This window comes from Bacillus coreaensis, assembly GCF_050586445.1.
Lineage (GTDB): Bacteria > Bacillota > Bacilli > Bacillales > Cytobacillaceae > Robertmurraya_A > Robertmurraya_A coreaensis.
Window position 1 is genome coordinate 230,391 of sequence record NZ_JBOCCY010000006.1, and the last position, 56,275, is coordinate 286,665.

The window sequence follows — 56,275 nt, forward strand, 5'->3', positions numbered from 1 at the left end:
ATCCTTTAGTGTGAATAGCTTAGTAGAGAAACCTAAGATGGAAGAGGCTCCTTCAAATCTAGCCATTATGGGTCGCTACATTTTAAACCCTAGAATCTTTGATATTTTAGGAGAACAAGGACCAGGGGCTGGGGGAGAAATTCAGTTAACTGATGCCATTGCAGGATTAAATCAATACGAAGCAGTTTATGCATATGATTTTGAAGGAACTCGACATGATGTAGGAGAAAAAATGGGCTTTATTCAAACAACAATTGAATTTGCCTTGAAGCATAAGGATTTAAAAACTCCATTATTAAACTATCTATCTGCTACTTTAGACAAGGAATTGATTAAATAAACAGGAGGAAGTCTTGTACCTTCTTTACTCACACATATATAGAGAAAATTGTCTAAAAAAGGTAAAAGATATTAAATTATATAAAAAATCCTGAAAGGACCTATTGTATGACTGTTCTCTGGATCAATCTTGCGATAGTATTTTTATTTTCACTTTTTTCACGTTATTTTTCCAACACGCTAGTATTAAATGGTTCATTGGTGTCAATAAAACCAAATAAATTATTGGCGTTTGGTACCATATTATCTTTTATTTTAGTTTCTGGACTACGTAATAATATTGGAGATACCCCCTTCTATATGCATACCTACAACATTAACAATTTTACCTGGGAATTAATCCAATCTCAAGATGACATTGGGTTTGGTGTTCTTCAAATGATTCTACAAAGATATTCAGAAGATCCGCAAATATTAATATTTACCACTGCTGTAATAACTAATGTTCTTATCATTATTGGATTATATAAATACTCAAGGTTGTTTGAATTAAGTATCTATGTGTATATAACGGGTGGCTTGTTTTTAGTCACAATGAATGGAATTAAACAATGTTTAGCAACAGCTATTATTTTTACAGCTACAAAATATTTAATTGAAGGAAATTGGTTTAGATATATATTAGTAGTAATTTTTGCATCACTTTTCCACCAAAGTGCACTCATATTAATTCCGATATATTTTTTAGTTAGATATAGAGCTTGGTCAAAGGCAACTGTAATCCTATTATTCTTTTCTATACTAATTGTTCTTGGTTTTAATCAGTTTTCCAAAGTATTATTCACTGCCATTGAGGATAGTCAATACGGTGTTTACGGTGGTTTTAATGAAGGTGGAGCAAATATTTTAAGGGTGATCGTGTTTGCAGTTCCCCTGGTCATAGCTTTCTTTGGTAGAGAAAAACTGAGGAAAATATATCCAGAAAGTGACTTTATTGTAAACATGGCTTTAATCGGTTTATCCTTTATGATTATTTCGACCGGAAACTGGATTTTTGCCAGATTTAATATTTATTTTGAACTTTACCAAATAATCTTAATTTCATGGATTATCAAGGTTTTTAGAGAAAAAGACCAAAAGCTTGTATATTATGCAATAGTAGTATGCTATTTTGCATATTATTATTACGAAACCGTAATTAACCTAAATATAAAGTACACAAGTAATTACTTGGGTTAAGAAAAATTCATATCTACGAATCATAACAGGAGGGAATAAATGGCTATATTAGTTACTGGAGGAGCTGGATATATTGGTAGTCACACATGCATTGAATTACTACATGCAGGTCATGAAATTGTGGTCTTGGATAATTTTATTAATAGCAAGCCAGAAGCAATTAGAAGAATAACAGAAATTACAGGCTGTTCTTTTAAATTTTATAATCATGATTTGTTGGATGAAAATAGTTTAGAAGAAGTTTTTTTAGAAAATAATATTGAAGCAGTTATTCATTTTGCAGGTTTGAAAGCAGTTGGAGAATCTATCTATCATCCTCTTCAATATTATCATAACAATATTTCAAGCACTCTTGTCCTATGCAAGATGATGAAAAAATTTAATGTAAAAAAATTAGTTTTCAGTTCCTCTGCAACAGTTTATGGAGTACCGGAATATTTCCCAATTTCGGAGGATAGCCCTTTAGGAGCATTAAATCCTTATGGACGTACAAAGTTAATGCTTGAAGAAATTTTACAAGATCTTTATAAATCAGATAATAACTGGAGTATATCTATTTTAAGATATTTTAATCCTATTGGTGCTCATGACAGTGGACAAATTGGTGAAGATCCAAATGGCGTTCCCAATAATCTTATGCCTTATATCGCACAAGTAGCCGTTGGAAAACTAAAGAAGCTGAATGTTTTTGGTAATCAATACCCGACCAAAGATGGAACGGGTGTAAGGGATTATATTCATGTAGTTGATTTGGCCTTAGGCCATTTGAAAGCTTTAGAAAAGATTACATATTCAACTGGGATTGAAGTGTACAATCTTGGTACTGGAAAAGGTTATAGTGTCTTAGATATAATTTCTGCATTTGAAAAAGCTTCAGGCAAGAAGATTCCTTTTGAAATAGTTGATTCAAGACCTGGTGATGTAGCAGTTTGCTACGCTGATCCATTAAAAGCTAAGAAAAAACTCGGCTGGATTGCTAAGATGGGGATAGACGAAATGTGTGAAGATGCATGGCGATGGCAGATTAATAATCCCGAAGGGTACGATAAAAATCAAGATACTGAAAGTCCTCACATTATTCCAAGTGAGGACTTTTTAAGTACAAATAAATAAGATTCACAAGAGAGGTTAGTAAGATGGCTATATCTGAACAGTTAACCCAACAGAAACTGCAAGCAATCATGATGAACATATATGTTAAAGGGACAGAGGCAGAAAATATCCAACTTAAAGATGTTATAGAAGAAATAAAAAATCAAGTGTTAGCTGATTCCAAATAGCTGAGGAGGACAAAACATGAAGCGGCTATTTGATTTTACGGTTTCTTTAATTCTGTTCGTTGGTCTTTCTCCCATCTTTATCGTGATTGCATGGTTCATTAAAAGGAAGCTCGGTTCTCCTATCATCTTTAAACAAGTACGTCCTGGTTTGAATGGCATCCCTTTTTGTTTGTATAAGTTCAGAACAATGACCGATGAAAGAGATGAAAAAGGTCAATTGCTTCCAGATTATATTAGGTTAACTTCTTTTGGAAGATTCCTTCGTAAATACAGTTTAGATGAATATCCACAATTATGGAATGTGATAAAAGGGGATTTGAGCTTGGTCGGACCAAGACCGTTGCTCGTTGAATATTTGCCGCTATATACAAAAGAGCAATTCTTTAGGCACAACGTAAGACCTGGGATAACAGGATGGGCACAGGTAAATGGGAGGAATGCTCTTTCTTGGGAGGATAAATTTAAGTTAGATGTCTGGTATGTTAAGAACCAGTCTTTCTTCCTTGATATGAAAATTCTATTTTTAACAGCTTATAAAGTCATCATATCGGATGGAATTAACCAGCCTGGGAATGCAACGGTGGAAAGCTTTAAAGGATCTAAATCCTCAATGGGAGGGGGAAGTTGATGAAGGTTGTTGTCATTGGCCATGGAGGTCATAGTAAAGTGGTTTCTGATATCATTCGAGCAACGAAGGACCTTCAAATTATCGGATATCTTGATGGGAAGTATAAAGGAATTCAAGTCATAAACAACCTCATGTATGGTTCTATTGAAGTAGCTATGTATCTTAAGAAAGAGTATCAGGATGTTAAATTTGTGATGGCTATTGGGGATAACAAAGCAAGAAAATCAGTCGTTGAAATACTGGACTTGTCTGAACAACACTTTGTAACCATTATCCATCCCTCAGCAAGTATAAGCCCAAGTGCAAAATTAGGGTACGGTACCGTTGTCATGCCACAAGCGGTTATTAATGCAGATGTAATTATTGGAAATCATTGTATTATCAATTCATGCTCAGTAGTAGAGCATGATAGTCTACTTGAAGATTATGTTCACCTCTGCCCTAATAGTACTATAGCTGGTACTGTCAAAATGCATGTGGGTTCATGTGCGGGAAGCGGAGCAACGGTTATTCCCAATAAAAGAATCGGTGAATGGACAATGATTGGTGCAGGAGCAACGGTAATCAATGATCTCCCTGCAAATTGTCTAGCTGTGGGGACACCTGCCAAGGTGAAGATAGAAAATAAAGTGAACTTGGGGTGATGTCAAATGAGTCAAACAACCTATAAAAAAAGGATTTTTCTATCCTCACCACATATGAGTGGGAAAGAACATAAATATATAAATGAAGCATTTGAAACCAATTGGATTGCTCCACTAGGACCAAATGTAGATGCCTTTGAAGCGGAAATAGCTCAATACGTGGGAGCCAGTGAAGCGTTGGCCGTTAGTTCAGGAACGGCTGCCATTCATCTGGCTCTATCTTTATTAGGGGTTGGCAAAGGTGATAAGGTGTTTTGTTCGAGCCTTACCTTTATAGCGAGTGCCAATCCAATAATTTATCAGGGGGCTGAACCGATTTTTATCGATTCTGAACCCGAAACCTGGAATATGTCCCCACAGGCTTTAGAAAGAGCTTTTCATGATGCAATAAAGGATGGAATCCTTCCGAAGGCTGTGATTGTTGTAAATTTGTATGGTCAAAGCGCTAAAATGGAAGAAATTTCAGCGATTTGCAATGATTTTGGAGTTCCCATTATTGAAGATGCAGCAGAGTCACTTGGGGCTATGTACAAAGGAAAAGCAAGTGGAACGTTTGGAAAGTTTGGTGTCTTTTCCTTTAATGGGAACAAGATTATTACTACTTCCGGAGGGGGTATGCTAGTTTCAAATGATCGTGAGTCTCTACAAAAGGCTAGGTTTTTAGCTACGCAAGCAAGAGATACGGCACCACATTACCAACATAGCCAAATCGGGTTTAACTATAGATTGAGTAACATTTTAGCTGGTATTGGGAGGGCACAATTAGAAGTATTGGAGGAGAGAATTGCTGCAAGAAGAGCAATTTTTCAACGATACTATGATGAACTTTCCAATTTTCCTGGATTTACGTTTATGCCTGAGTTAAAAGATACGTATTCAAATCGGTGGTTAACAGCTTTAATGATTAATGAGAAAGAGGCAGGAATATCTGTAACAGAGATACTAAGTTCATTAAGTGAGGAAAACATTGAAGCAAGGCCGGTTTGGAAACCACTTCATCTTCAGCCTGTATTCGAAGGAAGGAAATATTATCCTCATACTGAACAAGAAAGTGTTTCAGAAACCCTCTTTAATAACGGACTGTGCTTACCGTCAGGATCAAATATGACGGAGGCAGATATAGAAACGGTCATTTACCATATCAAACAAACAGTTATTAAAAGGAAGGAAAGAGCGGATATGTTTAGAACATAGTAACTTATTTTATGATAAACGGGGTATGAATCGTGATCGGTAATACAATATATGAAGTTCGGATGCAAAAGGGGCTAACTTTGTCTGAATTGGCCAAACGTGCAAATATATCTAAATCTTACTTAAGTAATATTGAACGTAATCTAAATCGAAATCCTTCTATTGAGGTAGTAAAAAGAATTGCAGCAGTACTAGAACTTGAGATAGAAACATTTTTGAGTCCATCAAAAACGAATGAAATTCAACAAGAACCGGATCGGGATTTGATTGAATTAGCAGCAGAATTAAAGGAAACAGGAATACAAATTAAAGAATATGAAACTTTAATTGAATTTATTAAATGGAAAAATCAAAAATCAAGAGTAGAGAAAAATTGAGGTAAGCTAAATGGAACCTATAAAAAAAATACCTAAAAAAATCCACTACTGTTGGTTTGGTGGGAAAGAAAAACCGGGGATTGTTAAAAAATGCATAGAGAGCTGGACAAAGCATCTGCCAGATTATGAAATTATTGAATGGAATGAAAATAATTTTAATATAAATAAAAATTCATATGTACAGGAGGCATATAACTCAGGAAAATATGCTTTTGTTAGCGATTATGTGCGAGTGTATGCTCTTTACTACTACGGAGGTATTTATCTAGATACGGATGTTGAGGTCTATAAACCCTTTGATGATCTTTTACATCATCCTTCTTTTTGGGGATTTGAACAAGAGAACTTTATCGCAACAAGTACGATTGGGGCAGAGAAGGGTAATGCTTTAATAAAAGAATTTCTAAATTCATATCATGAAAAAAGGTTCATAAAAAATGATGGTACTTTCAATGAATTAACCAATGTGGCTATTATTACTAGGTTGCTTGAAGAAAAGGGATTAAAAACAAATGGTCAATACCAAGAGATTAATGAGATGGGAATTTTTTACCCTCAGACTTACTTCTCACCCTATGATTATATTAATTGCCAAACATTCATTACTGAAAAAACATATACCATCCACCATTTTTATAAAAGTTGGATGCCCTTAGGTAAAAGATTAAAAGGTAAAGTAAAATTAGTTCTGTCAAAACTAATAGGTGGTCATAACATTGCTAGACTAAGAAATATATATCGTTAAAGTTAGTTGTATAAGGGGAATGGGTATGGTTAAAAAAGTAATTATGACACTTATATCTGAGAGTAAAAAACGTGGGTTTTTTATTATGTTTCTCATGAATCTCTCCCACTTAGTTGGCATATTAAGAGGATGGTTTTATAAGATCATATATTTTAAAAATATTAAGGCTTCCATCTTTTCTCTTCAAGCCAATAGTAAGATAGAAGTATTTAATAAAAAGGCAAAAATTAATATTGGAAAGTTTGTTTTTATAAGGAAAAATGCGAGCTTCCGGATTGATTTTGATGGGGTTCTTATAATAGGAAATAATGTTTTTATTAATGATAATTGTAATATTAATTGTGTTAACCGAATTACGATAGGAAAAAACACTAAAATTGCTCCAAATGTTTGCATTAACGACCATGATCATAATTATAAAAAAAATACCTCTGATCATTTAGTAAGAGGAGAAGTGACTATTGGTGATAATGTATGGATAGGGTCGAATGTCGTCATTTTAAGGGATACTCATATTGGTGATAATGTGGTTGTTGCTGCTGGAAGCGTTGTTAAAGGAACCGTTCCGCCTAATACAATATTTATTAATAAAAGAGAGTCAGAATTTAAACCAATTAAAAGTGATAACAAGGTAGTACATTTTAGTGTTTAATATATCTCTTAAGTGAGGATAGAGAATGAAAAAGAATATTTTAATTTCTGTTTATAATATGGAAATTGGCGGAATTGAAAGAAGTTTAATTAATATGCTGGAAAGCTTTGATTATCAAAGATACAATGTTGATCTTTTAATCTTCCATCATGTCGGCGAGTTTATGAATTTAATCCCTAAATCAGTGAATATATTGCCACAGGTAAGAGAGTACACTGTATTCCGAAAGCCAGTTGTTCTTTGTCTTAAAGAAGGACAATATTCATTAGCTTTTATTAGGGTAGTATCAAAGTATATAGCTGAAATAAAATCAAAATCTAGAAATATGGAAGAGGGGGCAGGATATATACAAATGCAGCTAACTCAAAAATACTCCTCCTTCTTTTTACCAAAGCTTGATAAAGAATACGATGTAGCCATTAGCTATGCATGGCCGCATGACATTATTGCAGATAAGGTAAATGCCAAGAAAAAAATTGCATGGGTTCACACTGATTATAGCAAATTGGAAATTGATAATGATTTGGACCTCAAAGTATGGGAAAAATTTGATCGTATTGCTTCAGTGTCAGATGCATGCATGGAGGCTTTTTTAACTACTTATCCATCCTTGAGAGAGAAAGTAATGGTTATAGAGAATATAACTTCACCTAATTTCATAAAAAAAATGGCAGAGGAAGAGCTGCCACTTACTAAAGATATATCCCATAACTTTAATTTGGTCTCGGTAGGTAGATTATCATATGTTAAAGGGTTTGACCTTGCAATAGAAGCCCTTAAGCTGTTACATGATAAAGGGTTAACCAATATTAAGTGGTACATTATCGGTTACGGTGGATACGAGAAAGAATTGAAAGATTTGATTTCTAAGCATAATTTAAATGATAGTTTTATCCTTTTAGGTAAAAGGACTAACCCATATCCCTATATGAAAAATTGTGATTTATATGTCCAACCTTCTAGGTATGAAGGGAAAGCAGTAACGGTTACTGAAGCAAAAATACTAGGGAAACCGGTCCTCCTTACAAAATATCCAACTGCCTCCAGCCAAATAGAAAATGGTGTTGAAGGAATAATCTGTGATTCAAGTGTTCCAGGTTTAGCAAAAGGGATAGAGGAATTTTATCGTGATCAAGAATTGAAGAATACTATAGTGAACAATATCAAAAATAATGACTATAGCAATAGTTATGAACTAGATAAGCTCTATAAAGTCATTAGTTAGCATTAGATTGTAGATTTATGTCGAAGGTTTGTTCTTTAATAAGAATGATTTGTGTTTTATAATTTAGAAAAGGAGTAATATCTTTGCGAAGGCTTCAATATTTTCAATAGGTTTAAAATCAGAGTATATTTTTTTGATGATGGTGTTCATTATAATGAACAAAATATTCGATAAGGAATTTAATAATATAAACTTGGAGTGATTGAGAAGTTAGTTTAATTATTTATATAATTATTAATTTTAAGGTGTGACTATATTGAAGGATACAATAACAAAGCTAAGGGTACTTTTTAATAAAAGAGATAAGGAAAAGTTTTTATTACTATTTTTTATGATGATCATTGCGGCAATATTTGAAACACTTGGGATTGGTTTAATTGTTCCTTTTGTTGGGATTGTGACAAATCCTACTATAATACTAGAACAACCGATTTTATCAAATGTCTACCAATTGTTAAACTTTCAATCAACGAATACTTTTATTTTTTTTGCTGTTCTCGTTTTACTATCAGTATTTATTGTCAAAAATGCCTATCTATTATTATTTTACAACGTACAATATAGAGTCATATTTAATCAAAAAGTAAAACTGTCCAGGTTAATGCTGATGGAGTATTTAACAAAACCATATATTTTCCACTTACAGCGAAATTCTGCTGAGTTATTAAGAAACGTAAATGGAGAAGTAGGGAAAATATTCACAGGTATTTTATTAGCAAGTTTTCAATTGTTAACAGAAATAATAATCGTTATTTCCATACTTACTTTATTGTTAATTACAGCACCAATCGCTACAATTACGTCTTGTATATTGTTGGGTGGAAGTGTAATTCTTTTCTTTAAGATTTTCCGCAAAAAGATTACTCATTTAGGAAAAGAAGATCAAAGATTAAATCGTGAGGTAATAAAATGGGTAAATCAAGGATTAGGAGCAAGTAAGGAAGTAAAGGTTACAGGAAAAGAAAGTTACTTTGTGAATTCGTACACTAAACAAAGTAAAATAATGGCAAACAATACTATTTATAAAAATACGTTAGATCAAATCCCAAGGCTTTTCATCGAGACATTATTAGTATCAGTTGTCCTTATTACAATGGTTATTATCGTTATGCAAGGTACAGATACGTCCACATTAGTGGCAACCATGTCATTATTTGCAATGGCTGCTTTTCGTTTAATGCCCTCTATAACTAGAATCGTTGCTTTGCTAACCTCAATTCGCTATAGTCAACCAGCTTTGACGGTAATATATAACGATTTGATTAAAGAGAATGGAGGCAAAAAAACATTACTTGAAAATGGGTCTATTGAGGAAAAACCAGTTAAGGTGAATAGTGGTGAGAAAACATTTCTTAATTCAATTAAATTGGAAAATGTGTACTTTCGTTATCCAAATCAAGAGGAATATTCCATTAAAAATCTATCATTAACTATTCCAATTGGAAATTCTGTTGCCTTTGTTGGAACTTCTGGTGCTGGTAAAACAACAATTGTTGATACAATACTAGGTCTTTTAGAACCTGATAAAGGTCGAGTTTTCGTAGATGGGAAAGAGCTAAAAGAACTTTTACCAATATGGAAAAATAAAATTGGCTATATCCCACAATCTATTTATTTATCAGATGAAACGATCCGGAAAAATGTTGCATTTGGAATAAATGATAAAGACATTGACGAATTTGCAGTGCAAAGGGCAATTGAAGATGCACAGTTAAAGGATTTTATTGATTCACTTCCTGAAGGCTTAGATACAGTTGTTGGGGAGAGAGGAGTCAGGCTTTCCGGAGGACAACGTCAGCGTATAGGGATTGCAAGAGCATTGTATCACAATCCAGAGATTATCTTTTTAGATGAAGCGACATCAGCTTTAGATAACGATACAGAAAAAGAGATTATGAAAGCAATAGATGGTTTGAAAGGTGAAAAGACATTAATCATTATTGCTCATAGGTTAAGCACAATTGAAAATTGCGATATTGTATTCACAGTAGATAAAGGTAGATTAGTATCAGTTAATAATAAACTAAAACAGTCGATCTAATATTAATACCCCATGGAATCATATTATTTTTATATTTACAGAAAGGAGGGAAAAGATGCCGCCTAAAATTAGCGTAATCATACCAGTTTATAATGTTGAAAAGTATTTACATCGTTGTGTTGAAAGTATTTTAAATCAAACATTTCAAGATTTTGAAATTATTTTAATTGACGATGGATCTAAGGATAACTCGGGTCAAATTTGTGATAATTATGCACAAAAGGATAAGCGGATAAAAGTTATTCACAAAAAAAATGCTAGAGTATCAGCAGCTAGAAATGATGGAATAAAATTAGCAAAAGGAAAATACGTTAGTTTTATTGATTCCGATGATTGGATTGAACCAGAGATGTACCAGGTGATGTTTAACAAAGCGGAAGAATTAAATTTAGATGTTATTATGTGTGATTACAAAAAAAAGTCAGGTAATTATGAGGATAATCGAACACAACCGATTCGTGGTGGTTATTATTCAAAAGATGATATAAAGAAAGAATTATACCAATGTTTAATCATGTATGAGAATATCGAATTTCCACCTACGATTTCAAACTGGGTTTGTTTATTTAATTTAGAATTTCTTCAAAAAAACAATCTATACTACGATGAAGAAATACACTATTGTGAAGATTCAATATTTGGATCGAAGATTATGTATCATGCAACTAATTTTTACTATTTAAAAGGTCGACATTACTACAATTACTTTCACAACCCTAACTCTACAACGAATACATATAATGAAAAAAAATGGGATATCTACCTGAAAATAAATGAAAGGATAGTAAAGTATTTTGGGAGAACAGTTGAATATGACTTTTCAAGACAAATTAAAATTAATATGCTGTATTTTACACTAAATACGTTAGGGCAAATAAAATATTCCGGGTGCAACACGGAAGAGAGAATAAATACGATTAAAAAAATCATGTATCACCCAAAGGTTAAGGAAATATTTAAGGATTTTAAATTACCTAACGTTTCTTGGAAGGCGAAGGTTAGTATACTGCTAATAAAATATAAAATGGTTAGACTGTATAGTTTATTAGTACTGAACAAACGAAGGCCTGGGACATTACATTTTACTGATGAATTAACAAATAAACAACAATAGGAAAAAAAATCATTAGTACATTGTGAGGTTAGATATTGAAAAAGAAAATCTTGTTTGTAAATGGTCATTTGAATGTAGGCGGAGTTGAGAACTCTCTTATAAATGTGTTAAAAAGTAATGATTATAATAAGTATGAGATTGATTTAATATTATTTGAAGAGCTTGGTGACTATGCTAATGAAGTTCCTAAAGAAGTAAATATTATTTACTACGATTTGGCAAAAGCTTACGGCCCCATTAAGCAATGTATATTAGAGAACATAAAGAAAAGGAATTGGTTCGCGTTATGGCTCAGATCAATATTCTTGCTTGAGAAAATAATGGGAGTAAAGGCATTATATCTTGCAAAGCCACTTTTCAATTTGGATAAAAAATATGACTGCGCTATTGCATACCGAGTAGGCATCTGTACGGATTTTGTTGGATATTTAATTAACAGCAAAAAGAAGGTAACATGGTGGCATCACGGTACATTTGATTATCCAGATGAGTTAAAAAAACGTTGGATTAAAGTTTTCAAGAGCTTTGATAAGATCATAGCTGTGTCGGAAAGCAGCAATAAAATGTTGGTAAGTAATATTGCTGGTATAAATAATAAAACCATTACGTTACCAAATATTATTAACGTTGATGAAATCCGGCAAAAAGCAAATGAAGGAACTAGTTATGACATCAATCATAACGATGCTATAACTTTAGTGAGTGTAGGTAGATTATCACCTGAAAAAGGAATGATTAATTGTGTCCATGCTTGTAAAAAGTTGGTTGACAACGGGTATAACGTAAAATGGTATCTCATAGGAGAAGGTATAGAACGTGGTGATATTGAAAGATGCATTAGAGAAAATAAGTTAGAAAATAACATTTACCTTTTAGGTGCTATCCCCAATCCTTATCCATATATAAAAAATGCATATATTTACGTTCATCCCTCTCTGGTTGAGTCTTTGTCAATTACGGTACTGGAAGCTTTAGCTTTAAATACTCCTGTTACTGTTGCAAAGTCTATGGGACCCATGGAGTTTATACGTCATGAAGAAAATGGTTTACTAGTAGATCCAACACCAGAAGGTCTATATAAGGGAATTGTAACCTTAATTAGGGATGGCAACTTATATAACCAATTAAAAAAAGATAAAAGCAGCGTTTTGAAAAATTACAGTCCAGAAGTGATTATGGAAAAAATATATGATTTAATCGAGGTTGTTTAGCATTATGAAAAATGTTAAGAAATCAATAATTGAATTAGATTATAAAACTAAAAAGTATATAAAAGAAACAATATTCTCTTTTTCTAGAAACGGAAAAGACATTAGGACTCTTAAAAATATTCATTTAAACAAACGCTGTTTTATTATTGGTAATGGCCCAAGTCTAACTGTTGAAGATCTCGATAAATTAAAAAATGAAATTACATTTGCCTTCAACCGAATTTACTATATTTTTGATAAAACAGATTGGCGACCTACTTATTACTGTTCTGAAGATGATAAAACGATTTTTAAAAGTAAAGAAGAAATTAATAATTTAAAAATAGAAAACAAATTTTTTCCTGTTAACTTTCCATGGGACTATAAGATTCATTTTAAAAATGCAAAGTATTATATATTTAAATTCGGTGATAGGAATGTGGAACCGAAGTTTTCAGAAAACATTGTTAAAGGGATATACTGGGGGAATACTGTAGCGTACACTGCCATTCAAATGGCGGTATATATGGGGATTAAGGAGATTTATCTGTTAGGTGTTGACCATAATTTCAGTAAAATGGTAAACGACAAAGGTGAAATTGTTATTGATAAGACAGCAAAAGATTATTTTACTAAAGAATATAATAATGATAAAGAAGACTTATATATTCCCAATATTGAAGTATCAACAAGAGCATTTACAGCTGCAAAAAAATATGCAGATAAGCACAATATAAAAATATTCAATGCAACTCGTGGTGGAAAATTAGAAGTTTTTGAGAGAGTAGATTTTGATAAAATTATTATTTAGAAAGTGTGGTAATAAGATATGAGAATAGTGGGAGTAATACCTGCAAGAGGCGGTTCTGCAAGATTTTATAATAAACCTTTAGCAAATATTTCCGGAAAACCTATGGTTTGGTGGGTTTACACACATTCTAAAGAAGTTGAATGCTTTGAAGAGGTATACATTGCAACAGACAGCGAAGAAATTAAAGCCGTTTGCGAAGAGTTTGGTGCAAAAGTTATCATGACCTCTAAGGAGCATGATACGGCAACGGAAAGGCTTTATGAAGTATCGCAAAAAATTGATGCTGATCTTTATGTAATGGTCAACGGTGACGAACCTGTGATAGAAGCCGAGGACATAGTAAAGTGTATTCCAGCTAATTTGAACGAGGAAGAATTTTATGTGTCAAATCTTATGACAGATTTTACTGATCCAGTTGAAGTGGTTGATACTACTAACCTAAAAATAGTAACGAATAAAGATGGGATTTGTCTGTTTATTTCTCGCAGTCCTATACCTTTCCCTAAAGGTGGTATGAACTATACATACCAGAAATTTGTGGGAGTAGGGGCATTTACAAAAAAGGCTCTTCAATATTACCATGATACGCCACGAGGCCCTATTGAAAAAATTGAAGAAAACGATTCTTTTAGATTTATTGAAAATAGGAAGGACATTTATTATATAAACGCACATTGTAAAACAATTTCAGTGGATACACCTAAAGATATCGAAAAGGTTGAAGAGTATATGTTAAAAAGTGAAAAAGCCCAGTTTATACACTTAAAATAATGAATATATAATTAGGAAGGATGAATTCATAATGAGAACATTGAAAGTTGGAAATATTACAGTAGATAATAATATATTCACGTTGATTGCAGGTCCTTGTGTTATAGAATCAGAAGCACAAGTGATGGAAGTGGCATCGAAAATGAAAGACATTACAGAACTACTTGGTATTCCTTTTATTTTTAAAACATCGTTCGATAAAGCGAACAGAACGTCCGTTTCATCGTTCAGAGGTCCTGGAATAAATGAAGGTCTCCGTATACTTAAGAAAGTTAAGGATGAGTTAGGTGTACCTGTAGTAACAGACATTCATGAACCGTATCAAGCAAGAATAGCAGCTGAAGTTGTGGATATGCTCCAAATACCTGCTTTTTTATGCAGACAGACTGATTTATTGATAGCATCAGCTGAAACTGGATTGCCAGTAAACATAAAAAAAGCTCAGTTTTTATCTGCTAAGGATATGAAAAATGTTATTACCAAGGTTGAAGAATCTGGAAATGAAAACATTTTGTTATGCGAAAGAGGTAACACATTTGGTTATAACAATTTAGTTGTAGATATGACGAACATTATAGAAATGAAAAAGTTTGGCTATCCAGTGGTTTTTGATGCAACACACAGCGTTCAAAAACCAGGGGGCAACCTTACAACTACTGGTGGAAATCGTGAATATGTGGAACATTTAGCTAAAGCAGCTATAGCTGTAGGAGCAGATGTTTTATTTATGGAAGTACATGAGGATCCTGATAATGCTAAGTCCGATGGTCCTAATATGGTTAAACTTGATGAAATCGAAGTGATGCTTAAAAAATTAATTAAAATCTACAAGGCGGTGAGGGATGTTGAATCAATTACATATTCTAACTGAACCGAAATATGTACATCAAATAGATATTCTCTCTGAGTCAAAATATGTTTTTGAAACTGAGGTAAATGCAATAAACCTAGTAAAAGATGCATTAGATGATAGGTTTGTAAGAATAGTAGAATTAATTTCTGAGTGTACAGGTAAAGTTATTGTTACAGGTATGGGTAAACCTGGTCATGTTTCCAGAAAAATTGCAGCAACCATGGCAAGTCTTGGGACATCATCATTTTTCCTTCATCCTGCAGAAGCTCTACATGGAGACTTAGGTATGATTTCAGCAAATGATATTGTAATAGCTATTAGCTATAGTGGGGAAAGTGAAGAGATTACAAGAATTCTACCTAATATAAAAATAATTGGTGCAACCTTAATTGGGATCTCTGGTAATCCCGATTCTTCTCTTGTGAAATACAGCAACCACTCTTTTGTATTTCCCAAATTTAAGGAAGCGTGTTCGATGAATTTGGCACCTACATCAAGTACGACGGTTGAAATGGTTTTGGGAGATGCGTTAGCTGTCTGTTTATCAAAGATCTATGGTTTTCATGAACATAATTATGCTTTGTACCATCCAGCCGGTTCCCTTGGTAAAAAACTGCTAATAAAAGTGAATGATATTATGCATACGGGGGATAGAAATGCCGTTGTAAAAGAGGGGACTAAGTTAAAAGACGCTATCATTGAAATGAGCACGAAAGCGATAGGAATTATCAATATTGTAAAAGAAAATAATGAATTAATAGGAGTCTTTACGGATGGGGATTTAAGAAGAACGTTTACAGGAGAAGTGAACGTTTATGATTTGTCGATAGATGATGTTATGGCAAAAACACCAATCTATATCGATACTGATACGCTCGCAGTAGATGCATTAAAAATGATGAAAGATCGCAATATATCTGCATTGCCAATTGTTAGGGATAAGAAACTGGTAGGAACAGTAAGAGTTAACGATATTCTTGGAGAGGGTATATTCGTATGATACAAGATAAGGATTTATCAAAAATAAAAATGCTAGTTATGGATGTAGACGGCACCCTAACAGATGGGAAGATTTATGTTGGTGAAAATGGTGAGGTATTTAAAGCATTTAATGTAAGAGATGGCTACCGTTTAATTAATATTGAAAAGTATAATATAGTACCTGTTATCATTACTGGCAGGAATTCAGAGATTTTAGCTAGACGTGCTGCAGAACTAAAGATTGAGGAAGTTCATCAAGGAGTTGACGATAAGCTTCAGGTTTTAGATGAGATTATTAATCGATATCAGTTAAGTTACGAAAATGTTGCTTATATAGGTGACGATGTAAACGATATTGATTGTATGAATGTATGCTATCTTAAAGCTTGCCCAGCAGATGCAATTGATGAAGTTATTGGTGTAGTAGATTATGTTTGCAAATCTAATGGTGGAAATGGTGCTGTTAGAGAACTTATTGATTTGATTGTAAGAAATAATTACAAAAACAATAATGAAGGAGAATTAGTACTAGGAGAACGGAGATGTTAACAATAAAAAAAAGAATAATTAAGATCTATAATACTCTATGTTTTATTGTCTTTAAGGTTGTTAATTATTTCTCAAAAATTAATACCCCTTTAACCAAAAATAACTTGAAAATACTAAGGTTAAAAAACAAATATAAAGGTAAGCGTTGTTTTATTATTGGAAATGGCCCAAGTTTGAAACCCGAGGATTTAGAAAGATTGAAGGGTGAATATACATTTGCTTCTAATAAAATCTATAAAATATTTAATAAAACTACTTGGAGACCAACATTTTATATGGTAGTTGATCCAATAGTGCTTGAGGAAAATGTAGAAGAGATAAATTTAGTTGAAGCAAAGACAAAATTCACTTTAAAAGTTTATAAACATCTATTTAATGCAGATATATATTTTAATAATAACCTTTATAAAAACAAACGCGGTAATTTTTCAACAAATATTATGGAATCTTTATACTCTTCTGGAAGTGTCTCCTATCATCTACTCCAAATAGCTTATTATATGGGATTTTCAGAAGTGTATTTGTTAGGGCATGATTACAATTTTAAAGGAGCTATATCGAAAACAAAAGATTTATCATTCCTAAATAAAGAGGGAAATTCACAACATTATTTTAGTGAAGACTACATTAGAGCAGATGAAAAGAAACCTGGTCAGGCTCCTGAAGAAATTTACAATGGAATGGAAAAAGCAAAATTTGTGTATGAAGGTTCAGACAGAACTATATATAACGCAACTCGGGTTTCTTTCCTAGATGTATTTGAAACGAGGAATTTTGATGAAATGTTAGGTGAAAAATAATGAAGATGATAAAAAAAATAACTAGTATAGTACTGTCTTTTTTTATTTGGACTTATAGAAGAAAAATAAGATCGTTTTATATAAATAAGAGGTTAAGATTTTTATCTAAGGAAGTAAAAAAATTTAAAGAAATTCACAGTGGGGAAAGTTGCTTTATTATAGGAAACGGCCCAAGTTTAACTGCAGAAGATTTAAATAAAATAAAAAATCAGGTTTCTTTTTCATCAAATAGAATTAATTTATTTTTAGATGAGGCTGAATGGAGACCCTATTACTATACTTTTATTGATGGACGTATGGCAATCAACTTTTTTGATGAAATTTACAACATGAAGAAACAACAGATGTTTGTAGTTGTTACAGATGCGGGTTATACTTCCTTAAAAAAACAGTTTGTTAAAGATTGTATTTTTTTAAGATCCTATCACGAACATGAAAAAAATGGCCTGCCAAAATTTAGCGAAGATTTGTCAAAAAAAATGCATACACATGGAACAGTAACATATGCAAATATTCAACTTGCAATCTATATGGGATTTAAAAATATCTATTTAATAGGTGTTGATAATAACTATGCAATAAATAGACAGAAAGATGGCACTATTGAAATTAATAAAGAGCTGATAGGTAAGGATTATTTTAATGAGAGCTACTACAACTCTAATGAAAATGCTAAACAACTACCAAACAATGTTTACGCTATGACACAAGCATATTTATCTGCAAAGCAATATTGTGATCAGAAAGGTATAAAAATTTATAACTCGACTAGGGGTGGAAAACTGGAAGTTTTTCCAAGAGTTAACCTCGATGATTTATTTGACAACAACGGACAATTTATTGGCGTTTCAGCGAGGGGAGAGTAGAACCTCATTATGTATTTTTAACATATCATTAGATTGCAATATTTTTATTTGAAAAATAGTATATTTATACCGGCTGATTATATAGTAAAACACTCATCCTATCAAAAAAGCTTAATCAAAAAAATATCTATTTATCAATTGTTTAATAATCGTAGCAGAAATTAAGATATTAAAAAATAGGAGGGAAACTATGAATAAAGTGAAATTATTAGACTGTACCCTTCGTGATGGCGGATATTATAATTCTTGGGATTTTGATAGATCATTAATCCAAGATTATTTGAAGGCAATGGCTGAAATATCTGTGGATTTTGTTGAATTGGGATTACGAGGATTTAATAAAGATGGATTTAAAGGGGCTTGCGCGTATACTACAGATAATTATATTAATAGTCTAAATATACCTAGAGGCTTAAAAATTGGCGTAATGGTTAATGCAAGTGATTTGGTTAAATATCCAGATGGTATTGAAATGGCTTTATCTAAACTATTTGCACCAGCATCTGAATCACCTGTTAGTTTAGTTCGTATAGCATGCCATGTACATGAATTTGAACAAGCAATACCTGCTTCAACTTGGTTGAAGAATCAAGGTTATATTGTTGGATTTAATCTTATGCAGATTGCAGATCGAAGTGAAGAAGAAATTAAAAATTTAGCATATACTGCTAGTCTCTATCCACTAGATGTACTCTATTTTGCTGATAGTTTAGGTAGTTTATGTCCCGAAGACACAGCTCAAATCATTCAAATTATCCGTCAAGTTTGGCCCGGACCATTGGGTATTCACACTCATGATAACATGGGTTATGCGTTATCTAACTCTATCCGTGCTGTAGAAGAAGGTGTGACGTGGATTGATGGTACTGTTACAGGAATGGGAAGAGGTCCTGGAAACGCTAAAACTGAATATTTAGCAATCGAATTAGAAGAGTATCGAAAGGTGTCTAGTAATATAACCCCATTAATGAAATTAATAGAAGGATACTTTAAACCATTGCAACATCAATGTGGGTGGGGGACAAATACGTTTTACTATCTTGCAGGTAAATTTGGTATACACCCAACTTATATTCAAGAAATGCTTAGTGACTCTAGGTATATTGAAGAAGATATATTAGCTGTTATTGAATATTTAAAATCTGAAGGTGGAAAAAAATTTAATATTAATACATTAGAAGCTGCACGTAACTTTTATTCTGCTGATCCAATTGGTACTTGGAGGCCGGCAGATGTAATTTCTGGAAGGGAAGTTTTAATTATTGGTACTGGACCAAGTATTATTATGCATAGGAAGGCATTGGAAGATTATATCCAAAACAAACGTCCTTATGTAATTGCATTAAATACTCAATCACACATTTCATCAGATTTAATTGATATTAGAGCCGCGTGTCATCCTGTTCGGTTACTTGCAGACAGTTCTTTACATAAAACTCTACCACAACCATTAGTTATTCCAGTTTCTATGTTGTCTGATAATATTAAAATGGCTTTTGATGGAAAGAGCTTGTTAGACTTTGGTATTTCAATACAAGAAAATACGTTTATGTTTGAATCAAATTTCTGTGTTCTGCCTAATTCATTAGTTTTTGCGTATGCTTTAGCTATTGCAACTAGTGGGAATACATCACGTATTTTTTTAGCGGGATTCGATGGGTATGGGGCAGATGATCCTAGGACAAGTGAAGTAAATAAATTATTGAATATTTTTACGAAAGTACCAACAACACCACCAGTTATATCTATTACACCTACCCAGTATAAAATTTCTACTAGTTCAGTTTACGCATTTTAGGAGGGGTATTATGAATTATTGTGTGATAATTCCAGCTCGTTATCAATCTTCAAGATTGCCAGGAAAACCACTCATAGATTTATATGGTCTCCCTATGGTTGTAAGAACTTATAAGCAATGTATAAAAGTATGTCCTTCCGAAAAGGTCTATGTTGCAACGGATGATGAACGTATTAGGGATGTTTGTCAATCAAATAATATTCAAGTAATTATGACTTCAAGTGAATGTCTAACTGGAACAGATAGAATTGCAGAGTGTGTTAAGTATATTGATGCAGATGTGTTTATTAATGTTCAAGGTGATGAACCAATATTTAACCCGACCGACTTAGAATTATTAATATCTTATGTAGAAAAGTATCCCGGTGAAGTATTGAATGGTTACTGTGAAATAAATGACGAGAATCTTTTCAGAAGTGGCTCAATACCAAAAGTAGTGTTTCGTCCAGATGGACGATTACTTTATATGTCTCGAGCACCAATCCCTTCTAATAAAGAACAAAGTTTTGAAAAGGCATGGCGTCAAGTATGTGCCTATGCATTTCCACGAGAAGCATTAAATGATTTTTCTGCCGTAACCGAGAAAACAAGACTCGAGAGTATTGAAGACATTGAAATACTCCGATTTTTAGAATTAGGTTGGGAAGTTCGAATGCTAAAACTTTCTAACGATTCTATTGCTGTTGACACTCCAGATGATATTCAACGTGTGGAAGCAGCTATACTTGAACGTGATCTTTTAATTGTATGAATGTTTTAAACAGAATTAGTGGCTAGATCCCTATTATTATACTAAAAATTAATAAAAGGAGTTAAAAATGAAAACAGCTTTTTTAAGCCAATATGATATTATCATTTTTGATTGTGATGGAGTACTTATAGATGTAAATCTGCTAAAATGTGAAGCCTTTGGCAAAGCTGTTGAAGGCTACCCTTCTGAAATAGTTGAAAACTTTGTTAATCATTGTAAAAAGACATTTGGAATCTCAAGATATGTAAAATTTAAAGAGTTTTTAAGTGACTTTGCCAAAGAGCCATTCCGAGAAGATAAGTATAATGTATTTTTAAATAATTATGCAAATATTTGTAAAGAACTATATGGATTTGCAGATATTACACCTGGTAGTAAAGCATTGCTGGTGGAGTTATCCCAATTAAATAAAAAATTATTTATAGCTTCTGGAAGTGATGAAAAAGAACTTAATGAGGTTTTTATAGATAGGAATCTAAGTAAATATTTTAATGGTATATATGGCTCTCCAAAGACAAAATCAGAGTGTATATCTATTATTTTGAATAATCATCCTAACAAAAAGGCTGTTTTTATAGGCGATGCAATATCAGATATGAAAACTGCTGAAGAACATGATATAGATTTTATTTATATGTCAAAATACACCGTTCAGTCTGAAGAACAGGATCTAAAATGTAGAAGTGAAGCTAAAATGATAATAAGTATACTTGAAGAACTATGTTATAGTAATCGTATTTAGGATAATTCTACTATATTTTCTTTAAATAATAGAATTTAAAAGATAAAAGTAGAGAGTAATCATGACGAAAATTTATATAAAAATTAAGAATAAAGTCTTTTATTTCAAGTAACTCTGTAATTGAAAGTACATTACATGAAGGGTCAATTAAATACTTTCCTCCGGAGTATTTAGAATTTTTTAAAGTAATAATATTGAATACCTATGTTCAATCTCAATCACTGTTTATGGTCCTCTATCAAAGATGAAAATATGTGGTGGTATTTAATTAACGGTGTCTTGGTTTAAATGTTCTATTCAAGAATAGTCAATAAACGATGCAATTGTTGAATATTAGATTCGATAAAATGTCATTAAATTAGATTTTTATTATAAATTTTAAGATTAACTTGGAAAACCTTATTATTAATAGTTAAAAGTAATTATTGTTAAATATTAATACTTTTAATCATCATGAACTAAATAGAAGGAGGAAGGCGGATAGATGAGGAAGTTTTACTCGAATTTCTCTAAGGCAAACAAATTGTTAGAGGGAAATGTTTCAATTTATTTAGACTTAATTCGAGGGATATCAGCTATATTAGTATTAATGGAACATTTGAGTTCCAGATTGTTTGTAGGGTACGGCAATTTAGAAAATGATAACTTACTTGTTAAATTACTCTACCTTCTCAATCTATTAGGAGGTCCTGCAGTAATAATATTTTTTGTACTTAGTGGCTTATTCATCTCAAGGTCCGTTTTAAAGGCACTATATGAAAATAAGTGGTCATGGAAATCCTATTTGATAAACCGTTTTGCTAGACTGTCTGTTGTGTTAATTCCAGCCTTAATACTTACATTTATTTTAGATAGTATCGCTGCTAATTTCTTTGGATACAACAGTTATGATAATGCTTTTAGTAATTTAAAAGATTTTGTTGGGAATTTATTTTTCCTTCAAAATATATTTGTAGGCTTTTATGGTTCAAATGCCCCTTTATGGAGCTTAAGTTATGAGTTTTGGTACTATATGCTATTTCCTTTAATGTTACATTTCTTTTTTTATAAACAAGGGAAAATTATTAAGGTTATTTATCTTTTAGCAATATTCGCAATAGTTTCATCAATTGGAACTAGTATGAACTCTTATTTTGTAATATGGTTAATAGGACCTTGCATCCTATTATTACCAAGAATTAATTTTTTGACAAAAAGGTTTATTCCAACACTAGCCCTTATATTAGTATTTATAGCAATGCCTCTTCACCCTCTTACGCTGACCGGGAGGTTATTTACAGATAAAGAGGCAAAGGATTTAATGGATTTATTTGGAGTAAGCCTTTTTATTGGACTTGCTTTTGGTTTTCTAATTTATAGTTTGCTACATAGTTTGTCAAATAAAATCAGGTATGTCAATCTTAAGTGGCTAGGGTGGTTTTCGAAGTTAATTGCGAGTTTTTCATTTAGCCTTTATTTAATTCACTATCCAATAATAAATACAGTATACTATTGGTTTTCCAAAAATGGTTTTTCCGGCTTACAGCCTAACTTTATATCAGTATTTTTTTACATTATTATTATAGTACTTATTTGTTTTATTGCGTTTTTATTTTCAAGAATTACGGAATCTCAAACACATATTATTCGAAGATTTCTTGCAACAAAAACTAGTGCACTTATAATAAGTCGCCGTGATAAATTACTAAGCAAGCAAAATAAAGCAATATAAAACATATACAGCACTGGGGGATTATCTTCATTTAATCTCTCCTTAAAAATAATATCTTAGTAGAGGATAGAGGAATAGTTATTAAATTGTTACTAACCGCTTAATATTAAAAAAGGCTTTTCGAGTATGCCGGTACCTCTGTCAAGGACACAATAAAAAAAGAGATTAAGCAGATAGGATGATTCCTATATTAAATAGGGGTCATCTTTTTTAAATCTCATTGATAACGATAATGGTTATAGTAAACCATGTAATGATTAATTTTAGCCTTCAGTTCCTTTAATGATTTATTGATCGATAAACCACGTCCTCTTTTAAATGACCCAAAAAAGACTCTTACGGGGCGTTGTCCCAACAGTCTCCTCTTCTAGGCATATATTCAATCCATGTTTCTATAATAATTTTTGAAAGATAGGGCTAGTATAATGGCTGCCTTGAATGGATAAATGCATCTTGGTGAGGGGAATCTTCTTGTTATTAACTAACTTTTGGATGGGGCTTAGTGGCGATGTCTAACGTAATCCGATCAGATACATGATACGCGAGTAGCTCGTTTGTGCAGGCATCTTTTAAGGTCGACAGATAAGCCATACTATTTTCGTTGCTTGGAAAATACGTGATATCTGTTAGTAATACTTTTCCTGGAACGCCTTGCTTGAATTCTCTGTTTAACTATTTGAAACGACGGTATGTTCCTTTGTTGCTCTAGCGATTCTCTTATAGGGATTGGACCTTCTAAGAGGAAAGATGATATCGAATTTCCTCATAATCCTTTGAATCTTTTACGACTAAATATTACGTTATAGTCATTCTCCACTATCATTTTTATAGAACTCGACCCTTTTTTATTTCCGCGAGGATAAATGCCTTTAAAATTATTTCTTTAGCTTTTAGATCTAACTGTTCTCTTGCTTCTAGGTTACTAGATGCCTTAAGACAGCTGTAATATCCTGAAACGTGATACCTCTAAAAGGTCACAGAAATACTTGGTCATTCGCTTAAATTGATACTGTTCAATGGTCTCAAAAATTACTCTACTCGGTTCTAGACTTTTTCTCTTGCGTTTAACAGCCTCCTTTCTGTCATTTCGAACTTTTTTAATAGATCAATTTGTCCCTCCAGTAGTTTAATTCTTACTTCCTGTCGTTCAATTACTTCAGCAGGTGTAAACTCGCGTTTTAATGGTCTACCCGTATTTGTTTTTCTCGTATCGGTCAAGCCAATTAACCCATTCTTTTTTGTATGCTTTCATCCATTTATGAGCAGATTGTTCAATTCTCTTCAGTCCAATAACCTCGATATCAAAGCCATTCTCACTAAAAATTTGACGTGGGAGTTTGCCTGCCAAATACTCATCCATAAATTTATTTTTAAAGGAATGGAACGTTCACTAATACGTTGCACATTTGGATTTTTTGAAGTGTCTTTAGCTCTTTAGTTGTAAAATATAATCCTACTCATGTTGTCTCCTAATTCCCCTTATGTTTAAATTCTAGTATATAAAAAATAGATGTAGGTAAAACACTCTTTTTCAAGTGTCCTAACCACAGGTACCATATTAGAGAGTACTCTTTTTTTATACTCTTTTAAGACGCTATTACTTTTGATTGTACTGGTGTAATTATAGATTGAAAATTGTCTTAAATTTAAGACTATGTTACTGCAATAGAAGGTTACTCTTTTGAAACCGTTATTAATTTTCCTTATTTTAGCTATTCTTAATCTTTTCTTTATGGTATTTCCCAATGAATGTAATGAGAGAGATAGCCACAAGTATTGTTAATGTAGTCTAGGTTCTGATTGATCCAAGGCCATATAAATCAAATTATATCGAATATTTATTCCTTATAATAATCATAGGACTACCGATTTAATATTAAATCTTTAATGGCAGCTTTCCATGTGTGGAAGTTGCATTTAATTACTCACACAGTATTGATTACTATCATATATATAATGGAGTTACAAAAGGTTGAAGATTCAGCTACTTAAAGCATAGTACTGGGCTTACTTCTTCAATGGTAAGAACCAAAAGTGATATTTTCGAGCGATGCTGATATTTCATTTATCACCAAATGCTGGGGGGCAAGACAGACTAGCCCAAATTGGAGGACGAGCTTCAGTAACAAGTGCAAGCGGTGGCGGGACTTGCAACTTTAACCAATTATTTAAGGCAATAAATCAATACATTAAAAGTTAATGGAGGTGAATTTTAGTGGATGGTGGTTTATTTACAGGTACCCCGGATACATTAGTGGATGGTGGAACATTTAAAATAGAATTAATAGATGGTGGATTATTTGCAGAAGTGTCTATAAATAAAAGCATTGAAACCCTTGAAGTAGGTGAAAACTTCTCCGCTATGGATACAAGATACCCTTATGATGTGATGTATAGCAATATAGTTGAATGGGAAACATCGAACCCTGAAGTATGCACGATACATTATGGAGTTTTAGAAGGTGTGTCTCAGGGAACTTCAATTATTACAGCTTTTGATCGTACAAGAACATATTCTAAGAGTTTTACAGTTGAGGTTAAAGAGCCATTAATACAAACTCTAACACCAACGGATATATGTCACGTAACAGCTTCAAGTTATAGTATTTATTTAGATAATACCCATTCAACTGAAACCACAAATGGGATTATTAAAGCTTTAAATTTTGCTATGTCAAAGGGATATAAAAAGATTGTATTCCCATATGGAACATATCTTGTAACGCCAATGGCAGGAACAGTTATTTTCCCTAGCAATATGATAATTGACTTTAACAATTCAAATATAAACATCGAAATTAGTGCAAAAACATCGACAGGATATGTCATGTTTAAAATGGATAACGTCCAATATACAAAGCTAATTAATGCACATGTATATGGGGAAAGGGACTTTGCAACTATTGCAGGTTCGCATGAAGATTGTATTTCTTTACTCATTGGGGATGCCTATAAATCAGGCTTTGAATCATGCACTTTTAGTATGTCACCTGGTTTTAACGTCAAAACATTAACTAAACGTATGAAAGATGGTACAGGTGATGCTTGGTTTACCTATTCCAATTTTGAACCAGGTAATATTGATCCTTCAGGAGTTAATGATGATAAAATTGTTACTTATCATTTCCGCACACCTAATTTTATTGATATATCACGTTTAGGAAGTTATTTTATGGTGGGCTATAATCAAGGCTATTGGGATTATCGTTTCTTGCGGTCACGATTATATAGCATTTACTTCTATGATGTTAACCACCAATTTATTGAAGTCCAGCATCACAACTGGCAATATTACTGTTACGATAAACCTCAAAATGCGTATTATGCAAAGATTGTTGTTTATCAGGATGAACCCCTTACCTCGGGCGATACAGATTTTAATGGTGCAGTTGCTTTTATCAGAACATTAGGAATCCCGAGAAAATGTTTTATTAATAACTCTATCCTTTCAGACAGTTGGACATCAGGATTAGCTATGACTGGTGGACAAGATTGGACGATATCAGGAAATACATTCTCTGGTAATGGAGGCAGATCACCTGGATGTGATATTGTCTGGGAAGATGGCTGGGATGCTATGGTGGGCGATATTGTTAAAAATAATATATTTAACTCCACATTGGGTATTGTAACGGCAGCAGGAGCAAACCATTCTATTTTTGATAATACATTTAATAAATCATATATATATATGGGAAAGAACACAAAATTGGCGAATATTTCGTAATTTATTTAACGGCAAGGGTGGTTCAGTAGGGCAATTTAATATCCACCTTGGAACTCAAGGTGATTCATACTTCGCGGAAAATACACTAAAGGAAATCCGATATACGACAGCTAAGAACCATACAGACGCCGCTTATGCTATTCATTTTATCAAAAATAATTTAATATAAAAGCGTAAGAGGGTTGAGAAAATGACTCAAACACATAAAATTCAAATCCGTAGAGGATTAAAAGCAGATTTACCTGTTCTTAGTGAGGGTGAGTTTGGTTTTTGTTTGGATACGAACGAACTATTTATTGGTGCAAGCGAAGGAAATGTTTTAGTAAACAACTTTTCCTGGTCGAGTATTTTAGATAAGCCTAGTTTTTCAACGGTAGCAACTACTGGAAGTTATAACGATCTATTAAATAAGCCTTTTATTCCTTCTACCTACACTTTACCTAAAGCTAGTTCGACTACACTTGGCGGGGTAAAGGTTGGTAACGGTATTACTCTAGGAAGTGATGGTACTATTTCCGTTTCAGGTGGTTCAAGCGGAACGGCATTCGAGGTTTATAAAACTGAGCCAATAGGTGAATTATTTAATCCCCCAGCTAACTATAATGCAAGGTGTCCTAGTAATCTACAATTTGATAAGACAAGAGGGGTTTATGCTGTTCTAATTAACGGGGCTAATGCTCACGTATTTACTGCCTTAAACCAATATTTTTGTATAATAAATCCTGATACACTTGTTTCAACAACACCAAAGCTAATTTCAGTGGTTGATACAGCCGGGAATCCGGTTACGTTTGATGTATCTTCCTCAAATAACTTTATGATATTCGAAGATGGAACCTATATGTACATCCTGCGAAAAAATGGTAATTACCACAGAATTACCTCGGTTGATAGTGGGGTGACTTGGGTAGACCTTGGGCAAATAGTGGTGAGTCCCAGCAATAGTTTAACTACCTCTAGCAATATTTGGGGGATTACGAAGTTGTCTAATGGTAGATTAATTTGCGGCTTCGGTGCACAGCCTGAAGTACGTGGGAAAATTATGTATTCAGATGATAAAGGGGTTAACTGGACAGTTGTACCAGTTGGCACAAGTTATCCTAGCGGTACGACTAGTGCTGAGCCATGTATTATTGAAGTATCACCTAACAAACTAATAAGTCTTGCAAGAAGAACAACAGGCGGGGCACCCGCAGATAGTGCGCCTGAACCTGCTCTAATTTCGTTTTCTACAGATAATGGGGCAACATGGACAAATTACAGGAATTCTACATCTATTCTTAATATGAACGCCTCGGGGGCAACTGCATTTGTTCATGGTGGTATTGTTGAAGTGTTTGCAGCTTCAAGATATTACTCAACCACCGCTAATTCCAACACAGGGGAAACAGGTAGTATAGCTCACTATATTGCAACCTTAGAGAATGCGTTTAATGATAACTTTACGTTGAAAGAAACAACTGTTTATGCAAATGCTGCAAATAGCGTAAACTTTCACTCTCCTTGTGTATCAATAGATGATCAAAAGAGATTATTGTTGATGTATATGGACGAGTCTGAATATCCGAATACCGAAGTTAATTATTGGTTCGTAAGAGGCGGTCTAGGCCATGTTTCTTACAAAAACCGTGATGGTGCAAAGTCTCCGATCTTTAGTTATAGTGGAAAATATATTGATTTATTAATCTCAAATTTAAGGACGGATTTAGCTAGTCTTCAATATGCGGTGTCGCAAATAAGCACAGGCGGAGGTGGTGTAGTTAACCCGCCAACAGGTACACTTATTTGGACAAAACAATATAATGCCCATAATGAACAAACACTATTAATTAATGATCCAGATTTTACTGGTAAAACTAGTTGGGCAAGTACAACCTCTGTTTATAACCAATTAGGAACAGATGAAAATGGTATTAATTATAATTGGAACGGTAGCCATTGGGGGATGGCTATAAAAACAACAAAACCTAATTTTGCAATTGCTTATAAAGGAACGATCGGTAATAATTCTGTTGGCTTACCTGTTGTTGGTGCTGTTATTAATGGAGTTGGTTACGGTATATACAAAATAGGATCTTCGTACGGATTACCTCGTGCTACACTTTATGATTTCAGATTTGAATATTGGGATGGCACACTGAAAGCATTTGTTAATGACAACGAAGTAGAAGTTAAAACATTTCCTTTTGATCCAACAAACGTAGCTAACTACACATACCTCACTAATGTGATTGGTAATGTAGAGACCGCGAAAATTTATGCCATTCATGGAGGCTATAATGGCAGTAATATCTACGAAGTTAAGTTTGGAGAGTGGGATAGCTAATGAATATAGAACAAAATAGTGACAATCTTAGAGGGCTGAATTCAGTCCTCTTTTTTTGAGGTTGAATTAGGAAGTAATATACAAAATTAGAGCAGCAACTTTTGCGAAATAATAACAAGTCATTAAAAATATAGTGTTGACTTCAATGCCTTTAGGTAATATGATAATCATATCAAATTGTTCTTAATAAAGAACTGCAAATTATTAATAACTATTGAATTCTATGATATATAAAGAATGGAGAGGGACCTTTACCTAAATATAAAAACCTCTCAATTTTTTTGAATTCGCTGTTCTTTTTAATGAACCGTACTTTTCAACAGGAAATGTTGTTTTATTAACAGATGCTGATGTGAATGAGTATATAACTGAAGCTGGAGTTTATGTTGGTTCCGGTTAGGGAGAGTTTAGAATATGAAAATTCTAGTGTTTGCAAACTTCGGTATGGGTTTATATAACTTTCGAAAAGAATTATTAGAAGAACTAATAAATCAAAATAACGAAGTTTATATTTCGTTACCAAGTGATGATTATGTACCAAAGCTAGAAAATTTGGGATGTAAATTCATAGAAACTCACTTGGAAAGACGCGGAACCAATCCAATTAAGGATATAAAGCTTTTGTTTCATTACATAAATATAATAAAACGAATCAAACCAGACGTTGTGTTAACTTATACGATTAAACCGAATGTATATGGCGGTCTCGCATGTAGAATAACAAAAACCCCATATATTACAAACATAACTGGGTTGGGTACATCAGTTGAAAATAAGGGGGTAATGCAGAAAATTACCTTGATGCTATATAAGGTTGGTTTGAAACAGGCATCTTGCTTATTTTTTCAAAATAAAACTAACTTAAAGTTCTTTGTTGATAAGAGAATTGTAAAAAACAAAACTAGGTTAGTTCCTGGTTCGGGTGTGAATTTAGAGCAACATATTTTTGAAGAATATCCGGATAATGATGAGAAAAATAGATTCCTTTTCATTGGACGCATGATGAAATCAAAGGGGATCGAAGAATTGCTACAAGCTATTAAAATTGTCAAAGAAAAATTTCCAAATACACAATTTGATTTAGTTGGTCATTGTGAAGAAAATTATCATCAAAAATTAGTTGAATTAAATGAATTAGGAATGATTAATTATTACGGCCAACAGAAGGATATCCACTCGTTTATCAAGAAATCTCACGCTACAATCCTTCCTTCTTATCATGAAGGAACAGCTAATGTACTTCTTGAATCTGCATCTACCGGGCGTGCTGTGTTGGCTTCTAGAGTGCCAGGTTGTAAAGAAACTTTTGATGAAGACGTAAGTGGTTTTGGGTTTGAGGTTAGAAATGTTGATAGTTTAGTTGAAGCTATTATTAAATTTATTAACCTTCCCTATGAACAAAAAAAAGCAATGGGGATTGCTGGGCGCAAAAAGATGGAAAATGAGTTTGATAGGAAAATTGTGATTAATGCTTATTTAGATGAAATTAACAATTTTAAGGAGGAAGTGATATGAACTTATATGAAAAAATTGTTAACAGAGAAGAAAAAATAACATTGATTGGACTTGGCTACGTTGGTATGCCTATTGCTGTTTCTTTTGCTAAGAAAGTGGATGTCATTGGATTTGACGTTAATAAAGAGAAAATTAATCTTTATAAAAGTGGTATTGACCCTACAAAAGAAGTTGGAAATGAAGTGATTAAAACTACAACGGTTGATTTCACGTCTGATGAAAAAAAGCTTAGAGAAGCGAAATTTCATATTGTAGCTGTACCTACACCTGTTAAAGAAGATCGTACACCGGATTTAACACCGATAAAATCAGCTAGCCGTACTCTAGGCAGAAATTTAATGAAAGGATCAATTGTAGTCTTTGAATCTACTGTTTATCCAGGAGTAACTGAGGATATCTGTGTTCCAATTTTAGAAAAGGAATCTGGTTTAAAGTGTGGATTTGATTTTAAAGTTGGATATTCTCCTGAAAGAATTAATCCTGGAGACCAAGAACATAGATTAGAAACAATAATAAAAGTAGTTTCTGGAATGGATAAAGAGACACTTGATATCGTGGCAAAAGTGTACGAATTAGTTGTAGATGTGGGAGTCTATAAAGCTGAAAGCATTAAAGTGGCTGAAGCAGCAAAGGTTATCGAAAATTCTCAACGGGATATAAATATCGCTTTTATGAATGAACTTTCTATTATTTTTAATAAGATGGGAATTGATACAAAAGCTGTACTTGAAGCGGCAGGAACGAAATGGAATTTTCTCAAATTCTCTCCTGGGCTTGTAGGTGGCCATTGTATAGGTGTTGATCCATACTATCTTACATATAAAGCGGAACAGATGGGCTACTATTCTCAGATTATACTTTCAGGGAGAAAAATAAATGATGATATGGGTAAGTATGTAGCTGAAAGTATTGTAAAGAAGATGATAAAGGCCAACAAACAAATAAATGGCTCAAAAGTAGCGATCTTTGGTATTACCTTTAAAGAAAACTGTCCGGATGTTCGTAATACAAAGGTTGTCGATGTAATCAAAGAATTAGAAGAGTATGGAGTAGAAGTAAAAGTAGTTGATCCTCTAGCGGATAGAGATGATCTTTGGCATGAATATAGAATTAATCCTTGTGAAGTTGAAGAAATCAAAGCGATGGACGCTGTCATTTTTGCAGTTCCACATGATGAGTTTAAAGCTATTCGATTAGAAGATGTAAAAAAGATGTTTCGATCTTCAGGGGAAATCTATATCGACTCTGAGGCGATGCATGAGGTAGCTGCAGCATCTGAGTTTAATATGGACGCTAACAGTAACGTATTAATGGACATCAAGGGAATATTTGATAGAAAAGAAGCAGAGGATGCAGGCTTTTTATATTGGAGGTTATAAAGTGGGATATGAAAATATAAGATTTCCAGATGGTTCTAAATTTTTAGTAACTGGATCAGCGGGATTTATTGGTTCCAATTTAGTTGAAGCAATTTTGAAATTAGGTTATCAAGTTAGAGGACTTGATAACTTTTCGACTGGGAAAAAAGAGAATGTAGAACAGTTTATCAATCATCCTAGCTATGAATTTATGGAAGGCGATATTCGTGAACTTGATACATGCATGAAAGCTTGTGAAGGAGTCGATTATGTTCTTCATCAAGCAGCGTGGGGCAGCGTCCCAAGGAGTATAGAGATGCCCTTATTCTATGAAGAAATTAATATTAAAGGTACTTTAAATATGATGGAGGCAGCGAAAAAAAATGGTGTGAAGAAGTTTGTTTATGCTTCAAGTTCATCTGTTTATGGTGATGAGCCTAATCTACCTAAAAAAGAAGGTATAGAGGGGAATTTGTTATCGCCTTATGCCCTCACCAAAAGGGTAGATGAGGAGTATGGAAGGCTATATACAAAGTTATACGGACTTGATACTTATGGTTTACGTTACTTTAATGTATTTGGTAGAAGACAAGATCCTAATGGGGCATACGCTGCAGTCATTCCAAAATTCATTAAACAATTACTCAATAATGAACAACCAACTATTAATGGTGATGGGAAACAGAGTAGAGACTTTACTTATATTGAAAATGTAATTGAGGCTAATTTGAAGGCTTGTAATGCCAATAGTGAGGCTGCAGGTCAGGCGTATAATATAGCCTACGGTGGAAGAGAATTCTTGATTGATATCTATATTCAGTTGTTAAATGCATTAGGAAAAGATATTCAACCTATATTTGGACCAATGCGGACAGGAGATATCAAGCATAGTAATGCTGATATTTCTAAAGCAAAAGAAATGCTGGGGTATGAACCGGAATGGAGTTTTGAGCGAGGGATTGAAGCAGCAATAGAATGGTATAAGAACAATTTGGGTGTTGAAGACGTTGTTAGTTATTTTTAGGAATTTAACCCTTGTTACATATTAATCTCCAATAGATATAATTTTAACCCTAATACTAGGAGGGTAGTGAATGAGTAAACCTTTTAGAGTTCTACACGTAGTAGTAAACATGAACAGAGGCGGCGCTGAAACACTGATTATGAATTTATATAGAAATATAGACAGATCCAAAGTTCAATTCGATTTTCTAACGTGTAGAGAAGGAGTTTTTGATAGTGAAATCATAGAACTTGGGGGGACAATACATCGGATTCCCTATATTAATGAAGTGGGTCATTTTAGTTATATAAAATCCCTCAATAATTTTTTCTCTCATCATAATGACTATACAATCGTCCATTCTCATTTAAATAGGATGAGTGGATTTGTAATAAGAGCTGCTAAAAAAGCCAGGATTCGTTATTGTATATCTCACAGTCATAATACCGGAGGAGAAGGCGGGATGTTGGCTAAGGGATATAAATGGTATTCAGGATTATTTATTCCATCCCATTCAGATTATACCTTTGCCTGTTCCGAGGCTGCTGCCAAGTGGTTATTTGGCAGTAAATCTAATGAAGCAAAATTACTGAATAATGGAATAGAACCCGAAATGTTCAATTATTCTCCTGAAGTGAGAATGATGAAAAGGCAAGAACTAGGGATCAGTGACCAATTAGTGATTGGCCATGTTGGCAGATTTACAAAACAAAAAAATCACAAGTTCTTAATTGAAATTTTTGCTGAATTTGTTAAAAGAAGACCCGGATCTACACTATTACTATGTGGTGACGGCGTATTACGGAAAGATATTGAAAAAAGAGTAAATGAATTAAATATACAAGAAAAGGTGAAATTCTTGGGTGTCAGAAGCGATATTCATCAATTACTTCAAGCTTTTGACATGTTTTTATTTCCTTCTCTTCATGAAGGTTTGCCAGTAACTCTTATCGAGGCACAAGCAGCTGGAATACCTTGTTTCATATCCGATGAAATAACAAGTGAGGTTGATTTGGGGTTAGATTTAATGAAATTTTTGAAACTAACAAGTATAGATTTATGGGTTTCAGAACTTGAGAAATTTAACTTGGAGAAAATCGAACGGCATACCTCAAAACTCAAAATGCTCAGCGAGAGAGGTTATGATATAAAAAATACAGCAAACTGGCTTCAAGATTTTTATCTATCAAATTCGAGGTGATAATTCTTGCCAATATTGACTATATTTACCCCGACATATAATAGGGCATATACACTTCACAACTGTTATGAGAGCCTTAAAAGACAATCAAATAAGGAATTTATTTGGTTAATTATTGATGATGGTTCTTCTGATAATACGGAAGATCTAGTTAGAAGTTGGATAGCAGAAAATATTATTTCTATTCAATATTATCGCCAGGAAAACCAAGGGATGCATGGAGCTCATAATACTGCGTATAACATGATCAATACAGAATTAAATGTTTGTATAGACAGCGATGATTATATGCCGGACGATGCGGTTGAAAAAATAGTTTCTTGTTGGAAAGAACATGGTAGTGAAGAAATAGGTGGTATAGTTGGCCTTGATTGCAAGACTAACGGAGAAATAATAGGGACAGAACTTCCAAAAAATATTAAAACCTCATCACTATTTAACCTATACAATAAATACGGAGTTAAAGGAGATAAAAAGCTAGTTTACCGGACCAAACTAACAAGAAAATATCCTTACCCTGTATATCAAAATGAAAAATTAGTACCTTTATCGTATAAATATTACATGTTGGATCAGGAATATGAGTTGTTACTAATGAATGAGGCACTTTGTTGTGTGGAGTATCTGCCAGATGGATCATCGATGAACATATTAAAACAATATAAAGTTAGTCCAAAGGGATTTAGATTTTATCGAATGGAAATGATGAAATTACCAAACACACCATTACTATTCAAATTCAAGCAGGCAGTACATTATGTATCTTGCAGCGTTTTTGCTGGAAGCAAAGGCGTTTTAAGGCATTCACCTCAAAAGTTTTTGACACTTATTGCTTTACCATTTGGTTTTGTACTAAATAAATATATTATTACTAAGGTTGCAGAGAAATAAGTGGAAAAGTATCTAATTATATTTTGCAGCACCAATCCTTAATTTTTAATGACGTGATGATAAAAAAATTGCAAATAAAGAAAGTGTAATTAACAATGAAAACGCTGATATAAAAAAAGAGTTAACAAGTCTTATAGAAGAATTCAAGAGAGAAAACTCTGAATGGATAACAGAAGATATTTAGCAATATAACCATTTAAATTCTATTAGAATTTGAAACTGAAAAGTACTCTTAAGATTTATGTCTCAGAATTGATTGCTTCCAGTTAATGATATTCATATTCCTGTCCGACCCCCACATATATCAACATATCTCGGCCCGCATTTATATACTACAAAATTAAACTAATGATAATTATATAAAAAACCTTGTTCTTTATTAAGTATTATTTAAAGAAAGGTGATAATAATGGGCTTTAAGTTATTTTTAAGTGCTAAACAAATTGTTAAAATAAACCGTTCATCAAGAAATATTTTAGTCAGGTGGATGGGAATTACTTTGACAAATTTATGGATAATGTTTCAAACAATCACTAAGTTGTTTAAGGATAAAAAACACAGAGAAATTTTCTTTATGCAGATATTTAACGGGAAAAATGTCCATCAAACAACTTCACTTACCTACATGGATCGATATCCTAAAATTTTTACAGCTTGCCAAAAATACTTTGAGGGAAAGGAAGATATAAAAATACTTTCCTATGGCTGTTCCACGGGTGAAGAGGTTTTAACTCTGCGCCGATATTTTCCAAATGCTCAAATAATAGGTGTAGATATTAACAAACAAAGTCTGGTTACTTGTAGCAAACTTTAAGTGGACGAAAAAATTTCTTTTATGTACTCTTCACAAAAAGAGATTCAAAAACATGGAAAATTTGATGCAATATTCTGCATGGCAGTTCTGCAAAGAAAGCCACATGATATTGCTACCAAGGGAATAACTAACTTAAAAAAAATATACCCTTTTGAGAAGTTTGAAAAACAAATTTATGAACTAGATGAACTCGTAAAACCAAATGGGTTATTAGTTGTTCGCTTTTCACAGTATTCACTTTCGGACACAGGAGTAGCTCCAAAATATGAAATATTAGCAGACATCGTTCAGGATGAGTATATCGTTCCAGTTTTTGATAGGAACAGTGAACTGAAAAAAAAACCTGTACCCCAAAAGAGCATTTTTGTAAAATTGAATGACTAGTTATAAATTTGTAAAATTAAAGGAAATAAATGGCAGTCATGATAAGGAGTCTATATTTATGAAAATAGCATTCATCTCCGACATCCACGGCAACGCCATTGCATTGGATGCGGTACTACAAGATATACAACAGAAAAACGTAGATAAAGTCTTAGTCCTAGGTGATATCTGCTACCGCGGACCTGAGCCACAGCGTGCGTTAGACCTAGTTCGAGCACTCGATTGTAATGTAATCAAAGGTAATGCTGACGAATGGGTAGTACGTGGTGTTCAGCAGGGAGAGGTCCCTGATCATGTACTTGAACTAATGAACAAAGAAAGAGATTGGATAGTCTCCCAACTGTCTGATAAAAGCATCGACTACTTAAAAGAATTACCAACTCAATTGAACCTTGAGGTTGAAGGAATACGAATCCATGCCTTCCATGCTACTCCGGACAGTCTTTTCGAAGTAGTGCCCCCAACAGCTAGTGATGAAACCATCCTAGAAAAGTTGGTTACCAGTGAAGCAGATTTATATATCTATGCTCACATTCACAAGCCATACATACGTTTTATTAATGGAAAATGTATAGTAAACATTGGAAGTGTAGGTCTTCCATTTGATGGTCTAAATAAAGCTTCGTATTCTATAGTTGAAATTAATGAGGGTAGTATTCAAAACTCAAACGTCCGAGTAAGCTATGATGTCCATAAGGTAGTAGAACAGTACAAGAACGTAGAATACCCAAATGCAGAAATGATGAGTAAGGTTGTCTTACAAGGAAAACTGTGATGGGGTGCTGATAATCGGAGGTACAATATGTTTTTTATAAGATTGCTTCTACTTGTTATCCCTATCGTGTATATGGCACTGATTTGGATTCAAACAAGCAACTTTGATCCTGAATCTGTCTATATGCTTTCCACTCAAATAGACATGAACATCTTATTGCTTATTGGAGCTGGGCTAGAATTAGCCCATCTTTTTGAATTTGGTATTCTATATTTATTTTTAGTGATGGCTTTCCTTGTATTTGGAAAGCTATCATATAAAAAAGAACTATTTGCAGTTGTTATAGCATTCGGCTATGGAGTAGTTGATGAACTACATCAATACTACATTCCCTTTCGTTCTTTCTCTCTAGTTGATTTAATGAAAAATGGTATAGGGGTCTGGGCATTATGGTATTTTACTCGAAAAAAATATCATAAAAGCCAATCTAGATTTGGTAACCTATTGAAAAGAATTACTCATACTCAAGAAAACCATCATAATATAAAACTGTAATGGTGAGCCTTATTAAAGTATAGCGAAAAGTGTCGAATGATTGTTCTTTAAAAAGAACTGTTGAAGAGATAAAATAAATCGTAGTATCCAATGTTTTTATATGATAAAGAAGAGTATTTTCATTATAGACATGGATGACTATATTCCGTTGTTCTGTATTAAGAAAAAATGAACAGTAAAATGATTGAGAATCAAAGATTACTTCTTTGATCTCAACCTCTAAGGGTTGATAACATGAACAAAACATGGGTATTAATTGCTGAACATTATACCCACTTGAAATGGGATTCCAATTGGATAGGGGAATTTATTGATAAATATTTTACTCATCCCACTATCTCTTTAACTAGGTTTGATATAAAGATAAGTATCCATGACAACTATGGAAAGCCATTTAAGGACTATGAAGTTGATATTTCAAAATCCTTGAAATACATCACTTTTCGTAGGACGGATTATTTAATAAAAGCCACATTGGATTATAAAGAAGTGACAATTTATGTTCACGACGAATTAGCGTTGAAACATGCACTAATGAACGTTTATAGTTCCTATATTGTCTACCATAACTGGGGATTATTACTCCATTCTTCCTGTGTATTGGATAATAAGAAAGCCCATATTTTTACTGGACATTCAGGTGCAGGTAAGTCAACAGTAGCAAAGCTTTCTAGCCCAAGGATGCTGCTCTCTGATGAGGCAAGTATTGTTAAGATTACAAATGAGGGCATTAAGGTGTTCAACTCCCCTTTTCGAAGTGAGTTAGAAGCATCAGGAAAAGAACGTCCTGCTTGTCTAGCATCTATTCAACTATTACACCAAGCAACTAATAATAGTAGAGAAGTTATGACAAAATCAGATGCGTATCTCGAATTAGTCAATAAGATTTTTTATTGGTCCCATTCTAAACAGGAGACTATGCAAGTATTCTATCTATTAAAAGTGCTTGTTGAACAAGTTCCAGTTTACGATTTACATTTCCAAAAGAATAATGCGTTTTGGGAGTTGATTTCTTAATGAAGCAATATATAAAAAAGAGTGCATATGATTGTACTCAGTTAGATGATGATTGGATTATATTAAATACCGATGATTTTACCGTTACGAAAGTGAATGAAGTGGGTGGATACTGCTGGACTCTTTTAGAATCAAAGCAAACGGCTGAAACCATTAGGCAGGCGGTTCAAGAAGAGTATTCGAGTGTCGAGGATATTACTACAGAAGATATTGAGCAGTTTTTGGATGAATTGTTGCAATATGGGCTGTTAACCCATGAGGTTTGATATCGATACGGTTTCATTATTGCAGAAATCTATTCAAAAAGATGGGTGGCTAGATCTTCCAAGTCAAGGTTATAGTATGTATCCTACCATTCAAAATGGAGATATCTGTCGCTTTGTTCCTTGTAGTGGGAATCAATTTAAGAAGGGTGATGTCATTTTATTCTGGACTGAATCCGGTCAATTGGTTGCTCATCGCTACTACTACAGCAAAGCAAATGAAGACGGTAAGCTAAAATACTTCTGCAAAGGTGATACAAATACAAGTTATGACCAGCCAATCGGAAATGAAAACATCGTTGGTACACTCAAATATATTGATAAAGGAAACCGTAAAGTTTTTCCAAACCAACTAAGAATCTATCTCTGGGGATGGTTAATTATGAATCAACCCATTTTAACTGATTTCTTAAGAAGATATCTAAATAGAAAAAGTGTTTTATTATAACGAACTTCCACACATTTAGTCGCAAAAAGTTCAAACCAAGAGTTGAGCTAGCACCTGAATAAAGGAGAGGGGTATAGGTGAAATGGATCCAGGCTTTGTATGAATCAGAGGTAACCCTAGATTCATATAATTATAAATCCCTGTTAAAAGAAATCATGGAGTTTGGGGTTGCTCCTCAAGTTTACTCCCTATTAAAGCAACAAGGAACATTAGATCGCACACCTGTATTTTTCCAGGAACGGTTGAAGGAGCAATACGAAGAAAATCTCTTTTTATCTCTTTTTATCAAAAGCCAATTAACAAAAGTGTTGGATTGCTTTGAGCAAACTAAACTTCCAGCTATTCCTTTAAAGGGAGTACTATTTGCTGAAAAGTACTTTGGTCATATTGGAGCTAGAAGTACATCAGATATAGATTTACTCATTCAGCCGGAGGACTTGGAACGTGCGATCTCTACCGTTATCTCTTTAGGTTATTCCGTTGAAGAAGAGCCGATTGCTGGTCATTTTCACTGTAGCTTTAGTAAGCCGATACCAAATTCAAAAATCCCATTAACAGTAGAGTTACACTGGAACTTATTGAAGGATGATACCTCCAAGCTACCGATAGAAGAGTTTTGGCAGGAAGCAAGGGCTTTAGGAAACTACCAATATGTAAAAGAACTATCTGACTATCATACTTTTTATATGATTTGCTTGCATGGATGGAGACATAATTTGGACTCTCCGAAACACTTTTTAGATATCATTCAACTGATTTATCAGATTGGTGACAGAGTGGATTACATACAATTGCTAGTTCAGACTAGGCATCATCGGACACAAAAACGAATGATCCGTACTCTTGCGATTGTTTATCAACAGCACCCATATTTGCAAAATGTAAAACCATTGCCTGTTAAAAGACCTAATTTATGGGATTATAATGCGTTTAGAAATGGACACAAGAAGCAGTTAAAGAACTATCTAGATTTTGTGGACTACTCCTTTTTTAGCTATGATAGCTTAACGCATAGTAAAAATGAATTTTTCAGTTGGATTAAGTCCTTACGACCAACAAAACCACTTATTATATCCTCTACTAAACACCAGTAGCTGTAGCGCTTATCAAAAGGCTTACAGCTATTTTTCATTCCTCTAATTTATAACATTCCCACATTAAATATCATATTTACTATTGTCTTCCTTACTTTCACATGGTAAAGTAGGTTTATTCTTTTTAAAGGCGAATATTTTAAATAATTATTTTGTTAATGTTCGTGTTTTGGTTGATTCGATCCTAAGGCAAGCAAAATCCGTTATGATCCATTCATAACGTTTTTAGAATTTAATAAGGAGAGATGTTAGTGAGGAAGAACAGGTGGTTGATCGCATTATCAGCAGTGGGGATTCATATTTCGATTGGCTCCGTGTATGCATGGAGTAACTTTACTGCGCCGTTAAAAGAGATGTTTGGTTGGTCTGATTCTGAAGTGGCTTTAACCTTTAGTATTGCTATTTTATTTTTAGGATTATCTGCGGCCTTTTTAGGACATTTTGTAGAGAAATATGGACCGAAAAAAGCTGGGTTACTGGCAGCGGTTTTCTTTGGGATTGGAATGACAGGGGCAGGGTTTGCCGTTGATATGGAGTCTAAATCCTTATTGTACTTATTTTATGGCGCTCTTGGAGGAATTGGTTTAGGTGTGGGTTATATTGCACCTGTTTCAACTCTCGTAAAATGGTTTCCTGACAGAAGAGGGTTAGCAACAGGCTTAGCGATTATGGGATTTGGTTTTGCGGCTGCGATTGCTAGCCCGATCATGAACTCATTAATTACCTCTGTTGGAGTGGCTAACACATTTTACATTCTAGGAATCTCTTATTTTCTCATCATGGTGGTCTCTTCTTTATATCTTGAAAAACCACAAGAAGGCTGGTTGCCAGAAGGATTTAAAGAGAAGATTGCTAGTGGCAAAGCAAAGGCTAAGTTAGATTTATCACAATTAACAGCGAATCAAGCTGTAAAGACCAAGCGTTTCTGGTATTTGTGGTTCATGTTATTCATTAACATTACCTGTGGAATTGCGATTTTAGCAGTGGCTAAGCCATTAGCAATGGAAGCAATAGGGATTGATATGGCAACAGCGGCTGCATTAGTTGGTGCGATTGGGATTTTTAATGGTCTTGGACGAATTGGCTGGGCCTCATTATCGGATTATATTGGTAGACCAAATACGTATACCGCATTTTTTGTCCTACAAATGGTTATCTTCTTTTTCTTGCCGCAAGTGTCGATTCAATGGTTGTTTATGGGCATGCTGATCGTTGTTTATACTTGTTATGGTGGGGGATTCGCATCGATTCCAGCTTATATAGGCGACTTGTTTGGAACGAAGCAGTTAGGTGCGATTCATGGGTATATTTTAACGGCATGGGCTGCTGCTGGTTTGGCGGGTCCACTGTTTGCCGCTTGGATTAAAGATACGACCGGAAGCTATGCAGGGAGTTTAACCTTCTTTTCAGGATTATTTGTAGTTGCGCTTGTTCTTTCTCTATTAATTCGACGGGATATTAATAAGTTAAAATCTCAAGCAGAAACCGAGCCTGTAAAAAAAGCAGGATAAACAAAAAGCAGGATAAACAAAAAGAAGGGTTCATATCTTGACCTTAATTCGAGTAACCAGCAAAAGTAAAATAAGCGGAAATTTTCCGGTTAGATGCGAAATGGAGCTCGTTTTGGGGTAAATAAGGGGAGGTTTTCCGCTTATGCAAAGCAAAATCTCCCCTTTTCGAATTTTTCGAGCAAATAGACGGAATCTTTCCGTCTATTTAAGCCATTTTTAATAATAATTACTAATTAAGCGGAATTTCTCCGTCTATTATCAGCTCGGGTGCTTAACCTGATCCCCCAACCGAAAAGTGCGGACCCTCTTGAACTTAGATGTGGGAATCAGCAGCTTTTTATCGACCAGCTTATCATGATCAATAAAATTGGTACTCAAAGCGGCACTGCAAATGACACAATTTTCTACCCTCTATATTTAATTGTACAATACTTATTGCCCATCTTAATAATGATGTCAATTGATATGTCAAAGTTAATGGGATTTCGTAGAAACGTTAATAAATAAAGAAAAGACGTATGCACCCGAAAACGGAACCTTTTAGTTAATCACGGGGACGCTTTTTTACGAAAAAATAAATCACAAAAATCGTCATAACAAATGCAGCCAAGATGAGTTGAAATTTCGTATCAAACTTTAGAACTTGGTGAACCCCATAAGCCTCGATAAACAAAGAAGGAATCTTTCCAAGGGTACTCACTATACCGAATGCGACAATATTCATCTTACCAATCGCAGCAGTTAACGTCACGAAACCTGACGGAACAAACGGTAACAACCGAAGCAAAAGAACAATCGAAACTGCTTCAAAACCTTTTGATTCATACAACCGGTTTAGAAGGAGTCGAACCCATCTCCATTTGACCTGCACCTTTTCCTTCACCCGCGAAAATCCTTTTCGGTAAAGCCAAAAGCTCACAATGGCACCAAGTGCTTCTCCTATAATGGAAACAACTAACCCAACCTCAAAACCGAGAATGGAAATATTGGCTGCTGTTAAAAAGGCACTTGGAATAACACCAGCCACAGCGATGAGCACATTGCCAAGTACACTTCCAAAAATAAAGAGAATTTCGTTCATTGTCCGTTCTGCCACTTATACCCTACTCCCCAAACGGTTTGTAAGTGCTCATCGGCAGGGAAATGGGCTTTTCTTAATTTTTCTCGGAGATTTCGAACATGGGAGTCAATGGTTCTGTCCTCAGTAGCGACACCATGGCCCCAAATCGAGGTGATCAAATGGTCGCGGGTAAATACCCGATTAGGATGGGTTAAAAACAGCTCCATCATGGAAAATTCCTTTGGTGTTAATGGAATCGGTGTTTTTTCATAATGCAGATCAAAGGATTCTAGATTCAACACTAGCCCTTTAAAAGTTAATAGTGGGCTTTTGGACGTATGTCTTCTTAATACAGCCCCAATTCGAGCAAGTAGTTCGTCTTCATCAAATGGCTTCGAAATATAATCATCCGCCCCAATCTCAAGTCCCTTCACCACATCAGTCTTATCCGTTCGTGCTGTTAACATGATAATGGGAATATCCCATTTTTTTCTGATTTCTGCACATAACGTCCAACCGTCCATTTCAGGCATCATGATATCAAGAAGCACGAGGTCAACCTGATTGGATGATAGGTATTCTAGTGCATACAAAGCGGAAGTGTGTGGTGCGCATTTGTATCCTTTTGGTTCTAGATAAAGGCATAATAAATCCAACATTCGTTGCTCATCGTCTACCAGTAAGATCGTTTTCATCACTCCACGCTCCCCTAAACATCATTTGAAATTCTGTTCCTTCTTGTATTTGGCTTCTCACCGTAATCGTTCCGTCATGTTTATTTACTAGTTCCTTCACAATAGAAAGTCCAAGACCGGCCCCACCTAGCATACGAGTCCGGGATTTATCAACCCGGTAAAAACGGTTAAAGATATGTGGTAAATCCTCCTCAGGGATGCCGTTACCCGTATCACGAATCGTCACATAAAGCTGGTTTTTTCTTAGTTCAACCATCACGCTAGTACTTCCCCCATGCGAAGAATATTTCATGGAATTATCCAGTAAGTTCAAAAAAATCTGTTCCATTCGGATCGGATCAGCCAGTAAAAAGAAATCACTTTGGCAGGAGATGTGGAGAGTCATACCCTTCTCCTTAAAAGCCGGAGCTAGTTTCGCCTCCACTTTTTCAAGAATCTCCTTTATGTTAACTTCGGTTTTTTCAATCAAAAATGAATTCTGATCCATTTTGGCTAAGTCAAATAGCTGCTTTATTAAGTCATTTAAACGATTGGTTTCTTCAAGAATAATAGCTAGGTAGTTCTGTTTTTCTTTCTCAGATAACTCGCGTTTCATGACAATTTCTGTATACCCTTTTATATAAGTGATCGGTGTTCGTAATTCATGCGATATGCTTGCTAGAAAGTCATTTCTCTCTTGCGTTAAAAAGGTAAGATCATGTGCGAGTGATTCAATCGATTTTGCTAAATCGCCAAGTTCATCGTTCCCTGTTTCAGGCAAAGAGATGGAGTAGTTCCCTTGGCTGATTTGAAAGGTTGCATCCTTCATATTGATAAGAGGCTTGGTGATTGCCTTCGAAAGCAAAGCGATAATTAATAATGTTAGACCAACCGTTAAGAACCCAGCAAGGAGGAAATGTTGGTTTAATCGTTTAATTAATGAATGAACGGTTTCTGTGTCTTGAAACATGAACACATATCCAATGATTTCTCCCTCATTTTCTAATGAGCTAACGGTAGATATGAAAGGTTCTGTCTCCCAATTATTCTCGATAATGACGCCTTCCTGTGGAACTTCTTTTGAAGGAAGCTTTACGTGATCTATGAGTTGTTCATTTTTACTCGAAGAATCAAGAATCTGTACATCAGCATCGGTTACCACTACATCTGTTGTGGATTCTGTCTCCATTAAAGCAACGTGGGTTATGGTTTCTGGGGTAAAATGGTTCTCTAAAATCGCACGATGGGAATTTCCACGAGCTTGAAGGGCATGTAGTTCTTCTTGTACCCGTGATTCTACTAAAGCAGAGTGAAGAAAGAAGAACATAAACGATTCAAGTCCTAAAATACATAAAAAGAAAATGGCACCTAATTTGATCGATAGCTTTTTCAAAGGGAAATCTCCTTTTCCTGTCATACTTACTATAGTAATCGAAATCACTATGGAAATCTTAATTTATGAATAAGAAAAATAAGGCAATACTAGCAGATGACAAAAAAGAATCAAACTTTATGCATAAAATCTGCACAAAGTGTTGTTAAAGTGAAACTATGTTTTCACTATGAATTTGTAGAAAAAGGAGAGTAACGTAGATGAGAAAACGATTTGCAAGTATGATAAGTATATTGCTTCTAACATTTTTAGCTGCTTGTACTTCGAATGTAGACGAAGGAAAGGAAGCAGAAGAGCATACTGAGGTTACTGAAACCAATGGGAATGTATCGAATGAGCTTCTTGTTACAAGTACGAAAAATGTGACAAGGCTAGATGCTGATACTTTGAATGAGGCAGCGATTATGGTCTCGCAAACCATTTGGCCAGCAACGGGGAACGATAATCGACCTGGAACCGTTATTTTAGCACCAGCGGATCAATGGCAAATCGCTCTTGCTGGGTCCGATTTAATCCACCATCCGAATAATGGGCCGGTACTATTTTACAATCAAGAGCTTTCGGAGGAAACATTACATGAAATCAAACGCTTGAGCCCAACTGGAAATGTGAATGGAACAGAAGTGATGGTCATGGGAGATGCTTCCGAGAAGGTTCTTGACGCATTAGAAGAGTATAAGGTGGAGCAAATCACCGGAAACGATCCAGCTGAATTTGCATTTGCAGTTGATAAGAAGTATGCCGAGACGGCTGGAGAATTGCCTCAAAGTGTGATCATCGTTTCTCTTGAGGACGATGCAAAGTTATACTCACTTGTTGCCTCTAACTGGATTGCTCATATGCCTGAACCTGTTTTATTTGTTTCAAAGGATAAAATCCCCCAAGCCACTGTGGAAGCATTACAATCCCGTGGAAATAAAGCAAATATGTATGTGTTGGCACCTGAAGAAGTGATTTCTGAGAGTGTTGTTGCTAGCTTAGAAGAGTATGGAAAGGTGAATCGTATTGCAGGAGAAACTCCCGTGGAAGCATCCATTGCTTTTGCTAAATTTAAGGATGAAAAAACAGGTTTTGGCTGGGGTGTGACGGAACCAGGTCATGGGTTTGCTTTTACGACAACCGCTCAACCTGAGTTTGCCATCGCTGGAGCACCTTTTGCCCATTTAGGAAAGCATGCACCACTTCTTTGGTTGGAGAATGGAGAAGCTACAAGTGAAATACATGAATATTTAGGAGCTCTTCAACCAAAGTTTACTGATGACCCAACTGTTGGGCCATACAACCACGCCTATATTCTAGCGAATTTGAAAGAAGTTTCAATGGATACACAAGGAATGATGGATAGTATGTTAGAGATTTCTCCAGCTAATGGAAGCGGGGGACATGGTTCACATTAATCATAGGAGGACCTTTTTAAGATGAAAAATATTTTACTAGTGGCTGCTATTAGCCTTTTAACATTAACGGCGTGCAGCCAAGAAGACGAGACAGCACAACCAGAGGAGTCAACAAATCAAACTGAAACTCAGGGCTCAGACTCCCAGGATGAAACGGAAGATAAAACTAAAGTCTCTCTTGCATCACATGACTTTTTTGAACCGTTCACTGGAAAATCAGATCATATCCACGGGCTCGGGTATGTGGGAGAACAAGGGGCTGCCTTTTTTGCCGCTCATGACGGATTAAAGATATATGAGAATGGAACATGGTTAAAAACGAAGAGGGAAAATAACGATTATATGGGATTTAACGCGACCGATGATGGATTTTATTCTAGTGGTCATCCAGGAACAGATTCTAAGCTTCCCAATCCGATTGGCATAATGAAAAGTGTGGACTATGGTCAAACCTTACAAGGTCTTGGCTTTGAAGCCGAAGTGGATTTTCATCTTATGGCCGTTGGATATAACAATCATCAGATTTTTGCGATGAGCCCACATAAAAACTCCATTATGAAGGCAGATGGATTTTATGTGAGTGAAGACGACGGTGCCAATTGGAAAGTAGTCTCCGCGAATGGTTTAAAAGGTGAGCTCATCGGATTGGCTGTACATCCAATGGATAAAAATATTTTGGCAGCCGCGGGTGAGGATGGAATTTACTTGTCTAAAGATCAGGGAGAAAGCTTTGAGTTACTTACAACAGGAACACAGGGAACAAGCGTTTATTTTACAGGTGATCGTCTCCTCTACGGTGAATATGATGGTCAGCCTTCATTGGTACTAAGAAGTTTAACTGATGATGAAGAAGAGGAAATTAACCTGCCGGAGATGAAGGAAGACGCTGTCATGTTCGCCGCATTCAATCCAAAAAACGAGCATGAAATCACATTTGTTAGCTTTAACAATGACATTTACCAAACCACTGATCAAGGTGAAAACTGGAATTTTCTAGCGCGATCAGGGGTTTTACAATAAAGAGTCAGACGTAGAGAAGGAGTTCTCTGCGTCTTTTTTATGTAGATAAAGTATAATTTTTTCCTCTTAAAGGATAATAATCCTAGCATAATTTTTACTTGTGAAAGTTCGGTGAGAAATTTGATGAAAAAAGGGAGTAACAAAAAATCTGAGAAAAAACGAGAAATTACGACCATAAGGGAAGCGTTTGATTCTCTAAGGAAATCAACTGATTTTGTGTTTTATAAAAAGGAGCATGGCAACGTTCCGTATGTTATTTCCTATTTTTCAAGTATCGTGGATGCGGAAATAATCCATCAATATATCCTACCGAATTTGCTAGAAATCAGTGACTTGGGAGAACTCAAGTCAAAAATTCCGATTGAGGAAATTATTGATGTTACAAGCCCGAAGGATCTAACTGAAAAGATGCCTTCTGGGTATGTGTATATTTACTTCACAGATTCAGATCATCATGGAGTTTTAATTCCAGCAAAGAAGGATGAAAAGCGGTCCATTTCTCCACCTGAAGTTGAATTTAGTGTAGTGGGTCCGAAAGAATCTTTTGTTGAATCATTAGATACAAATATTTACCTTATTCGAAAAAGATTGCCGATTGATAGCCTAAGAGTGGAAAAAATTACAATCGGTGATTTATCAAATACCGGAGTGGCCTACTTATATATAGAAGATATTGCAGATGAAGAAAACGTAAATACGCTCAAGCAGCGACTGAATGAAATCGATTTTGATGCGATTGGTGATACGGCTTATATTTCACAAATTATTGCGGACAATCAGCGATCTCCTTTTCCGCAAATTCTTGATACCGAAAGGCCAGACCGGGTGGCGACGGCATTGGCTGAGGGTAAGTTAGCCATATTAGTCGATCGATCACCACATGCATTGATCGGTCCTACTACGTTTAATGAGTCCATCTCTACATTTGAGGACTATTTATTAAATTGGTATGCTGCTTCCTTCATTCGGATTGTCAGAATTGCATCCATTGCCTTTTCTATTTTAATCACACCTATTTATGTAGCGACTTTGACGTATCATTATGAATTAATACCGAAGGATTTATTGGCAACCTTAATTACGTCAAGAAGAGCAATTCCCTTGCCACCGATCTTAGAAGCTCTGTTTCTTGAGCTGACCATTGAATTACTAAGAGAGGCCGGAGCTAGACTTCCGACAAAGGTAGGTCAAACCATTGGTATCGTAGGCGGGATCGTTATCGGGACTGCGTCAGTTGAAGCTGGCCTAACAAGTAATGTCTTGTTAATCATGGTTGCCTTGGCAGCTCTGGCTTCATTTACCACGCCGACGTATCAATTCGGTAACACGATCCGTTTGATCCGGTTTCCATTTTTATTTTTTGCACATGCATGGGGCTTAATAGGAATTGTTCTCTGCTTTTCGTTTCTGGCAGGACATTTATTGCAGTTAACCTCATTAGGGAGACCATATCTAGAGCCATTTTATCCTACAAGGGTTAGAGATTTAAAGGATACGATTATTCGACTGCCATTTTCCAAGCTAAGTCGAAGACCTGTTCACAATCATCCTGAACAGAAAAAACGCTTCTCACCAAAAGATGAAAAAGTTCATCGAGATATTGATGAATAGCTCGTTAGAAGGAGTTGTTCCTTTGTGACTACCATCCCAGACCGATTAAAAGTATCACCATTTTTTTCTTTTTACCTGGTCCAAGCGATTCAAATAGGAGTTGGAATTTTAGGTTTTCAGCGAGTGCTCACAAAGGCAGTCGGAAATGATGCGTGGATGTCTATTATTTTAGGAGGAATAGGAGTTCATGTCATCATATGGATGATTTATCAAATTCTTAATAAACAAGACGGAGATATTACTGATGTGCATCGGGTACTGTTTGGCAAATGGATAGGAGCGGCCTTTTCCATTTTGTTAGTTGTTTATTTTTGTTTATTAGCAATCACTGTTTTAAGGTCCTATATAGAAGTAGTGCAGGTCTGGATGTTTCCTGGAATTAGAATTAGCCTATTCTCAATTGTGATATTGATTATTGTTTTTTATATTGTCAATGGAGGTCTCCGTACCGTTACTGGGATGGCCGTTTTAGGAGTTGTCCTCCCTTCCTATTTGTTATTTTCCTTGTTCTATCCCTTAAAGTATGCATTTTTTGAAAATCTGCTGCCTATTTTTGATCACTCCGTGTTAGAAATTTTAAAATCAACCAAGCAAATTACATTAAGTGTGTTAGGGTTTGAGACATTGTTATTTTATTATCCATTTTTTAAAGATCCGAAGAAATCACAAAAATGGGCTCATTTAGGTTCAGCATCGACGATCTTTGTGTATCTTGCGGTGATGATCGTAAGTATCGCGTACTTTTCAGAAGAGCAATTAACCCGGAATATATGGGCAACCCTTACCATGTTAAAAATTGTTCAGCTTCCATTTGTCGAGCGAATTGAATACGTGGCGATTTCTTCTTGGTTATTTATGATTTTGCCGAATCTTTGTTTAGCAATGTGGTCTGCAAGCCGGGGGGCAAAACGAGTCTTTAAAAAGAAACAACGGGTATTATTAGTTTTATTATTATTACTTGTTTTTGCAGGTTGTTGTTTATTAAAAACCCGTGAACAAATAGACATGTTAAGTAACTTTACTGCTGAAATAGGTTTTTATTTAATTTTTGGTTATATTCCTTTTCTATTTCTTTTTAGTACTATTTTTCATCGTATGAAAGGGCGGAAATCCGCATGATGAAGATCGTTATCTTACTGATGTCCTTATTACTATTAACAGGCTGTGTGGAACAAAAAATCATTGATGATATCAATATTATGAGTGCAGTTGGATATGATGCTAGAGAAGATGGAGAAGTCAAAGGAACAATCGTTATCCCAGTTTATAAAGCAGATAAAAGTATTTCGAATGAATCTTTTATGAGTGTAGCTAAAGTAAGCAAAGAAATTAATCGACAATCACAAATGAAATCAGCGGATCCATTAGAAAATGGTGGTATCGAAGTTGTTCTATTTGGAAAAGAGCTAGCGGAAAGAGGGGTATATGAAATAACGGATACATTTGAACGTGATGCTGGTATTGGTTCTCGATTGTATCTGGCTGTTGTTGATGGCAATGCGGATGAAATATTGGAAAAGAATCTTGGAAACCTTGGAACAGGAGCTTATTTAAATACTTTGTTTGAACATAATATGAGGCATCGAGAGTTGCCTCGGTCGAATCTTCATTTATTTATGTACTCGTATTATTCAAAAGTAAAAGATTCTTTTCTTCCCTATGTGAAATTAACAGGAAATAAAGTGAAGATTATTGGAATTGCCTTATTCAAAGGAGATAAAGCAGTAGATTATCTGAATGACAAAGATATGTTCTTTTTTAAGGCTCTTATGGAGAATTTCAGGAATGGTGCCTATACTTTTAAAGTAGGGAAGGATTATGTCACTACATACAATATAACGATGAAAAGGAAGTATCAAATCGAGGATCCATTAACCCAGCCAAAGGTAAAGTTACGTGTCAAATTAGAAGCGCATATAAGAGAATACTCAGGTAAAGCCCTTGATCCTAAAGTAATTGATTTAGCCGGAAAGTCATTGGAAGAGCAAATAAATAAAAGAACAGAAGAGTTACTGAATCGTTTCCGAGATGATGGCATCGACCCCATTGGAATCGGTGTTTTAGCAAAAACTCAAACAAGAAAGTTTGATCCGGAAAAGTGGAATGAAGTCTATCCGAATACTACTTTCGAAGTATCGAGTAAAGTGTTAATTACTGAAACGGGAGTAATTGAATAAGAGCAAAAACCTCTTAATGGGGGAAATCCACAAAAAGAGGTTTTTGTATTAATTATACTTGGCTTTCAAATAAGGTGTTTCGATTATTATATTTAGATATTAAGAAGAGCAGCAGAATGTTAATGATTAATAAGAAAAGGCCGACACAAAGAAGGATGATGGGACTAATTATTAACATCCCTGTCGCTTGACCTACGAATAAACCAACGATCGGAAGGATGACCAGTCCACCGATTTGCTGAGCTTCCTGAAAACTTTTTGACCGGGCTGACACTAATACTACTATTAAAATCGTAAATAAAGTAATGATTGGAGATAACCAAAATACAAGCAAAATCCAATTGATATTTGGAAAAATAAAACCATCAAAGATTCGATAGGTTATGGCAGTCGTAATAACACCAAAAATGACAAAGCTGCCGATTGTTAAAACCATGGTTGGAACAAAAGCCGAAAGTACCTTTCCAATAAACAATTCCTTTACGGTGATTGGTGCAAATAACAGGCTTTCTAAGGTGCCTCTCTCCTTTTCCCCAACAAAGCTATTAAGAGCAATCATCATCGAATTGATGACGGGAATAAGAAGAAACATAGAACCTAACAAATAGTTTACAACCACATAAATGATTTGATGGTTAAACGTTGGTAACGCGTTAATCGTGTCTTTCATTTCTCCGTTAGGCAGACCAGATAAAATAGTGTTTGTCATTGTCTCTATATCAGAAGAGGTGAGAGGAACAAAATGAATAAGTAAAATAAGTGCAGCGGGAAAAATGATAGCAAAAATCAAGGGCAGGATGATTAGACCGATGAGTACTTGTTTATTACTTGTTATACCCTTAATATCTTTCAAAGCTATAGTCCAGACTAGTTGCCTATTTATCTTCATTTTTCACACCTCTAATCTGAAAATACAAACTCTCTAAATCTCTATTTTGAATCTCTACATGGTGAATCCAGAATTGCTTCTTCAATATTTCCTCTAATAATCTTGGCAATTGGTCTTTTGTTTGCAAGATAAAAGTGATAAAAGAGCCGTCCTGTTTGACCACTTTATATAGAGGATTTAGTTCATTAACAACCGCGTTTGTCTCAATTTTTACAGAGATTTCTTTGATATATTTTGCTTCTAGTCCTGATTTGGTACCAGATTCAATAATGGTACCATGATCTAAAAATAAATATTGTGTACAAACGCTTTCAATCTGGTGCAGAATATGAGAGCAAAGGAAGATGGTGGTTCCATATTTTTTGTTAAGTGTATGGATATTTTGAAGGACCATTTGAATACCTTCTGGGTCCAATCCATTGGTCGGTTCATCTAAGAACAAGATGGTCGGGTTATGTAAGATGGCTTTGATGATTCCTAATCTGCGTTTCATACCTGTGCTATAGGTACCCACTTTTTTGTGCTGATGGTCGGCCAGTTGAAAATCCTCGAGTAATTGTTGAATCTTTATCTCATCATTTACTCCGTAAAGTTTCCCGAAGAACCTAAGATTATCAACACCACTCATCTCGTGATAAAGACCTGCTCCATCTGTAAGTATCCCGCTGATTTTTCGAATTTCATGACCTTGTGTATGGGGATCCCAATTGTTGACGAGTATCTTTCCCGCTGTGGCTTCAATAACACCATTTAATAATCGAATGATCGTCGTTTTTCCACTGCCATTAGGTCCTAGCAACCCGACAATATCGCCTTTATTAACGGTGAAAGATACATCATGTAATACAGGCCGAGCATCGAATTGTTTTTGAATTCCGTCTACTTGAATAATTGGAGTCATCTTTTGTCCCCCTTTTTAAAATAAACCTTATATAACTAACCACTTGTAAAAAAAGTAACTAGATTTATTCTAGTAATGATGAATTTCCATTATTAAGGTAATTATATCACTAATAAGGTAGAAGAAAACGAACAGGAGAACACGTTTTGAATAAAATAAACTCATTACAACAATTGGTTGAATTCATCCCGGTATTTAAAGAAGCCATTCCTGCTGATTTATCGATTGCCGTCTGTAACCTAGAAGAATTTATTGCCTATTTTCCGGGTGATAATATTGATTTAAAGATTAAAGTTGGGCAAAAAATTAATCGCGAAGAACCCCTTTCTGTTGCGATTCGTCAAAATAAAAGGTTGCAAGCAGAAGTACCAAAAGATTTCTATGGATTTGAATTTACAGGTACGGCTCTTCCACTTCATGATGAGAAAAATAAGGTCATTGGAGGAATAGCTGTTCAAATTAGAAAACAGAGTGAACTAAGAGCCATTGCTGAGAAAATTTCAAATTCCTTGTCGCAAGCTACGGAACAAATTAATTCAGTGGCAACAGGCTCTGAATCCTTAGTCCGACTATCAAAGGAACTTCTCGAACAGTCGAGTCAAGCGGGAGAGAATGTGAAAGAAACGGATGTCGTTTTGTCAATGATCAAGAAAGTTGCTGATCAGACGAACTTACTCGGTTTGAATGCAGCCATTGAAGCGGCTAGAGCAGGACAGCATGGGAAAGGATTCGAAGTAGTGGCAAACGAGATTCGGAAATTCTCGAGAGAAACCGTATCTTCCACACAAAAGGTGAGTGAAATCACTTCACAAATTCAAAAAGCGACGAACGATATGGGACAATCGATTGAAAAAATAGCCGCTGTTGGTGACGAACAAGCGGAGTCCATTCATGAAATTTCTTCCTTGGTCGAGGAGATTGAAAAGCTTTCAAAGAAGCTTGGAGAATTTGCAAATAAATTATAATAAGTAACGATCTAACAGGCACTTCCTCTACACGGAGTGCCCTTTTTAATATAGAATAGTTACCTAGGTAACTATTTTGTGATATAGTAGTATTATGATAGGTAAGGAGAGGTAATTAGATGCAGGAGAAACATGAGCTATTTCACAGTATCCACCAGCTTTCAAGGAACCTGACCAAAAGAGTAAATGCGGCATTAGAACCGTATGAAATTTATAGCTCTCAGTGGTCAGTTTTATTTGTGCTTAAGGAAAAAGGATCTATGACGCAAAAAGAACTATGCCAGTATTTAGCGGTTGAAGCTCCACCAATGACAAGAACCATACAGAAGCTTCAAAAATTAGGGCTTATTGAACAGACGGAGGGGGAAGATCGACGAAAAAAATATATCGGTCTCACCGAAAAGGCCATCACAAGCTATCCAGTTTGGGAACAAGCCGTGATGAATGTGAATAATCAAATCATTAGTGGCCTTTCAGAACCTGATCAAAAGGAATTGCGAGTCCTTGTGACCACATGGTTAAAAAAATTATAGGGAGTGTGAACACCTTGGATGATACAACAAAAATAAAATTGTGGACCAGAAACTTTATTGCGGTTTCAGCCAGCAATTTCTTTTTATTTATGAGCTTCTATTTTCTCTTAGTCACATTACCAGTTTACGTCGTGAACGACTTAGGGGCATCTAAATCCTCAGCTGGTTTACTTACCACCGCTTTTCTTCTAGCAGCCATCATTATACGCCCTTTTTCAGGTAAATTAATTGAAAAATATGGCGGTAGAATCATATTGATCACTTCATTAGTATTATTTCTTGCTACCACCTTATTCTATTTCTTTGCAAATAGTGTTCCACAACTGCTAACGGTAAGGCTGATTCATGGAATTAGCTTTGGGATGGCAACCACAGCTGCTGGCTCGATCGTAGCGGATATTATCCCTGAAAAAAGAAGAGGAGAAGGAATGGGATACTTTATCTTATCCGCATCACTAGCAATGGTCATTGGACCTTACCTCGGGTTAACTTCCATGCAAAGTGGTGGCATTCATGTGATGCTTATGATTGCTCTCGTTGCTTCAATCGGTGGACTTGTTGCAGGTTTCTCTATATCAAAAACGAAGGAGCATAGAGAAGCTTCAAAGGAACCGACGAAGTTTACAACAGGTTCACTCTTTGAGAAAACCGCATTACCGATTGCCATAACAGGTGCATTCTTTGCAATTATCTATTCGTCGATCATTTCATTCATCTCTGTGTATGCAAATGAAATCCATTTAGGACACGTCGCAAGCTTTTTCTTCGTTGTTTATGCTGTTGTCCTCTTAGTGTCGCGTCCCTTTACTGGAAGATGGTTTGATCAATTCGGAGCAAATATCATTGTGTTTCCTGGGATTGTTCTTTTCTCCATTGGTTTGTTCATTCTGAGTCAAGCATCATCAGGTTTTATCTTTTTGCTTGCAGCTGCTTTTATCGGCCTTGGTTGGGGTACTTTGTTTCCAACTTTCCAAACCATTGCGATACAGTCTGCACCACCGAAACGAAGAGCCATGGCAACAGCCACCTTTTTATCTGTGTTTGATATGGGAATTGGTTTTGGATCCTATATCGTTGGACTATTAGCATCTGGACTTTCATTTAGTCAACTATACTTTTACGGATCGTTTTATGTACTGGCAGGAATGGCTGTATACGTCTACTTTAATTTGAGAAAATCCATCAGCAAGAACGCGGAAGCAACTTATCGTACGGAATTGAATAAGCGGGCTAATTAGTTTGGTGCTTTTTGGGGAAGAGTGGACTCGGATATTTATCCGAGTCCTTATTTGTGTGGCTGATTTCGGCAGAAGAGGTTATGGAAACGGTGGTCTTGTCTGGGTGAGAGGAGGATTGGGACAGGATTGCGCTCGAAACTAATCATTGAGTCTGAATCAAGTGTTCATTCAGACAGGAGGCAGAGCAGAAAGCGCAACCAGAGTCCGAATGAAGGTGGATTCAGACAGATCAGAGCCCGAAAACAAGCATTGAGTCCGAATCAAGGGTCCATTCGGACAGGAGCCAGAGCAGAAAGCGTAACCAGAGTCCGAATGAAGGGTGGATTTAGACAGATCAGAGCCCGAAAACAAGCA

57 protein-coding genes (1 of these 57 running past the window's edge) are annotated in these 56,275 nt (G+C 34.8%); 50 read left to right on the plus strand and 7 right to left on the minus strand.

Annotation, left to right across the window (positions count from 1 at the left end; genetic code table 11):
* The 25 genes from galU to ACQ5H4_RS12255 form a co-directional block, all read left to right on the plus strand.
* Nucleotides 1–340, plus strand: the 3' end of a protein-coding gene (gene galU / locus ACQ5H4_RS12135; protein WP_430775164.1) for a UTP--glucose-1-phosphate uridylyltransferase GalU. The gene continues 542 nt to the left of window position 1, outside the view; 340 of the gene's 882 nt are visible here — the last part of the coding sequence; its start codon lies off the left edge, out of view; the stop codon is at nucleotides 338–340.
* A gap of 107 nt (nucleotides 341–447) precedes the next feature.
* Nucleotides 448–1,518, plus strand: coding sequence for an EpsG family protein (locus ACQ5H4_RS12140; RefSeq protein WP_430775165.1), 1,071 nt, complete (start codon nucleotides 448–450; stop codon nucleotides 1,516–1,518).
* Nucleotides 1,519–1,557: 39 nt separating this feature from the next.
* Nucleotides 1,558–2,631: a UDP-glucose 4-epimerase GalE gene (gene galE, locus ACQ5H4_RS12145; RefSeq protein ID WP_430775166.1), complete on the plus strand. Its 1,074-nt coding sequence runs from the start codon at nucleotides 1,558–1,560 to the stop codon at nucleotides 2,629–2,631.
* A 23-nt stretch (nucleotides 2,632–2,654) separates the two neighbouring features.
* Nucleotides 2,655–2,798 carry a YwzD family small protein gene (locus ACQ5H4_RS12150; protein ID WP_430775167.1) on the plus strand — a complete coding sequence of 48 codons (144 nt, stop codon included), beginning with the start codon at nucleotides 2,655–2,657 and terminating at the stop codon, nucleotides 2,796–2,798.
* Nucleotides 2,799–2,814: 16 nt separating this feature from the next.
* Nucleotides 2,815–3,426 carry a sugar transferase gene (locus ACQ5H4_RS12155; protein WP_430775168.1) on the plus strand — a complete coding sequence of 204 codons (612 nt, stop codon included), beginning with the start codon at nucleotides 2,815–2,817 and terminating at the stop codon, nucleotides 3,424–3,426.
* Nucleotides 3,426–4,070 carry an acetyltransferase gene (locus tag ACQ5H4_RS12160; RefSeq protein WP_430775169.1) on the plus strand — a complete coding sequence of 215 codons (645 nt, stop codon included), beginning with the start codon at nucleotides 3,426–3,428 and terminating at the stop codon, nucleotides 4,068–4,070. Before ACQ5H4_RS12155 ends, ACQ5H4_RS12160 begins: the two co-directional genes overlap by 1 nt.
* Nucleotides 4,071–4,076: 6 nt before the next feature.
* Nucleotides 4,077–5,264 carry a DegT/DnrJ/EryC1/StrS family aminotransferase gene (locus ACQ5H4_RS12165; RefSeq protein ID WP_430775170.1) on the plus strand — a complete coding sequence of 396 codons (1,188 nt, stop codon included), beginning with the start codon at nucleotides 4,077–4,079 and terminating at the stop codon, nucleotides 5,262–5,264.
* A gap of 32 nt (nucleotides 5,265–5,296) precedes the next feature.
* Entirely contained in the window at nucleotides 5,297–5,641 is a 345-nt protein-coding gene (locus ACQ5H4_RS12170; RefSeq protein WP_430775171.1) for a helix-turn-helix domain-containing protein, read from the plus strand.
* Nucleotides 5,642–5,651: 10 nt separating this feature from the next.
* Nucleotides 5,652–6,386 (plus strand): glycosyltransferase family 32 protein, encoded by a 735-nt coding sequence (locus ACQ5H4_RS12175; protein WP_430775172.1) that lies wholly within the window; start codon nucleotides 5,652–5,654, stop codon nucleotides 6,384–6,386.
* A 25-nt stretch (nucleotides 6,387–6,411) separates the two neighbouring features.
* The gene (locus tag ACQ5H4_RS12180) at nucleotides 6,412–7,038 is read left to right on the plus strand and encodes an acyltransferase (RefSeq protein ID WP_430775173.1); all 627 of its coding nucleotides are present in this window, start codon (nucleotides 6,412–6,414) and stop codon (nucleotides 7,036–7,038) included.
* Between the two features lie 25 nt (nucleotides 7,039–7,063).
* Nucleotides 7,064–8,263 (plus strand): glycosyltransferase, encoded by a 1,200-nt coding sequence (locus tag ACQ5H4_RS12185; RefSeq protein ID WP_430775174.1) that lies wholly within the window; start codon nucleotides 7,064–7,066, stop codon nucleotides 8,261–8,263.
* Nucleotides 8,264–8,519: 256 nt separating this feature from the next.
* The gene (locus ACQ5H4_RS12190; protein ID WP_430775175.1) at nucleotides 8,520–10,304 is read left to right on the plus strand and encodes an ABC transporter ATP-binding protein; all 1,785 of its coding nucleotides are present in this window, start codon (nucleotides 8,520–8,522) and stop codon (nucleotides 10,302–10,304) included.
* 55 nt (nucleotides 10,305–10,359) lie between these two features.
* Entirely contained in the window at nucleotides 10,360–11,418 is a 1,059-nt protein-coding gene (locus ACQ5H4_RS12195; RefSeq protein ID WP_430775176.1) for a glycosyltransferase family 2 protein, read from the plus strand.
* Nucleotides 11,419–11,453: 35 nt separating this feature from the next.
* A complete protein-coding gene (locus ACQ5H4_RS12200) occupies nucleotides 11,454–12,629 on the plus strand; it encodes a glycosyltransferase (RefSeq protein ID WP_430775177.1) in 1,176 nt (391 codons plus the stop codon).
* A gap of 4 nt (nucleotides 12,630–12,633) precedes the next feature.
* Nucleotides 12,634–13,419, plus strand: coding sequence for a 6-hydroxymethylpterin diphosphokinase MptE-like protein (locus ACQ5H4_RS12205; protein WP_430775178.1), 786 nt, complete (start codon nucleotides 12,634–12,636; stop codon nucleotides 13,417–13,419).
* Between the two features lie 18 nt (nucleotides 13,420–13,437).
* Nucleotides 13,438–14,190 carry a 3-deoxy-manno-octulosonate cytidylyltransferase gene (locus ACQ5H4_RS12210; protein ID WP_430775179.1) on the plus strand — a complete coding sequence of 251 codons (753 nt, stop codon included), beginning with the start codon at nucleotides 13,438–13,440 and terminating at the stop codon, nucleotides 14,188–14,190.
* A gap of 31 nt (nucleotides 14,191–14,221) precedes the next feature.
* Nucleotides 14,222–15,061, plus strand: coding sequence for a 3-deoxy-8-phosphooctulonate synthase (gene kdsA / locus ACQ5H4_RS12215; protein ID WP_430775180.1), 840 nt, complete (start codon nucleotides 14,222–14,224; stop codon nucleotides 15,059–15,061).
* On the plus strand, nucleotides 15,033–16,043 hold the full coding sequence (locus tag ACQ5H4_RS12220) for a KpsF/GutQ family sugar-phosphate isomerase (protein WP_430775181.1): 1,011 nt from the start codon (nucleotides 15,033–15,035) through the stop codon (nucleotides 16,041–16,043). Before kdsA ends, ACQ5H4_RS12220 begins: the two co-directional genes overlap by 29 nt.
* Before the next feature lie 29 nt (nucleotides 16,044–16,072).
* Nucleotides 16,073–16,573, plus strand: coding sequence for a KdsC family phosphatase (locus ACQ5H4_RS12225; RefSeq protein ID WP_430775182.1), 501 nt, complete (start codon nucleotides 16,073–16,075; stop codon nucleotides 16,571–16,573).
* A complete protein-coding gene (locus tag ACQ5H4_RS12230; protein WP_430775183.1) occupies nucleotides 16,567–17,373 on the plus strand; it encodes a 6-hydroxymethylpterin diphosphokinase MptE-like protein in 807 nt (268 codons plus the stop codon). Before ACQ5H4_RS12225 ends, ACQ5H4_RS12230 begins: the two co-directional genes overlap by 7 nt.
* Nucleotides 17,373–18,239, plus strand: a complete 867-nt coding sequence (locus tag ACQ5H4_RS12235; protein WP_430775184.1) for a 6-hydroxymethylpterin diphosphokinase MptE-like protein — start codon at nucleotides 17,373–17,375, stop codon at nucleotides 18,237–18,239. The genes ACQ5H4_RS12230 and ACQ5H4_RS12235 overlap by 1 nt, the downstream gene beginning before the upstream one ends.
* A gap of 190 nt (nucleotides 18,240–18,429) precedes the next feature.
* Entirely contained in the window at nucleotides 18,430–20,037 is a 1,608-nt protein-coding gene (locus ACQ5H4_RS12240) for an aldolase catalytic domain-containing protein (RefSeq protein ID WP_430775185.1), read from the plus strand.
* A gap of 10 nt (nucleotides 20,038–20,047) precedes the next feature.
* Nucleotides 20,048–20,788, plus strand: a complete 741-nt coding sequence (locus ACQ5H4_RS12245) for a 3-deoxy-manno-octulosonate cytidylyltransferase (RefSeq protein WP_430775186.1) — start codon at nucleotides 20,048–20,050, stop codon at nucleotides 20,786–20,788.
* A 67-nt stretch (nucleotides 20,789–20,855) separates the two neighbouring features.
* Nucleotides 20,856–21,530: an HAD family hydrolase gene (locus ACQ5H4_RS12250; RefSeq protein WP_430775187.1), complete on the plus strand. Its 675-nt coding sequence runs from the start codon at nucleotides 20,856–20,858 to the stop codon at nucleotides 21,528–21,530.
* Nucleotides 21,531–22,014: 484 nt separating this feature from the next.
* Entirely contained in the window at nucleotides 22,015–23,241 is a 1,227-nt protein-coding gene (locus ACQ5H4_RS12255; RefSeq protein ID WP_430775188.1) for an acyltransferase family protein, read from the plus strand.
* Nucleotides 23,242–24,285: 1,044 nt separating this feature from the next.
* Here the strand turns inward: ACQ5H4_RS12255 and ACQ5H4_RS12260 are convergent.
* Together ACQ5H4_RS12260 and ACQ5H4_RS12265 are read right to left on the minus strand one after the other, a co-directional pair.
* The gene (locus tag ACQ5H4_RS12260) at nucleotides 24,286–24,459 is read right to left on the minus strand and encodes a hypothetical protein (protein ID WP_430775189.1); all 174 of its coding nucleotides are present in this window, start codon (nucleotides 24,457–24,459) and stop codon (nucleotides 24,286–24,288) included.
* Entirely contained in the window at nucleotides 24,428–24,589 is a 162-nt protein-coding gene (locus ACQ5H4_RS12265) for a hypothetical protein (protein ID WP_430775190.1), read from the minus strand. Before ACQ5H4_RS12265 ends, ACQ5H4_RS12260 begins: the two co-directional genes overlap by 32 nt.
* A gap of 867 nt (nucleotides 24,590–25,456) precedes the next feature.
* Between ACQ5H4_RS12265 and ACQ5H4_RS12270 the strand changes: the two genes are divergently transcribed.
* The 16 genes from ACQ5H4_RS12270 to ACQ5H4_RS12345 all read left to right on the plus strand — a co-directional run bounded on the left by ACQ5H4_RS12270 (nucleotide 25,457) and on the right by ACQ5H4_RS12345 (nucleotide 42,063).
* Complete coding sequence (locus tag ACQ5H4_RS12270) at nucleotides 25,457–26,968, plus strand: NosD domain-containing protein (protein ID WP_430775191.1); 1,512 nt, start codon at nucleotides 25,457–25,459, stop codon at nucleotides 26,966–26,968.
* 190 nt (nucleotides 26,969–27,158) lie between these two features.
* Nucleotides 27,159–29,294 (plus strand): hyaluronate lyase N-terminal domain-containing protein, encoded by a 2,136-nt coding sequence (locus ACQ5H4_RS12275; protein WP_430775192.1) that lies wholly within the window; start codon nucleotides 27,159–27,161, stop codon nucleotides 29,292–29,294.
* A gap of 414 nt (nucleotides 29,295–29,708) precedes the next feature.
* Nucleotides 29,709–30,809: a glycosyltransferase family 4 protein gene (locus tag ACQ5H4_RS12280; protein ID WP_430775193.1), complete on the plus strand. Its 1,101-nt coding sequence runs from the start codon at nucleotides 29,709–29,711 to the stop codon at nucleotides 30,807–30,809.
* Complete coding sequence (locus ACQ5H4_RS12285) at nucleotides 30,806–32,188, plus strand: nucleotide sugar dehydrogenase (protein ID WP_430775194.1); 1,383 nt, start codon at nucleotides 30,806–30,808, stop codon at nucleotides 32,186–32,188. Before ACQ5H4_RS12280 ends, ACQ5H4_RS12285 begins: the two co-directional genes overlap by 4 nt.
* Nucleotide 32,189: 1 nt before the next feature.
* Nucleotides 32,190–33,191, plus strand: a complete 1,002-nt coding sequence (locus tag ACQ5H4_RS12290) for an SDR family oxidoreductase (protein ID WP_430775195.1) — start codon at nucleotides 32,190–32,192, stop codon at nucleotides 33,189–33,191.
* A gap of 70 nt (nucleotides 33,192–33,261) precedes the next feature.
* Complete coding sequence (locus ACQ5H4_RS12295; protein ID WP_430775196.1) at nucleotides 33,262–34,371, plus strand: glycosyltransferase family 1 protein; 1,110 nt, start codon at nucleotides 33,262–33,264, stop codon at nucleotides 34,369–34,371.
* A gap of 6 nt (nucleotides 34,372–34,377) precedes the next feature.
* Nucleotides 34,378–35,262, plus strand: a complete 885-nt coding sequence (locus tag ACQ5H4_RS12300) for a glycosyltransferase family 2 protein (RefSeq protein ID WP_430775197.1) — start codon at nucleotides 34,378–34,380, stop codon at nucleotides 35,260–35,262.
* A 409-nt stretch (nucleotides 35,263–35,671) separates the two neighbouring features.
* Nucleotides 35,672–36,076: a protein-glutamate O-methyltransferase CheR gene (locus ACQ5H4_RS12305; protein WP_430775198.1), complete on the plus strand. Its 405-nt coding sequence runs from the start codon at nucleotides 35,672–35,674 to the stop codon at nucleotides 36,074–36,076.
* Entirely contained in the window at nucleotides 36,077–36,460 is a 384-nt protein-coding gene (locus ACQ5H4_RS12310) for a class I SAM-dependent methyltransferase (protein ID WP_430775199.1), read from the plus strand.
* A 58-nt stretch (nucleotides 36,461–36,518) separates the two neighbouring features.
* Nucleotides 36,519–37,235, plus strand: coding sequence for a metallophosphoesterase family protein (locus tag ACQ5H4_RS12315; protein WP_430775200.1), 717 nt, complete (start codon nucleotides 36,519–36,521; stop codon nucleotides 37,233–37,235).
* A gap of 27 nt (nucleotides 37,236–37,262) precedes the next feature.
* On the plus strand, nucleotides 37,263–37,730 hold the full coding sequence (locus tag ACQ5H4_RS12320) for a VanZ family protein (protein ID WP_430775201.1): 468 nt from the start codon (nucleotides 37,263–37,265) through the stop codon (nucleotides 37,728–37,730).
* Nucleotides 37,731–37,964: 234 nt separating this feature from the next.
* The gene (locus tag ACQ5H4_RS12325) at nucleotides 37,965–38,747 is read left to right on the plus strand and encodes a hypothetical protein (protein ID WP_430775202.1); all 783 of its coding nucleotides are present in this window, start codon (nucleotides 37,965–37,967) and stop codon (nucleotides 38,745–38,747) included.
* A complete protein-coding gene (locus tag ACQ5H4_RS12330) occupies nucleotides 38,747–39,013 on the plus strand; it encodes a PqqD family protein (RefSeq protein ID WP_430775203.1) in 267 nt (88 codons plus the stop codon). The genes ACQ5H4_RS12325 and ACQ5H4_RS12330 overlap by 1 nt, the downstream gene beginning before the upstream one ends.
* A complete protein-coding gene (locus ACQ5H4_RS12335; RefSeq protein ID WP_430775204.1) occupies nucleotides 39,003–39,458 on the plus strand; it encodes a signal peptidase I in 456 nt (151 codons plus the stop codon). The genes ACQ5H4_RS12330 and ACQ5H4_RS12335 overlap by 11 nt, the downstream gene beginning before the upstream one ends.
* A 77-nt stretch (nucleotides 39,459–39,535) precedes the next feature.
* The gene (locus tag ACQ5H4_RS12340) at nucleotides 39,536–40,552 is read left to right on the plus strand and encodes a nucleotidyltransferase domain-containing protein (RefSeq protein ID WP_430775205.1); all 1,017 of its coding nucleotides are present in this window, start codon (nucleotides 39,536–39,538) and stop codon (nucleotides 40,550–40,552) included.
* Nucleotides 40,553–40,797: 245 nt separating this feature from the next.
* A complete protein-coding gene (locus ACQ5H4_RS12345; protein ID WP_430775206.1) occupies nucleotides 40,798–42,063 on the plus strand; it encodes an L-lactate MFS transporter in 1,266 nt (421 codons plus the stop codon).
* Between the two features lie 544 nt (nucleotides 42,064–42,607).
* Here ACQ5H4_RS12345 and ACQ5H4_RS12350 read toward each other — a convergent pair.
* Genes ACQ5H4_RS12350 through ACQ5H4_RS12360 form a run of 3 tightly spaced genes read right to left on the minus strand, consistent with a single transcriptional unit; the run spans nucleotide 42,608 to nucleotide 45,190 of the window.
* Nucleotides 42,608–43,159 carry a TVP38/TMEM64 family protein gene (locus tag ACQ5H4_RS12350; protein WP_430775207.1) on the minus strand — a complete coding sequence of 184 codons (552 nt, stop codon included), beginning with the start codon at nucleotides 43,157–43,159 and terminating at the stop codon, nucleotides 42,608–42,610.
* On the minus strand, nucleotides 43,141–43,818 hold the full coding sequence (locus ACQ5H4_RS12355) for a response regulator transcription factor (RefSeq protein WP_430775208.1): 678 nt from the start codon (nucleotides 43,816–43,818) through the stop codon (nucleotides 43,141–43,143). Before ACQ5H4_RS12355 ends, ACQ5H4_RS12350 begins: the two co-directional genes overlap by 19 nt.
* Nucleotides 43,790–45,190 (minus strand): sensor histidine kinase, encoded by a 1,401-nt coding sequence (locus ACQ5H4_RS12360; protein ID WP_430775209.1) that lies wholly within the window; start codon nucleotides 45,188–45,190, stop codon nucleotides 43,790–43,792. Before ACQ5H4_RS12360 ends, ACQ5H4_RS12355 begins: the two co-directional genes overlap by 29 nt.
* A gap of 200 nt (nucleotides 45,191–45,390) precedes the next feature.
* Between ACQ5H4_RS12360 and ACQ5H4_RS12365 the strand changes: the two genes are divergently transcribed.
* The 5 genes from ACQ5H4_RS12365 to ACQ5H4_RS12385 all read left to right on the plus strand — a co-directional run bounded on the left by ACQ5H4_RS12365 (nucleotide 45,391) and on the right by ACQ5H4_RS12385 (nucleotide 51,395).
* Nucleotides 45,391–46,587 (plus strand): cell wall-binding repeat-containing protein, encoded by a 1,197-nt coding sequence (locus tag ACQ5H4_RS12365; RefSeq protein WP_430775210.1) that lies wholly within the window; start codon nucleotides 45,391–45,393, stop codon nucleotides 46,585–46,587.
* A 21-nt stretch (nucleotides 46,588–46,608) separates the two neighbouring features.
* A complete protein-coding gene (locus tag ACQ5H4_RS12370; RefSeq protein WP_430775211.1) occupies nucleotides 46,609–47,607 on the plus strand; it encodes a F510_1955 family glycosylhydrolase in 999 nt (332 codons plus the stop codon).
* 123 nt (nucleotides 47,608–47,730) lie between these two features.
* On the plus strand, nucleotides 47,731–49,218 hold the full coding sequence (locus ACQ5H4_RS12375) for a spore germination protein (RefSeq protein WP_430775212.1): 1,488 nt from the start codon (nucleotides 47,731–47,733) through the stop codon (nucleotides 49,216–49,218).
* 24 nt (nucleotides 49,219–49,242) lie between these two features.
* The gene (locus ACQ5H4_RS12380; protein ID WP_430775213.1) at nucleotides 49,243–50,337 is read left to right on the plus strand and encodes a GerAB/ArcD/ProY family transporter; all 1,095 of its coding nucleotides are present in this window, start codon (nucleotides 49,243–49,245) and stop codon (nucleotides 50,335–50,337) included.
* Nucleotides 50,334–51,395: a Ger(x)C family spore germination protein gene (locus tag ACQ5H4_RS12385; protein ID WP_430775214.1), complete on the plus strand. Its 1,062-nt coding sequence runs from the start codon at nucleotides 50,334–50,336 to the stop codon at nucleotides 51,393–51,395. Before ACQ5H4_RS12380 ends, ACQ5H4_RS12385 begins: the two co-directional genes overlap by 4 nt.
* Nucleotides 51,396–51,447: 52 nt before the next feature.
* Here the strand turns inward: ACQ5H4_RS12385 and ACQ5H4_RS12390 are convergent, their stop codons facing one another.
* Nucleotides 51,448–52,284: an ABC transporter permease subunit gene (locus tag ACQ5H4_RS12390; RefSeq protein ID WP_430775215.1), complete on the minus strand. Its 837-nt coding sequence runs from the start codon at nucleotides 52,282–52,284 to the stop codon at nucleotides 51,448–51,450.
* The gene (locus ACQ5H4_RS12395; protein ID WP_430775216.1) at nucleotides 52,271–53,185 is read right to left on the minus strand and encodes an ABC transporter ATP-binding protein; all 915 of its coding nucleotides are present in this window, start codon (nucleotides 53,183–53,185) and stop codon (nucleotides 52,271–52,273) included. Before ACQ5H4_RS12395 ends, ACQ5H4_RS12390 begins: the two co-directional genes overlap by 14 nt.
* A gap of 539 nt (nucleotides 53,186–53,724) precedes the next feature.
* Here ACQ5H4_RS12395 and ACQ5H4_RS12400 point away from each other — a divergent pair.
* From ACQ5H4_RS12400 to ACQ5H4_RS12415, 4 genes are all read left to right on the plus strand, one after another.
* Nucleotides 53,725–54,150: a methyl-accepting chemotaxis protein gene (locus ACQ5H4_RS12400; protein ID WP_430775235.1), complete on the plus strand. Its 426-nt coding sequence runs from the start codon at nucleotides 53,725–53,727 to the stop codon at nucleotides 54,148–54,150.
* Between the two features lie 119 nt (nucleotides 54,151–54,269).
* On the plus strand, nucleotides 54,270–54,683 hold the full coding sequence (locus ACQ5H4_RS12405; RefSeq protein ID WP_430775217.1) for a MarR family winged helix-turn-helix transcriptional regulator: 414 nt from the start codon (nucleotides 54,270–54,272) through the stop codon (nucleotides 54,681–54,683).
* A 14-nt stretch (nucleotides 54,684–54,697) separates the two neighbouring features.
* Complete coding sequence (locus tag ACQ5H4_RS12410) at nucleotides 54,698–55,921, plus strand: MFS transporter (protein WP_430775218.1); 1,224 nt, start codon at nucleotides 54,698–54,700, stop codon at nucleotides 55,919–55,921.
* Between the two features lie 126 nt (nucleotides 55,922–56,047).
* Nucleotides 56,048–56,275: hypothetical protein (locus ACQ5H4_RS12415; RefSeq protein WP_430775219.1), on the plus strand; the 228-nt coding region annotated here is incomplete at its 3' end.

What these genes read in the sequence shown, in the direction of transcription:
- ACQ5H4_RS12390 (WP_430775215.1), bottom strand. Translation starts at nt 52,284, where the DNA reads ATGAAGATAAATAGGCAACTAGTCTGGACTATAGCTTTGAAAGATATT.
- ACQ5H4_RS12375 (WP_430775212.1), top strand. Translation starts at nt 47,731, where the DNA reads ATGAAAAAAGGGAGTAACAAAAAATCTGAGAAAAAACGAGAAATTACG.
- ACQ5H4_RS12195 (WP_430775176.1), top strand. Translation starts at nt 10,360, where the DNA reads ATGCCGCCTAAAATTAGCGTAATCATACCAGTTTATAATGTTGAAAAG.
- ACQ5H4_RS12335 (WP_430775204.1), top strand. Translation starts at nt 39,003, where the DNA reads ATGAGGTTTGATATCGATACGGTTTCATTATTGCAGAAATCTATTCAA.
- ACQ5H4_RS12280 (WP_430775193.1), top strand. Translation starts at nt 29,709, where the DNA reads ATGAAAATTCTAGTGTTTGCAAACTTCGGTATGGGTTTATATAACTTT.
- ACQ5H4_RS12235 (WP_430775184.1), top strand. Translation starts at nt 17,373, where the DNA reads ATGAAGATGATAAAAAAAATAACTAGTATAGTACTGTCTTTTTTTATT.
- ACQ5H4_RS12230 (WP_430775183.1), top strand. Translation starts at nt 16,567, where the DNA reads ATGTTAACAATAAAAAAAAGAATAATTAAGATCTATAATACTCTATGT.
- kdsA (WP_430775180.1), top strand. Translation starts at nt 14,222, where the DNA reads ATGAGAACATTGAAAGTTGGAAATATTACAGTAGATAATAATATATTC.
- ACQ5H4_RS12370 (WP_430775211.1), top strand. Translation starts at nt 46,609, where the DNA reads ATGAAAAATATTTTACTAGTGGCTGCTATTAGCCTTTTAACATTAACG.
- ACQ5H4_RS12240 (WP_430775185.1), top strand. Translation starts at nt 18,430, where the DNA reads ATGAATAAAGTGAAATTATTAGACTGTACCCTTCGTGATGGCGGATAT.
- ACQ5H4_RS12315 (WP_430775200.1), top strand. Translation starts at nt 36,519, where the DNA reads ATGAAAATAGCATTCATCTCCGACATCCACGGCAACGCCATTGCATTG.
- ACQ5H4_RS12180 (WP_430775173.1), top strand. Translation starts at nt 6,412, where the DNA reads ATGGTTAAAAAAGTAATTATGACACTTATATCTGAGAGTAAAAAACGT.
- ACQ5H4_RS12325 (WP_430775202.1), top strand. Translation starts at nt 37,965, where the DNA reads ATGAACAAAACATGGGTATTAATTGCTGAACATTATACCCACTTGAAA.
- ACQ5H4_RS12395 (WP_430775216.1), bottom strand. Translation starts at nt 53,185, where the DNA reads ATGACTCCAATTATTCAAGTAGACGGAATTCAAAAACAATTCGATGCT.
- ACQ5H4_RS12205 (WP_430775178.1), top strand. Translation starts at nt 12,634, where the DNA reads ATGAAAAATGTTAAGAAATCAATAATTGAATTAGATTATAAAACTAAA.
- ACQ5H4_RS12355 (WP_430775208.1), bottom strand. Translation starts at nt 43,818, where the DNA reads ATGAAAACGATCTTACTGGTAGACGATGAGCAACGAATGTTGGATTTA.
- ACQ5H4_RS12140 (WP_430775165.1), top strand. Translation starts at nt 448, where the DNA reads ATGACTGTTCTCTGGATCAATCTTGCGATAGTATTTTTATTTTCACTT.
- ACQ5H4_RS12405 (WP_430775217.1), top strand. Translation starts at nt 54,270, where the DNA reads ATGCAGGAGAAACATGAGCTATTTCACAGTATCCACCAGCTTTCAAGG.
- ACQ5H4_RS12385 (WP_430775214.1), top strand. Translation starts at nt 50,334, where the DNA reads ATGATGAAGATCGTTATCTTACTGATGTCCTTATTACTATTAACAGGC.
- ACQ5H4_RS12245 (WP_430775186.1), top strand. Translation starts at nt 20,048, where the DNA reads ATGAATTATTGTGTGATAATTCCAGCTCGTTATCAATCTTCAAGATTG.
- ACQ5H4_RS12255 (WP_430775188.1), top strand. Translation starts at nt 22,015, where the DNA reads ATGAGGAAGTTTTACTCGAATTTCTCTAAGGCAAACAAATTGTTAGAG.
- ACQ5H4_RS12150 (WP_430775167.1), top strand. Translation starts at nt 2,655, where the DNA reads ATGGCTATATCTGAACAGTTAACCCAACAGAAACTGCAAGCAATCATG.
- ACQ5H4_RS12185 (WP_430775174.1), top strand. Translation starts at nt 7,064, where the DNA reads ATGAAAAAGAATATTTTAATTTCTGTTTATAATATGGAAATTGGCGGA.
- ACQ5H4_RS12295 (WP_430775196.1), top strand. Translation starts at nt 33,262, where the DNA reads ATGAGTAAACCTTTTAGAGTTCTACACGTAGTAGTAAACATGAACAGA.
- ACQ5H4_RS12345 (WP_430775206.1), top strand. Translation starts at nt 40,798, where the DNA reads ATGTTAGTGAGGAAGAACAGGTGGTTGATCGCATTATCAGCAGTGGGG.
- ACQ5H4_RS12220 (WP_430775181.1), top strand. Translation starts at nt 15,033, where the DNA reads ATGTTGAATCAATTACATATTCTAACTGAACCGAAATATGTACATCAA.
- ACQ5H4_RS12165 (WP_430775170.1), top strand. Translation starts at nt 4,077, where the DNA reads ATGAGTCAAACAACCTATAAAAAAAGGATTTTTCTATCCTCACCACAT.
- ACQ5H4_RS12250 (WP_430775187.1), top strand. Translation starts at nt 20,856, where the DNA reads ATGAAAACAGCTTTTTTAAGCCAATATGATATTATCATTTTTGATTGT.
- ACQ5H4_RS12210 (WP_430775179.1), top strand. Translation starts at nt 13,438, where the DNA reads ATGAGAATAGTGGGAGTAATACCTGCAAGAGGCGGTTCTGCAAGATTT.
- ACQ5H4_RS12320 (WP_430775201.1), top strand. Translation starts at nt 37,263, where the DNA reads ATGTTTTTTATAAGATTGCTTCTACTTGTTATCCCTATCGTGTATATG.
- ACQ5H4_RS12365 (WP_430775210.1), top strand. Translation starts at nt 45,391, where the DNA reads ATGAGAAAACGATTTGCAAGTATGATAAGTATATTGCTTCTAACATTT.
- ACQ5H4_RS12160 (WP_430775169.1), top strand. Translation starts at nt 3,426, where the DNA reads ATGAAGGTTGTTGTCATTGGCCATGGAGGTCATAGTAAAGTGGTTTCT.
- ACQ5H4_RS12155 (WP_430775168.1), top strand. Translation starts at nt 2,815, where the DNA reads ATGAAGCGGCTATTTGATTTTACGGTTTCTTTAATTCTGTTCGTTGGT.
- ACQ5H4_RS12285 (WP_430775194.1), top strand. Translation starts at nt 30,806, where the DNA reads ATGAACTTATATGAAAAAATTGTTAACAGAGAAGAAAAAATAACATTG.
- ACQ5H4_RS12275 (WP_430775192.1), top strand. Translation starts at nt 27,159, where the DNA reads ATGACTCAAACACATAAAATTCAAATCCGTAGAGGATTAAAAGCAGAT.
- ACQ5H4_RS12305 (WP_430775198.1), top strand. Translation starts at nt 35,672, where the DNA reads ATGGGCTTTAAGTTATTTTTAAGTGCTAAACAAATTGTTAAAATAAAC.
- ACQ5H4_RS12175 (WP_430775172.1), top strand. Translation starts at nt 5,652, where the DNA reads ATGGAACCTATAAAAAAAATACCTAAAAAAATCCACTACTGTTGGTTT.
- ACQ5H4_RS12225 (WP_430775182.1), top strand. Translation starts at nt 16,073, where the DNA reads ATGCTAGTTATGGATGTAGACGGCACCCTAACAGATGGGAAGATTTAT.
- ACQ5H4_RS12330 (WP_430775203.1), top strand. Translation starts at nt 38,747, where the DNA reads ATGAAGCAATATATAAAAAAGAGTGCATATGATTGTACTCAGTTAGAT.
- galE (WP_430775166.1), top strand. Translation starts at nt 1,558, where the DNA reads ATGGCTATATTAGTTACTGGAGGAGCTGGATATATTGGTAGTCACACA.